The sequence below is a fragment of the Methylobacterium sp. ap11 genome (assembly GCF_900110515.1).
Taxonomy (GTDB): Bacteria; Pseudomonadota; Alphaproteobacteria; order Rhizobiales; family Beijerinckiaceae; genus Methylobacterium; species Methylobacterium ajmalii.
Map to the genome: position 1 here is coordinate 334,937 of NZ_FOEB01000005.1, position 50,134 is coordinate 385,070.

Annotated in this window: 57 protein-coding genes and 1 pseudogene (1 of these 58 only partly in view); 38 read left to right on the forward strand and 20 right to left on the reverse strand. The window is 72.9% G+C overall.

Features of this window, described 5'->3' with window-relative positions; genetic code table 11:
• The 7 genes from BMX97_RS10015 to BMX97_RS10045 form a co-directional block, all read left to right on the forward strand.
• Positions 1-768: the 3' portion of a beta-ketoacyl-ACP synthase gene (locus BMX97_RS10015; RefSeq protein WP_091748780.1), read on the forward strand. Its footprint begins 384 nt before the window's first position; only the last 768 of its 1,152 coding nucleotides appear in the window; its start codon lies beyond the left edge, outside the window; its stop codon occupies positions 766-768.
• Positions 765-2,039, forward strand: coding sequence for a beta-ketoacyl-ACP synthase (locus BMX97_RS10020; protein ID WP_091748783.1), 1,275 nt, complete (start codon positions 765-767; stop codon positions 2,037-2,039). Before BMX97_RS10015 ends, BMX97_RS10020 begins: the two co-directional genes overlap by 4 nt.
• Entirely contained in the window at positions 2,036-2,800 is a 765-nt protein-coding gene (locus BMX97_RS10025; protein WP_091748786.1) for an SDR family oxidoreductase, read from the forward strand. The genes BMX97_RS10020 and BMX97_RS10025 overlap by 4 nt, the downstream gene beginning before the upstream one ends.
• A gap of 12 nt (positions 2,801-2,812) precedes the next feature.
• Entirely contained in the window at positions 2,813-3,115 is a 303-nt protein-coding gene (locus BMX97_RS10030; protein ID WP_143074599.1) for an SH3 domain-containing protein, read from the forward strand.
• 213 nt (positions 3,116-3,328) lie between these two features.
• Positions 3,329-4,351, forward strand: a complete 1,023-nt coding sequence (locus BMX97_RS10035; RefSeq protein ID WP_091748789.1) for a zinc-binding dehydrogenase — start codon at positions 3,329-3,331, stop codon at positions 4,349-4,351.
• A 144-nt stretch (positions 4,352-4,495) separates the two neighbouring features.
• Positions 4,496-5,500, forward strand: coding sequence for a lipid A biosynthesis lauroyl acyltransferase (locus BMX97_RS10040; RefSeq protein ID WP_091748792.1), 1,005 nt, complete (start codon positions 4,496-4,498; stop codon positions 5,498-5,500).
• A gap of 40 nt (positions 5,501-5,540) precedes the next feature.
• A complete protein-coding gene (locus BMX97_RS10045) occupies positions 5,541-6,326 on the forward strand; it encodes a DUF1223 domain-containing protein (RefSeq protein ID WP_091748800.1) in 786 nt (261 codons plus the stop codon).
• Between the two features lie 307 nt (positions 6,327-6,633).
• On the opposite strand, the gene fliP is transcribed toward BMX97_RS10045, so the two are convergent.
• The 10 genes from fliP to flgB form a co-directional block, all read right to left on the reverse strand.
• Entirely contained in the window at positions 6,634-7,413 is a 780-nt protein-coding gene (fliP, locus tag BMX97_RS10050; protein ID WP_177202174.1) for a flagellar type III secretion system pore protein FliP, read from the reverse strand.
• Complete coding sequence (locus tag BMX97_RS10055; RefSeq protein ID WP_091748805.1) at positions 7,410-7,901, reverse strand: flagellar basal body-associated FliL family protein; 492 nt, start codon at positions 7,899-7,901, stop codon at positions 7,410-7,412. Before BMX97_RS10055 ends, fliP begins: the two co-directional genes overlap by 4 nt.
• 25 nt (positions 7,902-7,926) lie before the next feature.
• Positions 7,927-8,649 carry a flagellar basal body L-ring protein FlgH gene (gene flgH, locus BMX97_RS10060; RefSeq protein ID WP_091748810.1) on the reverse strand — a complete coding sequence of 241 codons (723 nt, stop codon included), beginning with the start codon at positions 8,647-8,649 and terminating at the stop codon, positions 7,927-7,929.
• Positions 8,649-9,233, reverse strand: coding sequence for a MotE family protein (locus BMX97_RS10065; RefSeq protein ID WP_091748816.1), 585 nt, complete (start codon positions 9,231-9,233; stop codon positions 8,649-8,651). The genes flgH and BMX97_RS10065 overlap by 1 nt, the downstream gene beginning before the upstream one ends.
• Positions 9,230-10,387 carry a flagellar basal body P-ring protein FlgI gene (gene flgI, locus BMX97_RS10070; RefSeq protein WP_091748822.1) on the reverse strand — a complete coding sequence of 386 codons (1,158 nt, stop codon included), beginning with the start codon at positions 10,385-10,387 and terminating at the stop codon, positions 9,230-9,232. Before flgI ends, BMX97_RS10065 begins: the two co-directional genes overlap by 4 nt.
• On the reverse strand, positions 10,387-10,935 hold the full coding sequence (gene flgA, locus BMX97_RS10075; RefSeq protein WP_091748826.1) for a flagellar basal body P-ring formation chaperone FlgA: 549 nt from the start codon (positions 10,933-10,935) through the stop codon (positions 10,387-10,389). The genes flgI and flgA overlap by 1 nt, the downstream gene beginning before the upstream one ends.
• A 116-nt stretch (positions 10,936-11,051) precedes the next feature.
• Positions 11,052-11,840, reverse strand: a complete 789-nt coding sequence (gene flgG, locus BMX97_RS10080) for a flagellar basal-body rod protein FlgG (protein WP_048451387.1) — start codon at positions 11,838-11,840, stop codon at positions 11,052-11,054.
• Between the two features lie 13 nt (positions 11,841-11,853).
• Positions 11,854-12,204, reverse strand: a complete 351-nt coding sequence (locus BMX97_RS10085; RefSeq protein WP_091748832.1) for a flagellar hook-basal body complex protein FliE — start codon at positions 12,202-12,204, stop codon at positions 11,854-11,856.
• 7 nt (positions 12,205-12,211) lie between these two features.
• Positions 12,212-12,628, reverse strand: coding sequence for a flagellar basal body rod protein FlgC (gene flgC / locus BMX97_RS10090; RefSeq protein WP_091748838.1), 417 nt, complete (start codon positions 12,626-12,628; stop codon positions 12,212-12,214).
• Positions 12,625-13,005 (reverse strand): flagellar basal body rod protein FlgB, encoded by a 381-nt coding sequence (gene flgB / locus BMX97_RS10095; protein ID WP_091748846.1) that lies wholly within the window; start codon positions 13,003-13,005, stop codon positions 12,625-12,627. Before flgB ends, flgC begins: the two co-directional genes overlap by 4 nt.
• 321 nt (positions 13,006-13,326) lie before the next feature.
• On the opposite strand from flgB, the gene BMX97_RS10100 reads away from it, so the two are divergent.
• Positions 13,327-13,599 carry a hypothetical protein gene (locus tag BMX97_RS10100; RefSeq protein ID WP_091748852.1) on the forward strand — a complete coding sequence of 91 codons (273 nt, stop codon included), beginning with the start codon at positions 13,327-13,329 and terminating at the stop codon, positions 13,597-13,599.
• A gap of 451 nt (positions 13,600-14,050) precedes the next feature.
• Here BMX97_RS10100 and pobA read toward each other — a convergent pair whose 3' ends face one another.
• Positions 14,051-15,274, reverse strand: a complete 1,224-nt coding sequence (pobA, locus tag BMX97_RS10105) for a 4-hydroxybenzoate 3-monooxygenase (protein WP_091748856.1) — start codon at positions 15,272-15,274, stop codon at positions 14,051-14,053.
• A 167-nt stretch (positions 15,275-15,441) separates the two neighbouring features.
• Here pobA and BMX97_RS10110 point away from each other — a divergent pair, with 167 nt between their 5' ends.
• The 3 genes from BMX97_RS10110 to BMX97_RS10120 all read left to right on the forward strand — a co-directional run bounded on the left by BMX97_RS10110 (position 15,442) and on the right by BMX97_RS10120 (position 17,974).
• On the forward strand, positions 15,442-16,341 hold the full coding sequence (locus BMX97_RS10110) for a helix-turn-helix domain-containing protein (RefSeq protein ID WP_091748859.1): 900 nt from the start codon (positions 15,442-15,444) through the stop codon (positions 16,339-16,341).
• Positions 16,338-17,264, forward strand: a complete 927-nt coding sequence (locus tag BMX97_RS10115; protein ID WP_091748862.1) for an aldo/keto reductase — start codon at positions 16,338-16,340, stop codon at positions 17,262-17,264. The genes BMX97_RS10110 and BMX97_RS10115 overlap by 4 nt, the downstream gene beginning before the upstream one ends.
• A 305-nt stretch (positions 17,265-17,569) precedes the next feature.
• Positions 17,570-17,974, forward strand: a complete 405-nt coding sequence (locus BMX97_RS10120) for a hypothetical protein (protein WP_091748865.1) — start codon at positions 17,570-17,572, stop codon at positions 17,972-17,974.
• A 28-nt stretch (positions 17,975-18,002) separates the two neighbouring features.
• On the opposite strand, the gene BMX97_RS10125 is transcribed toward BMX97_RS10120, so the two are convergent.
• Positions 18,003-18,701 carry a LexA family transcriptional regulator gene (locus BMX97_RS10125; RefSeq protein ID WP_244538365.1) on the reverse strand — a complete coding sequence of 233 codons (699 nt, stop codon included), beginning with the start codon at positions 18,699-18,701 and terminating at the stop codon, positions 18,003-18,005.
• Positions 18,702-19,030: 329 nt separating this feature from the next.
• Here BMX97_RS10125 and BMX97_RS32795 point away from each other — a divergent pair, with 329 nt between their 5' ends.
• The 25 genes and pseudogenes from BMX97_RS32795 to BMX97_RS10240 all read left to right on the forward strand — a co-directional run bounded on the left by BMX97_RS32795 (position 19,031) and on the right by BMX97_RS10240 (position 38,941).
• Positions 19,031-19,195 (forward strand): hypothetical protein, encoded by a 165-nt coding sequence (locus BMX97_RS32795; RefSeq protein ID WP_177202175.1) that lies wholly within the window; start codon positions 19,031-19,033, stop codon positions 19,193-19,195.
• 34 nt (positions 19,196-19,229) lie between these two features.
• Positions 19,230-19,922, forward strand: a complete 693-nt coding sequence (locus BMX97_RS10130) for a transcription termination/antitermination protein NusG (RefSeq protein ID WP_091748867.1) — start codon at positions 19,230-19,232, stop codon at positions 19,920-19,922.
• A gap of 255 nt (positions 19,923-20,177) precedes the next feature.
• The gene (locus tag BMX97_RS10135; protein ID WP_244538366.1) at positions 20,178-20,876 is read left to right on the forward strand and encodes a hypothetical protein; all 699 of its coding nucleotides are present in this window, start codon (positions 20,178-20,180) and stop codon (positions 20,874-20,876) included.
• Between the two features lie 22 nt (positions 20,877-20,898).
• Positions 20,899-22,266 carry a phage terminase large subunit gene (gene terL / locus BMX97_RS10140; RefSeq protein WP_091748870.1) on the forward strand — a complete coding sequence of 456 codons (1,368 nt, stop codon included), beginning with the start codon at positions 20,899-20,901 and terminating at the stop codon, positions 22,264-22,266.
• Complete coding sequence (locus BMX97_RS10145; protein WP_091748873.1) at positions 22,266-23,531, forward strand: DUF1073 domain-containing protein; 1,266 nt, start codon at positions 22,266-22,268, stop codon at positions 23,529-23,531. The genes terL and BMX97_RS10145 overlap by 1 nt, the downstream gene beginning before the upstream one ends.
• 174 nt (positions 23,532-23,705) lie before the next feature.
• On the forward strand, positions 23,706-24,722 hold the full coding sequence (locus BMX97_RS10150; RefSeq protein ID WP_091748876.1) for a DUF2213 domain-containing protein: 1,017 nt from the start codon (positions 23,706-23,708) through the stop codon (positions 24,720-24,722).
• Positions 24,722-25,165 carry a structural cement protein Gp24 gene (locus BMX97_RS10155; RefSeq protein ID WP_091748879.1) on the forward strand — a complete coding sequence of 148 codons (444 nt, stop codon included), beginning with the start codon at positions 24,722-24,724 and terminating at the stop codon, positions 25,163-25,165. Before BMX97_RS10150 ends, BMX97_RS10155 begins: the two co-directional genes overlap by 1 nt.
• 13 nt (positions 25,166-25,178) lie before the next feature.
• On the forward strand, positions 25,179-26,126 hold the full coding sequence (locus BMX97_RS10160) for a DUF2184 domain-containing protein (protein WP_091748882.1): 948 nt from the start codon (positions 25,179-25,181) through the stop codon (positions 26,124-26,126).
• Between the two features lie 12 nt (positions 26,127-26,138).
• Positions 26,139-26,393, forward strand: coding sequence for a hypothetical protein (locus BMX97_RS10165; RefSeq protein WP_091748885.1), 255 nt, complete (start codon positions 26,139-26,141; stop codon positions 26,391-26,393).
• 1 nt (position 26,394) lies between these two features.
• Positions 26,395-26,769 (forward strand): DUF4054 domain-containing protein, encoded by a 375-nt coding sequence (locus BMX97_RS10170; protein ID WP_091748888.1) that lies wholly within the window; start codon positions 26,395-26,397, stop codon positions 26,767-26,769.
• Positions 26,769-27,071, forward strand: coding sequence for a hypothetical protein (locus BMX97_RS10175; protein ID WP_091748891.1), 303 nt, complete (start codon positions 26,769-26,771; stop codon positions 27,069-27,071). Before BMX97_RS10170 ends, BMX97_RS10175 begins: the two co-directional genes overlap by 1 nt.
• Positions 27,068-27,352, forward strand: a complete 285-nt coding sequence (locus BMX97_RS10180; protein WP_091748893.1) for a hypothetical protein — start codon at positions 27,068-27,070, stop codon at positions 27,350-27,352. Before BMX97_RS10175 ends, BMX97_RS10180 begins: the two co-directional genes overlap by 4 nt.
• The gene (locus BMX97_RS10185; protein ID WP_091748895.1) at positions 27,352-27,771 is read left to right on the forward strand and encodes a DUF3168 domain-containing protein; all 420 of its coding nucleotides are present in this window, start codon (positions 27,352-27,354) and stop codon (positions 27,769-27,771) included. The genes BMX97_RS10180 and BMX97_RS10185 overlap by 1 nt, the downstream gene beginning before the upstream one ends.
• 26 nt (positions 27,772-27,797) lie before the next feature.
• The gene (locus tag BMX97_RS10190) at positions 27,798-28,244 is read left to right on the forward strand and encodes a phage tail tube protein (protein ID WP_091748897.1); all 447 of its coding nucleotides are present in this window, start codon (positions 27,798-27,800) and stop codon (positions 28,242-28,244) included.
• Positions 28,245-28,251: 7 nt separating this feature from the next.
• Entirely contained in the window at positions 28,252-28,815 is a 564-nt protein-coding gene (locus tag BMX97_RS10195; protein ID WP_091748900.1) for a gene transfer agent family protein, read from the forward strand.
• Positions 28,812-30,179 carry a hypothetical protein gene (locus BMX97_RS10200; RefSeq protein WP_091748904.1) on the forward strand — a complete coding sequence of 456 codons (1,368 nt, stop codon included), beginning with the start codon at positions 28,812-28,814 and terminating at the stop codon, positions 30,177-30,179. Before BMX97_RS10195 ends, BMX97_RS10200 begins: the two co-directional genes overlap by 4 nt.
• Before the next feature lie 36 nt (positions 30,180-30,215).
• Positions 30,216-30,851: a DUF2460 domain-containing protein gene (locus BMX97_RS10205; protein ID WP_091748907.1), complete on the forward strand. Its 636-nt coding sequence runs from the start codon at positions 30,216-30,218 to the stop codon at positions 30,849-30,851.
• Positions 30,852-30,856: 5 nt separating this feature from the next.
• A complete protein-coding gene (locus BMX97_RS10210; protein ID WP_091748910.1) occupies positions 30,857-31,744 on the forward strand; it encodes a DUF2163 domain-containing protein in 888 nt (295 codons plus the stop codon).
• Positions 31,722-32,222, forward strand: coding sequence for an NlpC/P60 family protein (locus BMX97_RS10215; RefSeq protein WP_091748914.1), 501 nt, complete (start codon positions 31,722-31,724; stop codon positions 32,220-32,222). The genes BMX97_RS10210 and BMX97_RS10215 overlap by 23 nt, the downstream gene beginning before the upstream one ends.
• A 686-nt stretch (positions 32,223-32,908) precedes the next feature.
• A pseudogene (locus BMX97_RS33610) lies at positions 32,909-34,417 on the forward strand (glycoside hydrolase TIM-barrel-like domain-containing protein); the annotation flags it as partial.
• A 186-nt stretch (positions 34,418-34,603) separates the two neighbouring features.
• A complete protein-coding gene (locus BMX97_RS33615; protein WP_280142791.1) occupies positions 34,604-36,145 on the forward strand; it encodes a phage tail protein in 1,542 nt (513 codons plus the stop codon).
• Positions 36,138-37,343 carry a DUF2793 domain-containing protein gene (locus tag BMX97_RS10225; RefSeq protein WP_091748917.1) on the forward strand — a complete coding sequence of 402 codons (1,206 nt, stop codon included), beginning with the start codon at positions 36,138-36,140 and terminating at the stop codon, positions 37,341-37,343. Before BMX97_RS33615 ends, BMX97_RS10225 begins: the two co-directional genes overlap by 8 nt.
• A gap of 7 nt (positions 37,344-37,350) precedes the next feature.
• Entirely contained in the window at positions 37,351-37,995 is a 645-nt protein-coding gene (locus tag BMX97_RS32800) for a hypothetical protein (RefSeq protein ID WP_177202176.1), read from the forward strand.
• 80 nt (positions 37,996-38,075) lie between these two features.
• The gene (locus BMX97_RS10235) at positions 38,076-38,642 is read left to right on the forward strand and encodes a glycoside hydrolase family 108 protein (protein WP_091748920.1); all 567 of its coding nucleotides are present in this window, start codon (positions 38,076-38,078) and stop codon (positions 38,640-38,642) included.
• Positions 38,643-38,671: 29 nt separating this feature from the next.
• Positions 38,672-38,941, forward strand: coding sequence for a Pam3-gp28 family putative phage holin (locus tag BMX97_RS10240; RefSeq protein WP_091748923.1), 270 nt, complete (start codon positions 38,672-38,674; stop codon positions 38,939-38,941).
• A 92-nt stretch (positions 38,942-39,033) separates the two neighbouring features.
• Here the strand turns inward: BMX97_RS10240 and BMX97_RS10245 are convergent, their stop codons facing one another.
• On the reverse strand, positions 39,034-39,927 hold the full coding sequence (locus BMX97_RS10245) for a L,D-transpeptidase (protein WP_091748926.1): 894 nt from the start codon (positions 39,925-39,927) through the stop codon (positions 39,034-39,036).
• 330 nt (positions 39,928-40,257) lie between these two features.
• On the opposite strand from BMX97_RS10245, the gene BMX97_RS10250 reads away from it, so the two are divergent.
• Both BMX97_RS10250 and BMX97_RS10255 read left to right on the forward strand, forming a co-directional pair.
• Positions 40,258-40,683 (forward strand): Ros/MucR family transcriptional regulator, encoded by a 426-nt coding sequence (locus BMX97_RS10250; protein WP_091748929.1) that lies wholly within the window; start codon positions 40,258-40,260, stop codon positions 40,681-40,683.
• Between the two features lie 139 nt (positions 40,684-40,822).
• Positions 40,823-41,119 carry a GCG_CRPN prefix-to-repeats domain-containing protein gene (locus tag BMX97_RS10255; RefSeq protein ID WP_091748932.1) on the forward strand — a complete coding sequence of 99 codons (297 nt, stop codon included), beginning with the start codon at positions 40,823-40,825 and terminating at the stop codon, positions 41,117-41,119.
• Positions 41,120-41,200: 81 nt separating this feature from the next.
• Here BMX97_RS10255 and BMX97_RS10260 read toward each other — a convergent pair whose 3' ends face one another.
• The 7 genes from BMX97_RS10260 to dxs all read right to left on the reverse strand — a co-directional run.
• Positions 41,201-42,232, reverse strand: a complete 1,032-nt coding sequence (locus BMX97_RS10260; RefSeq protein ID WP_091748934.1) for a TIGR03885 family FMN-dependent LLM class oxidoreductase — start codon at positions 42,230-42,232, stop codon at positions 41,201-41,203.
• 86 nt (positions 42,233-42,318) lie between these two features.
• Positions 42,319-44,358, reverse strand: a complete 2,040-nt coding sequence (gene shc / locus BMX97_RS10265) for a squalene--hopene cyclase (RefSeq protein ID WP_177202177.1) — start codon at positions 44,356-44,358, stop codon at positions 42,319-42,321.
• Positions 44,359-44,435: 77 nt separating this feature from the next.
• Positions 44,436-45,731 (reverse strand): hydroxysqualene dehydroxylase HpnE, encoded by a 1,296-nt coding sequence (gene hpnE, locus BMX97_RS10270; RefSeq protein WP_091748940.1) that lies wholly within the window; start codon positions 45,729-45,731, stop codon positions 44,436-44,438.
• Positions 45,728-46,588, reverse strand: a complete 861-nt coding sequence (gene hpnD / locus BMX97_RS10275) for a presqualene diphosphate synthase HpnD (RefSeq protein WP_091748943.1) — start codon at positions 46,586-46,588, stop codon at positions 45,728-45,730. Before hpnD ends, hpnE begins: the two co-directional genes overlap by 4 nt.
• Complete coding sequence (gene hpnC / locus BMX97_RS10280; protein ID WP_091748946.1) at positions 46,585-47,469, reverse strand: squalene synthase HpnC; 885 nt, start codon at positions 47,467-47,469, stop codon at positions 46,585-46,587. Before hpnC ends, hpnD begins: the two co-directional genes overlap by 4 nt.
• Positions 47,466-48,512: a hopanoid-associated sugar epimerase gene (hpnA, locus tag BMX97_RS10285; RefSeq protein WP_091748949.1), complete on the reverse strand. Its 1,047-nt coding sequence runs from the start codon at positions 48,510-48,512 to the stop codon at positions 47,466-47,468. Before hpnA ends, hpnC begins: the two co-directional genes overlap by 4 nt.
• Positions 48,513-48,698: 186 nt before the next feature.
• Positions 48,699-50,134, reverse strand: a 1,436-nt coding sequence (gene dxs / locus BMX97_RS10290) for a 1-deoxy-D-xylulose-5-phosphate synthase (protein ID WP_091748952.1), incomplete at its 5' end; no start/stop codon positions are given.

A 50,134-nucleotide genomic window follows, 5' to 3' on the forward strand; every position in this document is an offset into this window, starting at 1 on the left:
CCCGGCGCCTACCTCAACGAGCGCCTGCTGAACGACCTGCGGCCGACGCTGTTCCTCGCCCAGCTCTCGAACCTGCTCGCCGGCAACATCGCCATCGTGCACGGGGTCACGGGCGCCTCGCGCACCTTCATGGGCGAGGAATCGAGCGGCGTGGATGCCCTGCGGATCGCGCAGGCCCGCATCGCCGCCGGCCAGCTCGACATCGTCCTCGTCGGCGGCTCCTACAACGCCGAGCGGGCCGACGTGCTGCTGATCCACGAGATGGGCGGCTACCTCTCCAAGCCCGAGTACCGGCCGGTCTTCGAGCGTACCGCCGCCCCCGGCTTCATCCTCGGCTCCGGCGCCGCCTTCCTGGTGCTCGAGGCCGCCGACCACGCCGCGGCCCGCGGCGCCCGGGCGCTCGCCCGGCTCGACGCGGTGGCGAGCGACCGCACGAAGCGCCGGGACGGCAGCGTCGCGGACAGCCTGACGGATCTCTGGGGCCGGGCCGGCCTTGCTCGGCCCGACGCCGTGATCTCGGCCGCGACCGGCTGCGCCGGCATCACGGGCGAGGAGCGGGACGCGCTGACGGCCCTGGCGCCGCAAGCGCCGGTCCGGGCGCTCGGCGACCTCACCGGCCATACGCTCGAGGCTGCCGCGCCCTTCGGCGCGGCGCTGGCGGCCGCCCTGGTGGCGGCGGGCGAGGCGCGCGAGGTCGCCGTCACGGCGGTCGGCCATCGCCGGGGCGAGGGCGTGCTGCGCCTCACCACCGCAGGGGACAGCCGATGAGCCGCGACCACGACGCGATGGGACGCCCCCTGGTGGCGGTCACCGGCCTCGGCGTGGTGACCTCGCTCGGCCAGGGCGTCGCCGACAACTGGGCCGCGCTCACCGCCGGCCGCTCGGGCATCCACGCCATCACGCGCTTCCCGACCGAGGGCCTGCGCACCCGCATCGCCGGCACGGTCGACTTCATCGCCGCCGACCCGATGGTGGCGCCGATGCTCTCCGAGCGCTTCGCCGAGGCCGCGGCCGCCGAGGCGATCGGGCAGGCGGGCCTGTCCGGCGACTTCCCCGGCGCGCTGTTCATGGCGGTGCCGCCGGTCGAGATCGAGTGGCCGCAGCGCCAGGCGCTCGCCGAGGCCGCGGTCCCGAACGGCGATGTGACCTATGCCGACCTGCTGCGGGCGGCCGAGAGCCGGCGCTTCGACGCCTGGCACGACCTGTTCATCTTCGGCACGGTCGCCGACAGCATCGCCGACCGCTTCGGCACGAAGGGCTCGCCGATCTCGCTCTCCACCGCCTGCTCGTCGGGCGCGACGGCGATCCAGCTCGGCGTCGAGGCGATCCGCCGCGGCGAGGTCGAGGCGGCGCTCTGCATCGGCACCGACGGCTCGGTGAACCCAGAATCGCTGATCCGGTTCTCGCTGCTCTCGGCCCTCTCGACCCAGAACGACCCGCCGGAGGCCGCTTCCAAGCCCTTCGCCAAGAACCGCGACGGCTTCGTGATGGGCGAGGGCGCCGCCGCTCTGGTGCTGGAGAGCGCGGCGAGCGCGCGAGCCCGCGGCGCCAGGATCCTCGGCTACGTGCTCGGCTGCGGCGAAAAGGGCGACGGCTTCCACCGCACCCGCTCGAGTCCGGATGGCGCGCCAATCATCGCGGCGATCCGTGCGGCCATCGACGATGCCGGCCTGCATCCCGACCAGATCGATACCGTGAACGCCCACGGCACCGGCACGCCGGAGAACGACAAGATGGAGGCGATGGGCTGCCTCGCGGTGCTCGGCGAGCGCATGCGCACCGTGCCGATCTCCTCCAACAAGTCGATGATCGGCCACACGCTCACCGCGGCCGGCGCGGTCGAGGCGGCGTTCTCGCTGCTGACCATCGCGCATGGCCGGGTGCCGCCGACCCTGAACTACGCCGTGCCCGACCCGGCGATCCCGCTCGACGTGGTGACGGCCGCCCGCGACCTGCCGGTGCGGACGGTGCTGTCGAACTCCTTCGGCTTCGGCGGGCAGAACACCTGCCTCGTCTTCGGGGCGGAGCCCGTCCGATGACCGCGATCCACAACCGGCGCGTCCTCGTCACCGGGGGGGCGCGGGGCCTGGGCGCCGCGATCGTGCGGTCGCTGATGGCCTCCGGCCACGATGTCGACTTCACCTATCGCGGCTCGCGCGACGCCGCGGAAGCGCTGGCGCTCGAACTCGCCGCCCTCCATCCCGAGCAGCGCCTGCGGCCCCACGCCCTCGACCTCGCCGACAAGGCGGCGCTCGACGACTTCTGCGGCGTGATGGAGGGCGAGGGCATCTTCGGCCTCGTCCACAATGCCGGCCAGCCCTGCGACAGCCTCGCCGCCGTCCTCGACCAGGACCGGGCGGAGGCTGCGATGCAAGTCAATTTCTGGTCGCTGACCCGCCTCGCCAAGGCGCTGGTGCGGCCGATGACCCGGGCGAAGGCCGGGCGCATCGTGGCGATCGGCTCGGTGGCGGCGCTCCGGGCCAATCCCGGCAACGCGGCCTACGCGGCGAGCAAGGGCGCCCTGATCGCCTATTGCCGGACCCTCGCGATCGAATCGGCACGCCGCGGCGTCACCGTCAACGTCGTGGCGCCGGGTTTCATCGACACCGACATGATGGCGCCCTACGCCGCCCATCGCGCCGGCATGGAGAAGCAGATCCCGTCCGGGCGCTTCGCCGCGCCGGCGGAGGTGGCCGATCTGGTCGCATTCCTGGTGAGCCCCGCGGCGGGCTACGTCACCGGCACCGTGCTGCCGGTCGATGGCGGCCTCACCGCGATGATGGGCATCCATCGCACCTGACGAACCGGATTCATGCGGTACCCCCTCGCGTGCGCCGCCGTGGCGGCGGCCTTCCTCCTCGTTCCCGCGCCGGTCCAGGCGCAGGATTTCGGCCGCCTGGAGTTCTTTCGGGTCGAGGGGCTGCCCCCGGGCGACACGCTCAGCATCCGCGAGGCCCCGGACGCCGAGTCGCCGGCCATCGGTCAGGCGCCGCCCCGCGGGCGGCTTCGCGGCTTCGGCTGCACCAACGAGACCCCGAGCCGCCTGACCTGGTGCCGGGTGAAGCTCGGTCCCGTCGTGGGCTGGGCGCGGCGGCGCTACCTGACGCCGGAGTGAGGCGGCGTTGCCGACGCGGCGCCCTCCGTTTAAGTCCCGTTCCAACGATCCTGTCCTTTCACATTGCAGTGCGCCTCTCCTCCCCCCTGTGGGGAGGAGCCGGAGGTGGGGGTGGTGCCGGATAGAGCTCACAGGTGCCTCCTGCACCACCCCCACCCCTGACCCCTCCCCACAAGGGGGAGGGGACACGCGCTCGTCTGACGAAAGACCCCCATGAAAGCCCTCCAGCTCTTCGGCGACCGCGACCTGCGCCTGACAGAGGTTCCCGACCTCGACGCCCCCGGCCCCGGCGAGGTGCAGATCCGGGTCCGCGCCGTCGGCCTCAACTTCATCGACGTCTGGGGCTTTCGCGGCATGGCCTTCGCCAAGCGCAAGCTGCCGCTCACCGTCGGGGCCGAGGCCGCCGGCGAGATCGCGGCGCTCGGCGAGGGCGTCGAGGGGCTAAAGGTCGGCGACAAGGTCGCGCCCTACGGCGCGCTCACCTGCGGGAAGTGCCGCGCCTGCCGCGAGGGCCGGGACAACCTGTGCGAGGAGGTCGGCGGCGTGCTCGGCTTCCACGTCGACGGCTTCGCCCGCGAATACGTCAACCTGCCGGCGCGCCTCGTCGTGCGGGTGCCCGATTCCGTCAGCTTCACCGACGCGGCCTGCGCGCCGATCGCCTTCGGCACCGTGCAGCACATGCTGTTCGACAACGCCAAGCTCGAGCCCGGCGAGACGATCTTGGTCCATGCCGGGGGATCGGGCATCGGCACGACCGCGATCAAGATGGCGAAGGCGATCGGCTGCACGGTGTTCACCACCGTGGGCGACGACGCCAAGGGCGAGAAGGCGCGGGCGCTCGGCGCCGACCACGTCGTCAACTACCGCACCGAGCGCTTCGAGGGCGAGGTGCGCAAGGCCACCAAGCGCAAGGGCGTCGACGTGGTGTTCGAGCATGTCGGCCCCGAGACCTGGAACGGCTCGCTGCTGTGCCTCAAGCGCGGCGGGCGCCTCGTCACCTGCGGGTCGACCTCGGGCGTCTCCACCACCATGAACCTGATGCAGCTCTTCCAGCAGCAATACCGCATCACCGGCTCGTTCGGCTGCCGCATCGCCAACATCCGCGACGCGCTCGACAAGATGGCCGACGGGATCACCCCGGTGATCGACACCGTGCTGCCGCTCGGCGATTTCGCGCAGGGGCTGGAACGGCTCGAGTCGCGCAAGGTGTTCGGGAAGATCCTGGTCACGCTCTGACGGCCACGCCCGCCGAAGAACGGCGCGCAGGGCATTGTCGCGCTCTTGCGCAAACCGGCCGGGCAGGAGAAGAGGCGAGGCGCGAGGTTCGCAAAACCTGCGCCGTCCCGCCCTCTCGTATCCGGAATGCTTCGTGAGACCGTCGTGCTGCGCCTGAAGCTGAGGCTCTACCGCGCCCTGTCCCGCCTCGCCGGCCTGCCGATGGTCTTCGTGGTCCGCGCCCTGTTCGCGCTGGCGCGCCTGCTCGGCCCGGTCCGCGCGGCAGGGGCGGGCGCCGCGATCGCCCGGGCGATCGGCCCGCGCCTGCCCTCGCACCGCACGGCGCTCGACAACCTGCGCCAGTCCTTCCCGGAGAAGGACGAGGCCGCGATCGCCGCGATCGCGCTCGGGGCCTGGGACAACCTCGGCCGCACCGGCGCCGAATACGCCCATCTCGGCGACATCTTCGACTACGACCCCGCCGCCGCGACGCCGGGGCGGATCGAGGTCGAGGGCATCGAGCACTTCTTCTCCCTGCGCGACGACGGCAAGCCGGGCCTGATCTTCTCGGCCCATCTCGGCAACTGGGAGCTGCCGGCGATCTGCGCCGCCCGCTTCGGCCTGGAGGCGAGCGCGGTGTTTCGCCCGCCGAACAGCCCGGCCGCCGCGCAGCTGGTGCAGGAGGTGCGCCGCGCCACCATGGGCGGCCTGACGGCGGCCGGCCCCGGCGCCGCCTTCAAGATGCAGGGCGTGGTCGAGCGCGGCGGCCATCTCGGCATGCTGGTCGACCAGCACTTCACCCGCGGGGTGGTGGTGGATTTCCTCGGCCGGCCGGCGCTGGTGAACCCGCTGCTCGCCAAGCTCGCCCGGCACTACGACTGCCCGGTCCACGGGGTGCGGGTGGTCCGGCTGCCCGGCGACCGCTTCCGCCTGGAGCTGACCCCGGCGCTGGCCCTGCCGCGGGACGCCGGCGGCGGCGTCGACGTGCAGGGCGCCATGCAGGCGATGAGCGACGTCATCGCCGGATGGGTGCGCGAGCATCCAGAGCAGTGGCTGTGGATGCACCGGCGCTGGCGCCCGTCGATGCTACCCAAGGCGCCGGCCCGCGCGCCGGCGGTCCAGGCCCCAAGCTCGATCCAGGCCTCGACCTCGATCCAGGCCTCAAGCTAACGTGACTTCTCTCCGCGCTCCCGCCGGGTGTTGATGGCACATGACGCGTGCGCCCTCCCACCGCTGGCTCGCCGGCCTCGTCGCGGCCGGCCTCGGCCTTCCCGGCCCGGCGCCGCGCGCGCAGGACGTCGCCCCGCGCAACCAGGAGATCGCCCGGCAGGACGGGGCGCCCCGGGCGGTGGTCGAGCTGTTCACCAGCCAGGGCTGCTCGGCCTGCCCGCCGGCCGACCGGCTGGTGACCGAGCTCGCCCGTGATCCGGGCGTGATCGCCCTGACGCTGCCGGTGACCTATTGGGACTATCTCGGTTGGAAGGACACGCTGGCCAGCACGTCGTTCACCGCGCGCCAGCGCGCCTATGCGAGCATGCGCGGCGACCGCCAGGTCTTCACGCCCCAGGTGGTGGTCAACGGTGCCACCACGGTGGTCGGCTCCGACCGGGCGGCGCTGGAACGCAGCATCCGCGAGCCCGGCACCGCCGCGAGCCTGCCGGTGCCGATCCACAGCGAGGCCGCTCCCGACCGCATCCTGATCGAGGTCGGGCCGGCCCGCGAGGCCGGCCGCACCGCCGAGGTCTGGCTGCTGCCCGTCGCCCGCGCCCGCGAGGTCGCGATCGGACGGGGCGAGAACCGCGGCCGCACCGTCACCTACCGCAACGTGGTGCGGGGCATGCACCATGTCGGCGCCTGGCGCGGCGCGCCGGCCCATTACGAGGTGCCCCGTACCGCGCTGGCGGCCGCCGACGCCGATTCGTACGTCGTGGTGCTGCAAACCGAGAATAACGGGCCGGGGCGCATCCTCGGGGCTGCCAAGGGGCCGGGGCTGTAGGAGGCCCGTCCGGGGCCAGTGTCATCCATCGCTTCACGATTGGTCGAGACGCGGCCGCTGTCCGGGCCCAGGTCGGCAGCGCGAAGGGGAGCGCTCGAAGCAACGAAACCTTTGTCGCTGAACACCGCCACCAGGCGGCTCAGTCGACCGGGACCGCATCGGTGTTCTCTTGCTGCCGCTTCGAGCCACGGCCCAGGCCTACCCGAGCCATTCGCCCTATAATTCAATCAAAAAGCAATTTTTGACGACTTTCATACCATTATTTCGATCGTCTAAATATATGAAAACGATAACGACCGTCATTCGATCAGAAGAACGATCGCACCAATCCGCTCACCAGCAGGTTCCATCCGTCGATCAGGATGAAAAACAGCACCTTGAACGGCAGCGAGATCACCGTCGGCGGCAGCATCATCATACCCATCGACATCACGATGGTCGAGACGATCATGTCGATGACGAGGAAGGGCAGGGCGATGAGGAACCCGATCTCGAAGCCGCGGCGCAATTCCGAGATCATGAAGGCCGGGATCAGGATCCGCAGGTCGATCTTCTCGCCCTCCTGGGGCTTCGGGAAGGTGCGGCTGGCGAGGTCCTGGAAGGTCTGGAGGTCCTTTGGCCGGACCTGGGCCGACATGAACTCGCGGAACGGATCGGTGATGCGGGTGAAGGCCTCCTCCTCGGTGATCCGGTTCTCCTGAAGCGGGCGCACGCCCTCGTTCCAGGCCCGGTCGAAGGTCGGCGCCATGACGTAGAAGGTCATGAACAGCGACAGGCTGACGAGGAACAGGTTGGCCGGCGTGCTCTGCAGGCCGATGCCGGACCGCAGGAACGAGAACGCGACGGCAAAGCGCGTGAAGCTCGTCACCATCACGAGGAGCCCCGGCGCCAGCGACAGCACCGTGAGGAGCGCGACGATCTGGAGGATGCGCCCGCTCGCCGCGCCGTTGCCCGGCGGCAGGAGCGCGTCGAGGCCCGGGATGCCGGTGACGCCGGCGGTTCCCCCGCCGGTGCCCTGCGCCAGGGCGGCTCCGGCCGAGAGCAGGAAGAGCGTCGCCGCGAGGGCGACCTTGCCGGAATGCCTCACTGGACCACCAAAGCCTCGACGATGAGCTCGCGCACGGCGCCCTTGGTGCGCAGGGCCACGCGCTCGTTGAGATCCTCGCGCAGGTGCTGCAGGCCGTTCGCCCCCTCGATCTGGGCGGTCGAGAGCGTGCGGAGATACGCGACGAGGTCGGCCTTGATCTCCGCGAGGGTGATGTCCGGGGTCGGCAGGCTGCCGGTCTTGAACACCACCGAGGATTCGATGCGGACCCAGGAATCGGCCGGCTCGGCGAGGTTCGTCACCACCGAGCCGACGCTGCGCAGGGTCAGCTCGCCGGTGTAGTTCAGCACCTTGGCGGCCTTCTCGTGCTCCTGGGCCTCGCGGGTCTTCTGGTCGACCGCCTTCTCGACGCTCGTCATCAGGTACATGCCCAGACCCGCCCCGGTGCCGACGGCGACCAGGGTGCAGAGGGCGAGCGCGCCGATCCAGGCCTTGCCGCCGCCCTTCTTCTTCTCGTCCTTGTCCGCCATCGCGCGTCCTTCCGGTTCAAGGCCGTCAGAACGGCGCGACGGTCTCGAAGATCTGCTGGCCGAGGGTCGGCCCCTGCACGTCGGTCAGGCGGCCGCGGCCGCCGTAGGAGACGCGGGCCTCCGCGATCTTGTCGTAGTCGATGGTGTTCTTGCGCGAGATGTCGCGCGGCCGGACGATGCCGGCGACGTTGAGGACGCGGACCTCGTTGTTGACCCGGATCTCCTGCGAACCGCTGATCAAGAGGTTGCCGTTCGGCAGGACCTCGGTGATCACCGCGGCCACCGACAGGCTCAGGTTCTCCTTGCGGTCGATGGTGCCCTGGCCCTTGGTCTCGGTGCCCGAGCGGATGCCGGTATCGGCGGTGGCCGAGTCCTTCAGGCCCGAGACGCCGTAGCCGAAATCGAAGCCGAGGCTCGATTTCTGGCTGCGCGAGCGGTCGCTGGCGTTGTCGAACTGCGCCTTGTCGTTGATCAGGATGCTGACCGTCAGCACGTCGCCGATGTTGCGGGCGCGGGGATCCTGGAACAGGTCGGCGCTCGCGGGCGACCAGGTCGAGTGGTAGCTGTGCCGGCTCTGGAGCGAGCCGAAGCTCGACGGCAGGGCCTCGCGCGGGGCGGCGAGCCCGGTCCCGATCGGCGTCAGGACCGGCGGGCGGCCGAACTCGTCGAGCCTGCTCTGGCAGCCGGCGAGGGAGAGACCCGCCACAGCGAGGGCAAGGAGGCGGGAAGCCGGAGCTCTGCGGGTCATCACGATCTCTCGTTGTCCTTGCGACGGCCGGCCTCGGCCATCTTGCGGGCCAGCGACGCGGCGCGGGAGGCCTCCATCTCGGCGAGCACCGCGCTCGCCGTGCGGGCGTTCAGCTTCACCAGGATCGCCGCGGCGTTGTCCTCGGGCATGTTGGTGAGCTGGAGCGCGGCCGCGTCGGCGCGCATCTTGGCGTAGACCGCCACCACGCTCTCGTCGGCCTTGGCCAGGAACTCCTTGCGGCGCTGGACCACCGCCTCGTACTCGGCGCGCTTCTCCTCCAGGCGGCGGATGCGCTCCTCGACCTGCTTCTCGAGTGCGGCGAGCTGCTCCTTCTGCCAGGCGAAGCGGGCATCGGCCGCCGCGTCCGCGATGGTGGCGCAGTAGCCGGTCTTCGACGGGTCCTTGGCGGCGGCCCCGGCGGCGAAGTCCTGGGCGGTCGGCTCCTTGGGGGCGTCGCGGGCGGCGATGGCCCGCATCGCGGCGTCCTTGGCCGGGTCGCTCGCCGCACCGCCATGGCCGTCGCCGGCGGCGAAGGCCGGGCCCGCGAGGATCAACAGGAGGGCCGTGAGGAGGATCCGGGTCATTGGACGACGAGCTCCGCCTGGAGGGCGCCGGCGGTCTTCACCGCCTGGAGGATCGCGATGATGTCGGTGGGCTTCAGGCCGACCTGGTTGAGGCCGCGCACCAGCGTCTGCAGGTCGGAGCCGCCGAGCACCGCGAGCTTGCCCTGCTCCTCGCGCGCCGCCACCTCCGTGCGCGGCACCACCGTGGTCTGGCCGTTCGAGAACGGCGCGGGTTGGGACACCTCCGGCGTCTCGGTGACCCGCACCGTGAGGTTGCCGTGGGTGACCGCCACCGTGGAGATCTGCACGTTGCGGCCGATCACCACCGTCCCGGTGCGCTGGTCGACCACGACCCGGGCCGGCACGTCGGGCTGGATCGTCAGGTCGCCGATCTCGGCCACCAGCCGCGGCAGGATCATGTCGCGGGGCCGCTGGAGCACCACCGAGCGCTGGTCGCGCGGGCTGGCGATGCGGCGGTGGAAGCGGCCCATCGCGTAGGCGTTGATCGCGTCGGCCACCATCGTGGCGGTCTTGAAGTCGGGGTTCTTCAGCTCGAAGATCAGCTCGGGCAGGTCGCGGAACGCGCCCGGCACCTCGCGCTCGATGAGCGCGCCGTTGGGGATGCGGCCGGCGGTCGGCACGCCCTGCGTCAGCTGCTCGGCCTGGCCCTGCGCCGAGAAGCCCGAGACCGCGAGCGGGCCCTGCGCGGCGGCGTAGACGTTGCCGTCGCCGCCCGACAGGGGCGTCATCAGCAGGGTGCCGCCGCGCAGCGAGGTCGCGTCGCCGAGCGAGGTCACGGTGACGTCGATGCGCGAGCCGGCGCCGACATAGGGCGGCAGGTCGGCCGTCACCATCACGGCGGCGACGTTGCGGGTGCGCAGGCGCGCGTCGCGCACGTTGATGCCCATCCGGTCGAGCATCGATTGCAGCGACTGCTCGGTGAACTGGGCGTTGCGCAGGGTGTCGCCGGTGCCCTGCAGGCCTGTGACGAGGCCGTAGCCGACGATCTGGTTGTCGCGCACGCCCTTGAGGCTGGCGACGTCCTTGATGCGTGCGTAGCCGCCGCCGGCGATGACCGGGGCGACCGCGAAGGCTGGCACGGCCGGCGCCGCGAGGCCCGAGCCGAGCGCGAGAAGGCCGAGGGCGACGCGCGCGACGCGCAGGGAGGCCCGCATCAGAAGCCGCCGATCTTGATGCGCCCGTCGGCCATCACGGTGCCGAGCACGATGCGGTTGGTGTCGGTGTTGCGCACCCGGATCGTCTCGCCGAGACCGCCGTTCTGCAGCGGCTGGCCGACCGCCGTGATGACGAGGCCGTTCTCCTCGAAGACCATCTGGGTCGGGGTACCGCGGCTGACGAGGCGCGGGTCGTCGACGGCGTTGACCGGCACCGGCTCGCCCGGCAGCAGCATCCGGCGGGCGGTGCGCCCGACGATGGCCATCGGCGCGTCGATCACCGCGGCCCGGGCCCGGTAGGTCGTCGGGTAGGACTGGAGCCGCAGCATCGTCTCCTTGATCGTGTCGCCCGGATAGATCGTCACGGTCGGGACCGGCAGCAGCATCTCGCCCGCCGTCAGGGCGGCAGGCGAGTCGACCGACGACGGGGCCGGGGCGGCCACGCCGAGGGCGGCCGGCAGGCAGAGGCCGACGAGCGCCAGGAGGAGGCGGGAGCGCCGAAGGCGGGAATGCCAGAGGGAGGAGGTGGTGGAGCGAGAGGAGGACATGGAGCGAGGGGAGGACATGGGGTGCCGCGCCGGGAGGAGGAGCGCCGCCGGGTCCGGCGGCGAGGCAGTCTCACCGTGGAGGGGTTCCGGAGGGCCGGGACGCCCGGGATCCCGGCTCAGCGGATGCCCTTGGAGATCGTGCCCGCCATCTCGTCGACGGCCTGGATCACCTTGGAGTTCATCTCGAACGAGCGCTGGGCGGTGATCAGGCTGGTGATCTCCTTGACCGGATCGACGTTCGATCCTTCGAGGTAGCCCTGCTGGATCTTGCCGTAGCTGACGTCGCCGGGATTGCCGATCACCGCCGCGCCGGAGGCCGGGGTCTCGCGGTAGAGACCGTTGCCGAGGGGCTCGAGGCCCGACTCGTTGGCGAAATTGGCGATGGTGAGCTGGCCGATGTTCTGCTGCGCGACCTGGCCCTCGATCTTGGCGAAGACCTGGCCCGACTGGTTGATGGTGATTTCGGTGGCGTTGTTCGGGATCAGGATCGCCGGGTCGACCGTGTAGCCCTCGAGCGTGACGAGCTGGCCGGTGGCGTTCTTGTTGAAGGCGCCGGCGCGGGTGTAGTTGACCTCGCCGCTCGGGCTCTGGATCTGGAAGTAGCCGCGGCCGTTGATCGCGAGATCGAGCTGGTTGGCGGTGTTGGTGAGCTGGCCCTGGCGGTGCAGGTTGCGGATCGCGGCGGCGCGCACGCCGAGGCCGAGCATCGCGCCCTCGGGAATCGCCTCCTGGCCGGCCTGGTTCGGCACGCCCTGCTGGCGCTCGGCCTGGTAGAGCAGGTCGGTGAACTCGGCCCGCGCGCCCTTGAACCCGGTGGTGTTCAGGTTGGCGATGTTGTTGGCGATGACCTCGAGGTTGAGCTGCTGGGCGGACATGCCCGTGGCGGCGACGGCGAGCGCTCTCATCTGCGTATAATCCTCAGATCGCCATGCGGCTCAGTTCGAGGTAGGCGGCCACGACCTTGTCGCGGATGGCGACCGCGGTCTGCAGGCTCTGCTCGGCGGACATCACCGCCTCGACGACCTGCTGGGTCGAGGCCTTGCCCTGGATGCCGGCGATCGAGGCGGCCTCGCCGGTGCGCAGCTGGTCGCGCACGCCGGTGGCGAAGCTCGCCATGATCTGCCCGAAATCCGCCGGGGCGGCGGCATCGGCGCCCGGAACGGCGCCGGTGACCGGGGGCAGCATCGCCCGCTGGACGGACGCGGCGGCCTCGGGCCGGGCGGAGGCGGCGGCCCGGTCGAAGGCCGAGAGGGTGAGGGCCTCGATCATCGGATGCTCATGTCCTCAGGAGGTCGATCACGCTGGCCACCATGGCGCGGGCCTGCTTGATCACCTGCAGGTTGGCTTCGTAGGAGCGGTTGGCCTCGCGCATGTCGGCCATCTCGATCAGGGCGTTCACATTCGGCAGCTTGACGTTGCCGTTCTGGTCCGCCGCCGGGTTGCCCGGGTCGTGCTCGACCCGGAACGGGGTCTTGTCGGTGTCGATGTCGCGCACCCGCACCGACGCGGCGCCGATCGCCCGGTCGAGCTCGGCCTTGAAGGTCACGGTCTTGCGCGCATACGGGTCGGCGCCCGGCGCGGCGCCGGTCGACTGGGCGTTGGCGAGGTTTTCCGACACCACGCGCATGCGCAGGGACTGGGCCTCGAGGCCCGCGCTCGCCAGCCGCGACGCGGTCTGCAGGGGGTCGATCACGATCCGCTCCTCACGGCCGACATCAGCATGCGGTGGAAGCTGCGCACCACGCCGACATCGAGGTTGTGCTGGCGCGAGACCTCGCTCGCCTTGAGCATCTCCTGCTCGAGGCTGACGCTGCTCGAGGTCTCGAGCACGTCCCAGCCGGACTTGTCGGTCCGCACCGGCACGCCGAGGCCGGGAGCCTGGAGATGGCTCTGCGCCGTCGTCGCCATGTCGGCGCCGGTCCGGGCCAGGACCTGGGCGAAGGGCACCGTGTCCTTGGCGAGGTAGCCTTGCGTGTTGGCGTTCGCCACGTTGCCGGCGATCGCCGACTGGCGCACCGACAGGTAGCGGGTGTGCAGCGAGGCGAGATCGAACAGGTAGATCCCCGTCACGCGAACCCCTCCATGCCCGTCACTCCATCCTGTCCCGAAACGACCCGACGCCCGGGCCCTGCCGCGTAACGGCGGGTTTAGGAGCGCAACCTTGTCCGAGGCTGGCGGAGCTTGCGCGGAGGCCGATGCGGCCCGTCCGGGCCGGGACGCCCATGCCGGGACGCCCGCGCTGCGGGTGGGCCGCATGTCCCTGCGTCTCACAAAATGGACCAGTCATCCCAAAGATCAGTTTGCCGGCTTTCGCAATATCGCGCCGATTGCCCGGGCCGATCGACAAGAGCATACGGGCGTTCTCGTGGGGCGAAAGGCGCCGTCGAACCCATGCCGCGTTATCGCTTCAGGTTGAGTCTCTACGAGCGGCTGCTCGACGGGGGAGATTGGGTCGAGATCGCGGACGCCGCCTCGGCCCTCGGTGCCGCACGCCGGCTCGCCCGCGCGCTTCTCGACCTGGCGGACCCGACGGTGCCGTGGATGGACGGCGCGCTGGTGATCGAGAGCGGCGACGGCAGCGAGCCGGTGATCCTGCCGCTCCGCGACGTGGCCGCGGATCTGGGCATGGACCCAGGCCCGGGCCTGGCGACGACCCGCCACTGAGCCGTCCGCCGCGCGCCCGTGGCTGCGATATCGTGCCCTTGCCCTTGGACGACGGGGCGCCTGGACGACGAGGAGCTTGGACGACGCATTCGCGCGAGGCGGCGCGAGGTCGGCAGGCGGGCCGGAAGGGAAGGGGCGGCAGCCCGACGCCCGGAGGGGGCGAAGCACGGGCACCAGGCTGCCGCCGAGCCCGGGCAGGCAAAGACCCGCGGGCTTGCCCCCCGTCTAGCTCCGGCCCTGGCTCGCGAGCTGTGCGGCGGCGCACCGCCGGACCCTCCGGCGCCCCGGGGCCCGCGGGAATGGACCGGCCATGTCACGCCCCGCCGCCGGTTCCGAGGCGGCTCCCTCACGCAGGCGGGGCTCGGCCCCGGCCAACCGATACGACGCCCCCGCCCGATTCATTACCGGCACGGGCCGTCCGGGCCCGCCGAGCGCCCGTGAAGCAGCGCCCTCAATGCGCCGGGGCTCGCGCTCCACTCTCCGCCGGCATCGAACCGCCTTTCTCCATCGGCAGCCCGACGTAGTTCTCGGCCAAGGCCGTCTGCGCCGCCTCCGATCCCCGGATATAGGCAAGCTCCGCGACCTGCATCCGGCGCGCGAACGCGTCCATGTCGGGGAAGCGGTGCGTGAGGCCGGTGAACCACCAGCTGAAGCGCTCGGCCTTCCATACCCGGGCGAGCGCCCGGGCCGAGTAGCCGTCGAGGCCGGAGGAATCGCGCTCGGCGTAGTGTAGGGTCAGGGCCTCGGCCAGCATCGCGACGTCGGAGACGGCGAGGTTCATGCCCTTGGCGCCCGTCGGCGGAACGATGTGGGCGGCGTCGCCGGCGAGGAAGAGGCGGCCGTAGCGCATCGGCTCGGCGACGAAGCTGCGCAGCGGCGCGATGCTCTTCTCGAAGGAGGGGCCGCGCACCAGCCCGGCGGAGGCCTGCGGCCCGAGGCGGGTCTCGATCTCGTCCCAGAAGCGGTCGTCGGACCAGTCCTCGATCCGCTCGTCGAGGCCGACCTGGACGTAGTAGCGGCTGCGCGTGGGCGAGCGCATGCTGGCGAGCGCGAAGCCGTTGGCGTGGTTGGCGTAGATCAGCTCGTGGTTGACCGGTGGCACCTCGGCCAGGATGCCGAGCCAGCCGAAGGGGTAGACCCGCTCGTAGACCCGGAGGATGTCGGCCGGGATCGCCGCGCGGCCGACGCCGTGGAAGCCGTCGCAGGCCGCGATGAAGTCGCAGGCGAGGGTCCGCACCTCGCCGTCCTTGGTGAAGCTGACGCTCGGGCTTTCGCCGTTCAGGCCGTCGAGCCGCAGGTCCTCGGCCTCGAACACGATGTGGACGCCGCGGGGTTCGGCGGCGTCGAACAAGTCGCGCATCACCTCCTGCTGGCCGTAGACCGTGACGGCCGCGCCGCCGGTCAGGGCCGCCATGTCGATGCGGAAGATCTCGCCGTCATAGACGAGGTTGGTGCCGTTATGGACCAGGCCCTCGGCCTTGAGCCGCGCGTCGAGCCCGAGCTCCCGCATCAGCGCGACGGTGCCCTGCTCGAGCACGCCGGCCCGCACCCGACCCTCGACATACTCGCGAGTGCGCCGCTCCAGCACTACCGCGTCGATCCCGGCCCGCGCCAGCAGGTGGGCGAGAAACAGGCCGGCCGGGCCGGCGCCGATGATGGCGACCTGCGTGCGCATGAGCGTTTCCTTGGCTGTCGCCGCGATCCCGCGGCGGCGCCCCCGTCTGCGCGAGGGCTCTCCCGTGACGGAAAGGTGAACCGCGCCGGCCCGGTTGACGATGGACGGGACGCGGAAAAAGTTGGACTTTTCGATCACCCCTCCCGCCCGGCCCGGGACCGTCCGCGATGCGCATCGATCCCGTCCAACCCCCTGCGGTGCCGCATTTCTTCCTCTACGGCGAGGCACCGCGGGACGCGGACGACCGCTTCCTGCATCTCGAGGCCTTGGACGATCGCAGCCGGCCGAACCGCTGGACCATCCGCCCCCACGTCCATTCCGGGCTGCACCAGCTCCTGCTCATCGCCGAGGGCGCCGGCGAGATGCGGGCGGAGGAGGCCCGCTTCGTTTTCGCGGCGCCCTGCCTGCTGGCGGTGCCGGCCGGCACCGCCCACGGCTTCCGCTTCACCGACGGGACGGTCGGCACGGTCGTGACCCTCTCGTCGCGCTACCTGCGCGACCTGTGCGGCCGCGAGCCGGAACTGGCGGCCCTGTTCGCCGGTCCCGCCGCCCTGGCGTTGCCGGAGCCGGACGCGGTCGAGGAGGCGGTGGCCGAACTCGCCCGGGAGATCGCCTGGGCGGCGCCGGGGCGGCGCGGCGCCATCGAGGCGCACCTGATGCTGGTCCTGGTCGCCGGCCTGCGCCGGCTCGCCGCGAGCCGCGCGCCGGCGGCTCCACCGGGCCCGCAGGCGCTGCTCGCCGCGCGCTTCCGCGAGCTGGTCGAGGCGCATCACCGCCGCGAGCGCCCGCTCTCCGCCTACGCGGACGATCTCGGGGTGAGCGAGGCGCGGCTGCGCACCGCCTGCCGGGCGGTGGCGGGCGCGAGCCCGGGCCGGATCATCCGCGAGCGCCGCCTCCTCGAGGCCAAGCGCAGCCTGCTCTATTCCGATCTCGGCATCGCCGAGATCGCCTACGGCCTCGGCTTCACGGACCCGGCCTATTTCTCGCGCTTCTTCGCCAAGGGCACCGGCGAGTGCCCGCGGGCGTTTCGCGACCGGCGCGGCGCCGACAGGGGAGAGACGCGATGACGATCGGACGGGACGGGCTGACCCGGCAGGGATTTCTGGGCGCCGCGCTGGCGGCGGCGGTCGGCGGCGGGGCGCCGGCGCAGGGCGGCACGGCACGGGCGCTGCACCGGCGGCCGATTCCCGGCACCGACGAGACCCTGCCGGTGATCGGGCTCGGCACCTGGCGGGGCTTCGACGTCGGCGAGACTCCCGCCGAGCGGGCGCCCTTGCGCGGCGTGGTGGCGACCCTGCTCGCCGGCGGCGGAAGGGTGATCGATTCCTCGCCGATGTACGGCCGGGCCGAGGGCGTGACCGGCGACCTCGTGGCGGAAACCGGCGCCCGCGACACGGCGTTTCTCGCCACCAAGGTCTGGACCAGCGGCCGCGAGGCGGGGATCGCCCAGATGCAGCGCTCGCTCCGGCTGCTGCGGACCGAGCGGCTCGATCTGATGCAGATCCACAACCTGCTCGACTGGCGCACCCACCTGCCGGTCCTGCGGGAGTGGAAGGCGGCGGGCCGCATTCGCCACCTCGGCATCTCGCACTACACCGAGAGCGCCTACGACGCCGTCGAGGCGGTGCTGCGGGCCGAGCGGCTGGACGTCCTTCAGATCAACTACGCCCTCGACGACCGGGCGGCGGAGGAGCGCCTGCTGCCGCTCGCCGCGGAGCGCGGCGTGGCGGTCCTGGTCAACCGGCCGTTCGGCGGCGGCGGGCTGCTGCGGCGCCTGGCCGGCAGGCCGCTGCCGGGCTACGCGGCGGATCTCGGCAGCGGCTCCTGGGCCGAACTCCTGCTGAAGTTCGTGGTCTCCCACCCGGCCGTGACCTGTGCGATCCCCGGCACCGCCGATCCCGGCCACATGGCGGCGAACCTGCGCGCCGGGACCGGACCGCTGCCGGACGAGGCCCTGCGCCGCCGCATGGCCGCGGACACGACCCCGTGAACCGGGCAGGATCCATGATCCGAGTCGAACGGCGGGACGGACCAAGTCACCGGCCCCCATTCTCCGGTCAAGCGCGGCCATTCGCAAAGTCGATCCATCCTGCAAGCGTGTCCTTGGCACCGTCGGTCGTGTTGTCTGCGCCTTATTGCTGCCGTTCTGCCCATGTTAAGGAACCGCCATCTACATCGCTTCACGCCGACCCCGCGGCCTCCCGTCATCGCATCACGGTTCGAGCGGAACCGCGCGAGAGACCGGCCACGCGCGCAATGTCGGCGAACACCGAACGATCCAGAGGGGGTTCTTCCATGCGCAAGCCGTCCATCGCCGCTCTCGTCCTGTGCGCCGCCCTGCCGGCCAGCCTGCAGCCGGCGGCGGCCGACGGGCGCGGCGCGGGTGCCGGCTTCAACGGCACCTGGTCGGTGCAACTCGTCACCGAATCGGGCCTGTGCGACAGCCGCTACACCGTCGCCCTCGCGATCGACGGCGGCGACGTGCGGGTGGCCTCGGCGGGCGAGGGCGGCGCGAGCGTGAGCGGGCGCATCGGGTCGGACGGCCAGGTCGGGCTGACCGTGCGCCACGGCTCGGCCAGCGGCGCTGCCTCGGGCCGGCTCCAGGCCAATTCCGGCGCCGGCACCTGGAGCGTCTCCGCCCTCTGCTCCGGTCGCTGGACGGCGCAGCGCCGCTCGACCCGGGTCGCGCAGGCCGACTGATCCGATAGATCGCTGCAGGACGCAGCGATCAGCCCTTGGTGCCGGCGCACAGCCGGCTCCAATGCTGCGCATGCACCGTGCCGATGATGCCCGAGGCCCAGGCTAGGCGGCAATCCGGCATCAGCGGCGCGTTGTGGCTCTCGAGGTGGTACGTGCCCCGCTGCGAGCCGCGCAAGATCTTCTTCAGGTAGCGGTGCCCCTCGACCGTGGCGACCGCGGCGTAGAGGTCGAGCAGCCGATCGGGGCTCTCCCCGGCCTCGGCGCAGAGCACCACGTCGTCGGGCTCGTATTTCGGGTACATCGACAGGCCGGCGACCCGGAATGCCGCCGTGCCGGGCGGTACCCCGAACGGCACCGTGATGCGGAAGAGATCGCCCCCCGGCCCGAGCTGCTCGTCGCCGGTCTCGATCAGGCCGCCGGCGCTGATCAACCCCTTCACTCCCACGACCTGCCCGCCCTCCGCGGACGAGTCCGCCGCCTCGTCGTCGCCGAACAGGAGGCCCTTGGCAGTGACCTCGACGCCGTCGCGGCGGAATCGCGCGGCGTAGCGCTCGGCGTCGTCCTGGCCGATCGTCCGGGTCCCGGCCTCGTGCGCCCGGTAGGTGCTCTCCGGCCACGTGTTCTGCAGCGCGGCATCCCGCGCCGAGCGGTAGCCGGCGGCGAGCCGCGCCTGCCGCAATCGCTCCCCCTGGGCGGTCCTGACGCGGTTCTCTCCCAGCTTGATCACCTCAGCGACCACTCCCGACACTTGAGGTATTGAGCCGGATCACTACATCATGTAATGATCTTGGTCGCAAGGACCGTAGCGAGGCTTGAACAAGCATCGTTGTTCGCGCGTGCCCGCCATTCCGCGATCCTAGCCCGAAACCCGCCTTGCGCCGTCCCCTCGTTGCGGGAGCTCCCCGATGGTCCACCGTTTCCTCGTACTCCGCCGCGGACCTCCCGAGGCAATCGCCGGCGGCCGATCGCCGCGATCCCCTGCGGCAGTGGGGGACGGACGGCCGTGGCGGCACGATGGTGCTCGCCTCGCGGCCCGCGCCGGTGCAGGAGAGGCGCATGAAGGTTGCCCTGATCGTGCTCTGGACCCTCGCCGCGGGGGTCGGCCTGTTCCTGATGGTCCGCTCGCGGATCGTGACCACGACCGCGGCGCTGACGCGGGACGCCGCGCAAGATCCGCCGGACCGCCCCCGCGATCCGCCGGACCCGCCGGGCACGGCCTGAACCGCACCGCCCACCCGCGAGCCGGGAGGGTGGCGTGAGCACGAGCAAGGGCAAGCGCCGCATCGCCCGCCGTCGCCGGGAGGCCCTGGCGCATGACCGCGCCCCGGCGGACCGGGCCGCCGAGATCCGCCGCCGCCGACGCGGACGGGTCCGCCCGACCCGGATCGTGCTCCGCGACGACCGGGTCTGGCTCGTCGCCGAGACGAAGCCGCGCTGGGCCGCCCGCGCCGCCCGCGATCTCGAGGCGCTCGGAGTCGCCACCTTCGACCCGCGAGAGGAGGTCGAGCTGACCTCGCCCTCGGGCCGCCGGCGCGTCGCGCGGGTGCCGCTCCTGCATCGCCTGGTCTTCGTCGGCCTGCGCGACGATGCCGATCTCGCGCGGGTCGAGGCGCATCCGGGCGTCGACCGGATGCTGTTTCGCGACGGCCGCGCCGTCGTGATCGCGCCCGCCGTGCTCCAGGGTTTCGCCGACGCGATCACCGGGCACGGCGGCGGCAAGAGCGGCGGCAAGAGCGGTGACGACGAGCAGGGGGGCGACGAGGAGGCGGTGCGGGCGGTCCTGTTCGCCCTCGGTGACAGCGTACGCGTCACCGCGGGACCCCTCGCGGCGTTGCGCGGCACGGTCGAGGAGGTCGATCCGGAACGCCGCCGCTACCGGGTCGCACTGTCGCTGTTCGGCCGCGAGACGCCGACGGTGCTCGGCGAGGACCAGATCGAGCACGAATGAACCGGCCAGGAAAGTTGTGCCCCGCCGAAGAGAACATTTGACGAACATCGACGGGGCGGGTACAAGGGTCTCAGGTTATCCGGGTCTGCGGCCTGCCCCTCGGGGGAGGTGGCTGCTCGACTGCCCCGCCGATGCGGGGATGTGTCCCCGGACCCGGCCCACGGCATCACCGAGGCGAAGGGCGGCTCGTGCCCGCCGGCCTCGGGGCCGTCGGTTCCGGGCCGCGCCGCGCCTCCCACCTTCCGACGAGGCGACATGGCCAAGATGCCACGAGCAAGGACGCCACAGGCGGAGACGCCGCGGGAACGGACGGCGGCGCAACTGGCATCGACACGAAAGCCATCGACCGCGGATCGTCCGGCCAAGCCCGCGGCCCGGCGCGTCGTCGACTGGACGGGCGTCGCGGCGGCCTACCGGGCGGCGCCGGAGACCGGGCCCGCCATCGCGCGGCAGTTCGGCCTCAGTCCGGCGACGCTCCGGCGACGGGCGCGGGCGGAGGGGTGGGACGCCCCGACGGTCGTTCTCCCGGGCGACGGTCCCCCGGACGCAGCCCGTCCCGGCGGCGTGCTCGGCGGCCACCGCATCGTGGTGGCCCAGGGCGCCGCCTTGACCCTGCGGCTCCTCGACGACCTCCGGGCGGCGATCGCCGAGGAAGCCGGACCGGAGAACGCCCCGGAGGAGAGCGGGCTCGCCCGCGCCGCGGCGCTGCAGAAGCGGGTCGCGGCCCTGCGCGACCTCGCCGCCGCGGCGCGGCTGTGGATCGCCCTCGAACGCCAGGCCTGGGATCTCGACGGCAAGGGGGACGGAAAGCTCCGTGACGACACCGCGTCCCCCGATCCCCAGACCGCCTTCCGCCTCCTCGACGGCGAGCAGCGGGCCCAGCTCCGGGCCATCGCCGAGCGCCTGGCTGAGCGATCCGCCGGCCCTGATCCGGGCCCTCGACCGGCTCGATAGCGAGGAGAGCCTGGCGGGCTTCGTGCGCCGGGCCTGGCCGGCGATCGAGCCAGGGGCGCCCTACATCCACGGCTGGCACATCGACGCGGTCTCCGCCCATCTCGAGGCGGTGACCGCCGGCGAGATCACCCGGCTCCTGATCAACGTGCCGCCCGGCACGATGAAGAGCCTGCTCGCCGGCGTGTTCTGGCCGGCCTGGGAATGGGGGCCGAAGAACCGCCCGTCGTTGCGCACCGTCGCGGTCTCGCACACCGAGCGGCTGGCTTTGCGCGACAACCTGCGCACGCGCCGCCTGATCACCTCGCCCTGGTACCGACGCCTCTGGGGCGAGCGGGTGCGGCTCACCCGCGACCAGAACCGCAAGGGCCGGTTCGAGACCACGGCGACCGGCCTGCGCGAGGCGGTCTCGGCCGGATCGATCACCGGCTCGCGCGGCGACCGGGTGATCCTCGACGACCCGATCTCGGTCGACGGCGCCGCGTCCGAGCGGGTGCGCGAGGCGGTGGCCCAGTGGTTCCTGGAGGCGGTACCGACCCGCCTCAACGACCCCGTCCGTTCCGCCATCGTGGTGATCATGCAAAGGCTGCACGAGCGCGACCTGTCGGGCGTGATCCTGGCGAGGGACCTCGGCTACGACCACCTGATGCTGCCGATGGAGTTCGAGCCGGCACGCGCCTGCGCCACCCGGATCGGCTTTTCCGACCCGCGCCGCGAGCCGGGCGAGCTGCTGTTTCCGGCTCGCTTTCCCAAACACGTGGTGGGGCGCGACACGGCGACGATGGGCGCCTACGCGGCGGCCGGCCAGTACCAGCAGCGCCCGGCCCCCCGGGACGGCGGGTTGTTCAAGCGCGGCTGGTTCACCCTCGTGCGGGCGGTCCCGGCCGGCTGCACCGAGGTGCGGGCCTGGGACCTCGCGGCGAGCGTGCCGAGGCCTGGGCGCCAGCCGGACTACACCGCGGGCGTCAAGCTCGCGCGCAGCCCCGACGGGCGGCTCTACGTCCTCGACGTCCGCCGCGACCGGCTCTCGGCCGGCGGCGTCGAGCGGCTGATCCTCGCCACCGCCGCCGAGGACGGCCCGGCCTGCCGGATCTCGCTGCCGCAGGACCCGGGCCAGGCCGGCAAGGCGCAGGCGCAGTACCTCGTCGGGCGGCTTGCCGGCTACGACGCACGGGCGAGCCCGGAGAGCGGCGACAAGGCGACCCGCGCCGCGCCGGTCTCGGCCCAGGCCGAGGCCGGCAACCTCCACCTCGTCGCCGGGCCCTGGAACGAGGCCTTCCTCGACGAGCTCTGCACGTTTCCCAACGGCGCCTTCCTCGACCAGGTCGACGCCCTCTCGCGCGCCTTCTCGGCGCTGGCCCGGCCGGGATACGGCCTGCTCGGAGTCCTGTGATGTGGCTCGCCGACCGCCTCGCCAACCTCGTCTCCGGCCTCGGCGGGCCGCGGGACAAGAGCACCGGCAACCTGCACGTCCACGTGCCTCGCGCCCGGGCCGAACTCGACGCCGCCTATCGGGACAACTGGCTCGCCCGCAAGGTCGTCGACATCGTGCCCTTCGACATGCTGCGCGAGTGGCGCGCCTGGCAGGCGCCGCCCGAGGTCGCGGCGGCCCTGGCCGCCAGCGAGGCGCGCCTCGCCCTGCGCGAGCGCCTGCTCCAGGCCTTGCGGCTCGCGCGCCTGCACGGCGGCGCCGCGCTCCTGATCGGCGACGGCGCGCCCGATCCGGCCCGGGCGCTCGATCCCGAGACGATCGGGCAGGGGGGATTGCGCTACCTCCACGTCCTGCCCCGCGCCGCGATCCAGCCCGGCCCGGTCGAGCGCGATCCACTCTCGGCGTGGTTCGGCGAGCCGAGGGGCTACACGGTCGCCGGCGGGCAGGCGGTCCATCCCTCCCGCGTCGTGCGCTTCCTCGGCGCCGCCCTGCCGGATGATGCGGTCGGCGACGGCTGGGGCGACAGCGTGCTCCAGGCGCTCCTGGAGGCGATCGACCAGGCGACGGCGGCCGCCGCCCACATCGCCGCGATGCTGCCCGAGGCCAAGCAGGACGTGATCTCGGTGCCGGGCCTGTCGCAGCACCTCTCGACGGAGGACGGCACCCGCCTCGTCACCGAGCGCTTCGCCTACGCGGCCCGGATGAAGGGCCTGTTCGGGATGCTGCTGCTCGAAGGCGACGGCCGCTCGCCGGAGGGCGAGCGCTACCAGCAGAAGCAGCTCGACTTCTCCGGCCTGCCGGAGGTGGCCCGCCTCTTCCTCCAGGTCGCGGCGGGCGCCGCCGACATCCCGGTGACGCGGCTGCTGGGCCAGTCGCCCGCCGGACTCAACGCCACCGGCGAATCGGACATCCGCAACTACCACGACCACGTCGCGGCCCGTCAGACCGTCGAGCTGACCCCCGCCATCGCCCGCCTCGACCGGCTGCTGATCCGCGACGCGCTCGGCCGCGACGAGCCCTCCTTACGCTACGCTTGGCGGCCCCTCGCCCAGGCGAGCGAGCGCGAGAAGGCGGAGGTCGGCCGCCTCAAGGCCGAGACCGCCGCGATGCTCGCCCGCGAGGGCGTGGTGCCGACGGACGTCCTCGCCCGCGGCGTCGAGGGCTGGCTTTCCGCCGCGGACCTCTTCCCCGGCATCGCCGCAGCCTACGGCCGGCCGGCGGGCTGAGCCGGGTTTCCAACCCACTCCCGAGCGGACCGACACGGTCACATCGCCGAGAAAGGCGCGGGTTCTCTCCTCTCCCCGCCCGCGGGGAGAGGAGCGATGCGCGCGACCCGGCCTGTGACCCAACGAGCCCGAACGGGAGCGAGGCTGCCCCAACTCCCACGCGAGACCCACCCCATGCACATCTTCGACAGGCTCAGCCTCGGCCCCGCGGCCGAGATCGCGGGCGCGCGCCCGCTCGGCAACGGCGCCCTGGTGGTGCAGGCCCGCGCGGCGCGGGCCGGCAACGTCCAGGTCTATCGCGGCGACGAGGTCGCCCGGCCGGACCTGGCTCAGGTCCGGATCTACCGCGACCCCGACGAGATCTTCCGGCCCGAATCCCTGCGCAGCTTCGGCCACAAGCCCGTCACTCTCGATCATCCGCCCGAGGCGGTGACGCCCCGGACCTGGCGTGGCGTCGCCCGGGGCCATGTCGGCGACGAGGTGGTGCGCGACGGGGAGTTCGTCCGCATCCCGATGCTGCTCGCCGATTCCGCCGCCATCGCGGCGGTGCAGGGCGGGCAGCGCGAGGTCTCGGTCGGGTATACCTGCGATCTCGACTGGACCCCCGGCACCGCCCCGGACGGCAGCCCATACGACGCCCGCCAGACGATGGTCGTCGTCGACCACGTCGCCATCGTGGCCCAGGGCCGCGCCGGCCCGGAGTGCCGGATCGGCGATGCGGACCTGGCGCGCCGCCTCGCCGAGGCCGAGGGGCGGGCGCAGGCCGCCGAGACCGCCCTGGCCCAGCGCGACGGCGAGGTCGCGGCGCTGCGTGCCCGGGTGCCGGACATGGCGGCCCTCGACGCGCTCGCGGCCGAGCGCGGCGCCCTGGTGGCGCAGGCCCGCCGCATCCTCGGCGACGCCTTCGAGCCCGCCGGCCTCGATGCCGACGCGATCCGGCGCGCCGCCGTCGCCCGGGCCCTCGGCGAGGCGGAAGCCGGCGGCATGGGCGCCGCTGCGATCGAGGGCGCCTTCCGGGTGGTCGCCGCCGGACCGCGCCACGCCTCCGCACCCCACGCTCCGGATCCGCTGCGCGACGCCCTGCGCCGGCGCCCCGACGCCCCGACGCAAGCCCCCCTCACCCAAGAGGCGGCCCACGCCGCCATGGTCGAGACCCTCCGCAACGCCTGGAAGCCCGCAGGAGCCCGCTGATGACCCCCGTCCAGACCAGCTATCCCACCCGCCCGGCCGCCGCCTACGAGGGCATGGCCGCCGACCAGACCCCGGCAACCATCCTCAGCCGCACCGTCGAGACCCAGGAGGGGATCGGCTTCGGCCGTGCCGCCTTCCAGGGCGCCCGCGACGAGAGCATCGCCGCCGCCGGCGCGGTCTTCCGCGGCATCGTGCTGGCCGACCGCAACGCGCGGCCGTCCCCGAGCGGCGCCGACCTCTTCGCCAAGGGCGAGACCGCGCCCGTGATCGTGCGCGGCGCGGTCTGGGTGGTCACGGCTTCGGCCGCGAGCGCCGGCGCCGCAGCCTACGTGACGCCCGCCGGCGCGATCACCGCCGCCGCCTCCGGCAACGCTCCGATCCCGAACGCCCTGTTCGACACTTCCGCGCCCGCGGGCGGCCTCGTCCGCCTGCGCCTGAACTGAAGTGAGGCCCGCCATGACCCGCACCCTCGTCACCGACGCGCCCCGGGCGCTCGCCTTCCTGGTCAGCCAGCAGGCCTTCATCGAGCCGACCGTCTACCGCGCCCAGTACCCGGCGATCCGCTATCCCCGCCTCGTCCCGGTCGATACCGCGGCGCCCGAATGGGTGCCGACCGTGACCTACTTCTCGGTCGACCGGGTCGGGCAGGCGACCTGGGTCCACGGCGCCGCCGCCGACGTGCCGAAGGTCGAGCTGACGCGCCGCCAGCACGAGACCGCCGTCGCCATGGCGGGGATCGGCTACGGCTACGACCTCGAGGAACTCGGCAAGGCCCAGCTGCTGGGCATGAACCTCGACGCCGACAAGGCGGACGCGGCGCGGCTCGCCTCGGAGGAGTTCATCGACCAGGTCGCGCTGATGGGCGACCCGGCCAAGGGTTTCTCCGGCCTCCTCAACCATCCGGGCGTGACGGTCGGCAGCGCCGCCGCGACGGGCACCGACGGCAGCACCGCCTGGGCCCGGAAGACGCCCGAGCAGATCCTCGCCGACGTCAACGGCCAGCTCATCGGGATCTTCACCGGCTCGAACACCGTCGAGATGGCCGACACCCTGCTGCTGCCCTACGAGCAGATGCTCGGCATCGGGCTGCGCCGCCTCGACGGAATCAGCCCGCTCACCCTGCTCGACTGGATCCGGCACCACAACGTCTACACCCTGGAGACCGGCCAGGAGCTGACGGTCTACGGCGTTCGGGCGCTCGAGACCGCCGGCACCGGCGGCAGCGCCCGCCTCGTCGCCTATCGCCGCGACCCTTCCGTGCTGAAGCTGTGGCTGCCGATGCCGTTCCGGTTCTTCCCGGCCTGGCAGACCGGCCCGTGGCGCTTCGAGGTGCCGGGCGCCTTCAGGCTCGGCGGCCTCGACATCCGTCGCCCGGCCGCCTGCCGCTACCTCGACGGCATCTAGGAGGGAGCGAGCATGATGCGGGTGACGAACCACGCCGCCGGCCCCCGGCTGGTCTGGCCGAAGGGCGCGCGGGCGCCCCGGCTCCTGGTGCCCGGCGAGAGCGCTGTCCTCGCGCTCCCCGACCGGCCCGACCCTTGCCTCGCCGCCTGGGCGGCGGCCGGGGAGGTGCGGATCGAGGCGGTGGAGCCCGGCCAAGATCCCCGGCCCGATCCCCGGCCCGAGCGCCGCCGCGGCCGCGAGCGGCCGACCTCCGGCGGGGAGGCGTGAGATGGCGGACGCGATCGCGCCGGACGCCTTCCGGGCCCGCTTCCCGGCCTTCGCGGGCGTCGCCGACGCCCTCGTCGCCGGGGCGCTGGCCGAGGCCGCCCCGCGGGTCGGGGCGGGCTGGCCGGCGGCGGATGCCGCCCTCGCGCGGATGCTGCACGCCGCCCACACGCTGACCCTCGACGGGCAGGGCGGACCGGAGGCCGAGCTCGCCCGGGCGGGCGCCCTCGACCTCAAGGCCCTGCGCTCCGGCACGCTCCACGTCGAGCGCCGGGATCCGGCCCCGGACGCCGCCCCGGGCACCCTCGGGCTCACCTCCTACGGGCGGCGCTTCCACGAGGTGATGCGCCGCAACAGCCCGGGCGTGGCGGTGGTGTGATGGGGCTCCTCGACGGCCTCGGCCGCCATCTCGGGGGGGTGCTCGCCCCCCTGTTCGACGCCGCCGTCCTGCACCGGGCCGGCCTCGCGGACGAGCCGGTCCGGGCCCGGATCGACGGCGCCCGGGAAGCGGGCGAGGAGCCCGGCCTGCCGGGCCGCCTGGTGCGGGCGGTCGTGCTGACGCCGGGCGCCGCCCCGAACCCCGACGACGAGATCACCCTGGCGGGAATCCGCCACCGCATCGTCGCGGTGGAGACCGACCCCGCCGGCAGCCACGCCCTCATCCAGGGGAGACCGTTGTGACGCAGAGAGCCGAGACCGGCCCGCTCCAGGCGCGGCTCGCGCGGCTGGCCCGGGCCGGCGGGGAGACCGCGCGACGACGCGCGGCGGAGGCCGCCGCCGCGCTCGCGGCCGACATCGCCGCGGAATTGCCGGACGGGCGCGCCGAGGCGGCATCGACCCCGACGGGCGCCGCCGTCGCGGTCGAGGCCCGGGGACTGGTCGCGCGGGAATTCGGCACCGCGACGCGGATGCCGCGCCCGGTGATCGCCCCGGCGGTGGCGCGCCTTGCGGAGCCGGGCTGATGGCCGGCCTCGATCTCTCGCCCGGGCTGCTCCGGGCGGTGCGGGAGTGCCTCCTCGCCGATCCGGCCCTCCGCGCCCTGGTCGGCGACCGGGTGCGCGAGGTGGCCGGGGCCCGGGAGGAATGGCCGTTCCTGCGCGTCGATCCGCCGGAGGTCGGCCCCTACGAGGCTCAAGGGTGGCGCGGCTGCACCTGCCGCCTGACCGTCCACGCCTTCCTGCGTGGCGCCCGGGGCTTGAGCCCGGTGCAGGGCCTGCTCGCCGCCGTCGCGGCGGCCCTCGACGAGGCGGACCTGGCGCTGCCCCGCGGCGAACTCCTGTGGCTGTCCCACGAGCGCAGCCTTGTCCTGCCGGAGCCCCTCGGGCCCGGCTCCTGGCACGGCGTCGCCCGCTTCGGGGCGGTCGCCGCCGAGACGACTTGACCCACTCATTCGGGAGCGAACCCGTCATGGCCCAGCCCACCACCCTGCCTTTCTCGGCCGTCGCCGTGAAGCTCGAGAGCCTCGCGAAGGCCGGCACCTTCGAGGCGCCCTGCGGCCTCACCGAGCGTGCGGCGCAGTTCACCAAGGAGACCAACAGCTCGGTCGTGCCCGACTGCGCCAACGAGGACGCCGCGCCCTTCGTCGACCGGTTCGCGGTGTCGAAGTCGGTCGCGGTCTCCGGCAAGGGCGTGATGGCCCGCCAGAGCCTCGTCCGCTGGCGCGCGGCCTACGAATCCGACGCGCCGGTCAAGGCCCGGGTCGAGGTGAGCGGCACCGGCGCGGAGGGGGGCGGCGCCTGGGAAGGACTGTTTCACCTCACGAGCTTCGAGGTCGGCGCCGTCCGGGGCGAGCGCTGCAGCGTCTCGGTGGCGCTGCAATCGACCGGGGCGGTCGCCTTCACGGCCGCGGCGTGAGGCGCCGATGAGTCGCGACGGCCATGTCGACCTCGATCTCGAGGGTGCCACCCACCGCTTCCGCCTCGCCATCGGCGACCTGGAGGCGCTGCAGGAAGCGACGGGCCTCGGCCCGGCGGCCCTCCTGCAGCGGCTCTATGCCGGGCTGTCCTACCGGTTCCGGGACGTGCGCGACGTCCTGCGCCTCGGCCTGATCGGCGGCGGCGTCCCGGTGCCGCGAGCCCACGCTATCGCCCGCCGCCTCGACGGGCTGCCCTGCATCGCGCTCATCGCCAAGGCCGCCCTGGTGCTGGCGGCGGCGCTGGAGGGGGCCGAGGACGAGCCGGTCGGCCGTCCCTCCGGCGCCGCCGGCCCCGAGGGGCGGATCGCCTTCGCGGCCTTCTACGGCGCGGCGGCCGCCATGGGCCTGCCGGCCGCCGACCTGCGGGCGATGAGCCTGTGGCAGCTCGCCGCCTACATCGACGGCTTCAACCGCGCCCGCGACCCGGACGCGGCCGATGCCCCGACACCGCAGGAACAGGACGCGCTCTGGGCCTGGATCCGGGACGTGTCCGACGAGGGCTCCGCATGACGACCGAGATCGAGCGCCTGGTGGTCTCGCTGGAGGCCAACGTCGCGGCCTACGAGCGGGAGATCTCTCGGGCCGGGCCGCTCGCCGAGCGGGCGATGGCGGAAGCCGAGCGCGCCGTCGAGGCCGGATCCGGCCGGATCGCGGCCGCGATGGCCCGGGCCGGCGCCTCGCTGCGCGACGAGCTCGCCCGCATGGCCGCGCCGGAGAGCTTGGGACAGATCCAGCGCGCGATGGAGCAGGCGAGCGCCCTGCCGGCAACGGCGGGCGATGGCGCTGCCCTGCGGCGGGTCGACGACGCGGTCGGGGGCCTCGCCGCGCGCCTCGGCGAGGCCGGCTCCGCCTCCCGGGAGGCGGTGGCGGGGTTCGCCGCGGTGGCGGGTGCGGTCGGGGACATCGCGCAGAAAATCCCCGCCGCCGCCGACCTCGTCGCCGATCTCGGCCGACGGGTGAAGGCGGCATCGGGGGAGGGCGCGGCGATCCGCGCCCGCATCGCCGACGCCTTCGCGATCAGCGACGCGGCGCCCCGCGGCAGCCTCGCGCAAAGTCCCGAGCCCGCATCGCAAGGTCCCGCGCCGACACCCGCCCCTGTCCGGGCACCGGTTCGGACGAGGCCCGCCCGGCCGGCGGCGGAGGAGGGCGACGACGCCTTCCGCGACGAGGTCGCACGCCTCACCCGCCGGACCGGTCTCCTCAGGATCGAGGCGGATTCCGTCGGCCGGGAGGAAGGCGCCGCGGCGCGGGCCGAGGCGGCGTTCCGCCTGCTGGAAGCCGCCAAGAAGGCCGACCTCGCGGTGACGCCGGCGCTCCGCGCGGAGGTCGACCGGGTGGCGGAGTCCTACGGCGCCGCGACCGCCCAGGTCGAGCGGGCCGAGGCCGCGCAGCGCGCCGCCCAGTCGGCGTCGCGGGAGTTCGGCTCCGCGCTCGCCGACAGCTTCAAGGGCGCGATCCTGCACGGCGAGCGCCTGACAACGGTCGTCGCCCGGCTCGCCACCACGCTGGCGAGCCGGGGCCTCGACCGCGCTTTCGACGGCCTGTTCGGTCGCGGCAGCCCCGGAGCCGACCTGATCGGCGACGCCCTCGGGTCGCTCGTGTTGACCCAGAACCCGACCGGGCGCGCCGCCGGCGGCCCCGTCACCCCGGGCGTCGCCTACACGGTGGGCGAGAGCGGCCGCGAGACCTTCGTGCCGCTCCAGCCCGGCCGCATCCTGCCGGCGGCCCACGGCGTCGCGCCGGCGCCCGCCGCCCCGACCGTTCAGGTCTCGGTCTCAATCGCCACCGCGGACGCCCCGAGCTTCCACCGCTCGGAGGCGCAGGTCAGCGCCGCGCTCGCCCGAGCGGTGCAGCGCGGCCTCCGGGGTCTGTGAGAACCGGGCCCCGTCACCCTCAGGAGGCCGCGCGCCATGTCCAGCCCCTTCCACGAGGTGCGCTTCCCCCTCGCCCTGTCCTACGGTTCCCGCGGCGGGCCGGAGCGGCGCACCGAGATCGTCACGCTGGGCTCCGGCGACGAGGAGCGGAACAGCCTCTGGCGCCACTCCCGCCGCCGCTACAATGCCGGGCCCGCCCTGCGCTCGGCCGAGGACGTCGCCCTGATCCTCGCCTTCTTCGAGGAGCGCCGCGGGCCCCTCTACGGCTTCCGCTGGCGCGACACCTTCGACCACAGCTCCGCCGCCCCCGGTCAAACGCCCGCGCCCACCGACCAGCGCCTCGGCACCGGCGACGGCACCACCCGGGCGTTTCCCCTCGCCAAGACCTACGGCGGCGCCTTCGCCCCCTATGCCCGCCCGATCACCAAGCCGGTCGCCGGATCGGTCGCGATCGCAGTCGGCGGCGTCGCGCTCGGGGCCACCGGCTTCACCCTCGACGTCACCACCGGCCTCGTCACCCTGACGGCGGCCCCGGCCACGGGCGCGGTCGTCACTGCGGGCTTCCTGTTCGACGTGCCGGTGCGCTTCGCCACCGATCGCATCGAGATCGACCACCAGGCCCTGCGCGCCGGCCTCGTCGCCGACATCCCGGTCATCGAGATCCGCCGGTAGCCGCCATGAAGACGCTTTCTCCCTCCCTCGCCGCGCACCTCGCGAGCGGGGTCACCACCCTGTGCCAGTGCTGGATCGTCACCCGCACCGACGGCCTGCGCCTCGGCTTCACCGACCATGACGAAGACCTGGTGGTCGACGGCGTGACCTGTTCGGCCGAGAGCGGCGCCACCGGCACGGCGGTCGAGCAAGGCACCGGCCTCTCGGCCGACAACCTGGAAATCGTCGGCGCCCTCACGAGCGGGCGCCTGGCGGAAAGCGAGCTGGCGCGCGGCCTGTTCGACGGCGCCGCGGTCGCGGTGTGGCGGGTCGATTGGGCGAACCCGGACGATCGGGTGCTCGTCCTGTCCGGCACCGTGGGCGAGGTCTCGCGCGGGCCCACCGCCTTCACGGCGGAGGTGCGCGGCCTCGCCGATCGCCTCAACCAGCCCCGCGGCCGGGTCTACCAGCGCTCCTGCGACGCGCTCCTGGGCGATGCCCGCTGCGGGGTCGACGCCGCGGCCGCCGCGATCCGCGGCGCCGGCACGGTCGCGACGGTGAGGAGCGCCCGCAGCGTCACCGCCGCCGGCCTCTCCGGCTACGTCTCCCGGTGGTTCGAGGCCGGCCGGCTGGTCTGGACCTCCGGCGCCAATGCCGGCGCCGCGGTCGAGGTGCGGGCGCACGGCCTTTCCGGCGGGCTCGCCAGCCTCGACCTGTGGGAGCCGATGCCGGCCCCGATCAACCCCGGCGACACGTTCCAGGTCGTCGCCGGCTGCGACAAGTCCCTGGCGAGCTGCCGGGACAAGTTCGCCAACGTCCTCAACTTCCGCGGCTTCCCGGACCTTCCGGGCAACGATTACGCCGTGGCCTACGCGGTGCAGGGGGCAGACAATGACGGAGGCCGCCTCGGCTGACACGCGGGCGCGCATCGTCGCGCTGGCCCGCACCTGGCTCGGCACGCCCTACCACCACCAGGCCAGCCTTCGCGGCGCCGGCTGCGACTGCCTCGGCCTGCTGCGGGGCGTCTACGCCGAGGCCTACGGCGCCGAGCCGGAGGTGCCGCCACCCTACTCGCCGAGCTGGGCCGAGGACCGGGGGCAGGAGACGTTGCGGGAGGCCGCCGCCCGCCACCTGGTGGCGCTCGCGCCCGACGCGGCCGAGCCCGGCGACGTGCTGCTGTTCCGCTGGCGCGACGGGCTGTCGGCCAAGCACTGCGCGATCGTCACCGGCCCGGCGCAGATGATCCACGCCTATGACGGCCATGCGGTCCTGGAAACCTGGATCCCGCCGGCCTGGTCCCGGCGCATCGCCTACGCCTTCCGGTTCCCCGTGATCCGACCCGATCCCGCGCCGGCTTCCTCGCCCACCCCCTCGCCGGAGCCTCCACCATGAGCACGCTCGTCCTCTCGGCGGTCGGCCAGGCGGCCGGCTCCGCCCTCGGCGGCCCGATCGGCGGCGCCATCGGCCAGGCGCTGGGCGCCGCCGGCGGTAGCGCCCTCGACCGCGCCATGTTCGGCTCCCGCCCCAAGCCGCAGATCAACATCGGGCCGCGGCTCGCCGACCTCCATGTCACCGCCTCGACCGAGGGCGCCGGCATCTCTCGTGTGTTCGGCCGTGTCCGCGTCGGCGGGCAGATCATCTGGGCGACCAAGATCAAGGAGGTCCAGAAGGTCGAGAAGGTGAAGTCCGCCGGCGGCAAGGGCGGCGGCGGACAGAAGCAATTCAACGTGACGTATTCGTACAGCGTCAGCGTCGCGATTGCCTTGTGCGAAGGTCCGATCGTCGCCGTGGGCCAGGTCTACGCGGACGGCAAGCCGATCGCACTCGCCGCCTACGGCGCCCGGGTCTATCTCGGCGACGAGGCGCAGGGCCCGGACCCGAAGATTGCCGCCATCGAAGGCGCCGACAACGCCCCGGCCTATCGGGGCTTGGCCTACATCGTGTTCGAGGACCTGCCCTTGGCGGGCTTCGGCAACCGGGTGCCGGTCCTCACCGCCGAGGTGATCCGCCGCGCGCCCAACGCCTCCGGCCGGCCGGCGCTCGAGGACCTGGTGACGGCGGTGACGATGATCCCCAGCATGGGGGAATTCACCTACGCCACCGTGCCGGTCAACGCCTCGACCTTCGGCGGGATCGCGGGACAGAACACGGTCTCGGGCGGGGTCGACGCGCTCAAGGCGCTGGACCAGCTCGCCGTCGAGGCGCCGCGTTGCCGGCACGTCTCGCTCGTGGTCGCCTGGCAGGGCACCGACCTTCGCTTGGGCGCGTGCCGCATCGTCCCGAAGGTCGAGACGGCGAACAAGGCCACCACCCCGGAATGGCTCGCCGGCGGGGTCGACCGGGCGAGTGCGGCCATCGTCAGCCGGGATGCCGGCGGGGCGCCGATGCTCGGCGGGGCGCCCTCCGACCTGTCGGTGGTGCAGCTCATCCAGGCGCTCAAGGGCCGGGGCTATGCGGTCACGCTCTACCCGTTCGTGATGATGGACATCGCCCACGGCAACGGCCTGCCCGATCCCTACGGGGCGGCGGAGCAAGCCGCCTTCCCCTGGCGCGGCCGGGTGACCTGTCACCCGGCGCCCGGCCGGCCCGGCAGCCCGGACAAGACCGCGGCGGCGGCGGATCAGGTCGCGGCGTTCTTCGGCAGCGTCGCGCCGGCGGAGCTGGCGTGGAACGGCAAGACGGTCACCAGCGCCCGGGCCGAGTTCTCGTTCCGGCGCTTCATCCTGCACTGCGCGCGGCTGGCGGAGGCCGCCGGCGGGGTCGAGTCCTTCCTGATCGGCTCCGAGATGATCGGGCTCACCACCGTTCGCTCGGACGCCTCGACCTTCCCGGCGGTGGCGCAGCTCGTCAGCCTGGCGGCCGATGCCCGGTCGATCCTGGGGAGCGCGACGAAGATCGGCTATTCGGCCGACTGGACGGAATACGCCTCTCATCGGCCGGCGGACGGCTCGGGCGACGTGTATTTCCATCTCGACCCGCTGTGGTCGAACGCCAATATCGATTTCGTCGGGATCGACAATTACATGCCGCTCGCCGATTGGCGCGACGGCTTCGACCATCTCGACGCCCGGGCCGGGGTGCCCTCGCCCTACGATCCGGCCTACCTCACCGGCAACGTCGCGGCCGGCGAGCTGTTCGACTGGTACTATCCGACGCCGGCCGATCGCGACGCGTAGGCCCGGGCGCCGATCGCCGATACGGCTTACGGCGAGCATTGGGTGTTCCGGCTCAAGGACCTGCGCGGCTGGTGGGCGAACCCGCACCGCCACCGGCCGGGCGGGGTGCGCCAGGCGCAGGCGACCGCCTGGGTGCCGCAGGGCAAGCCGGTCCGCTTCATCGAACTGGGCTGCCCGGCGGTCGACAAGGGCATGAACCAACCGAACGTCTTCGTCGACCCGAAGTCGTCGGAAAGCTTCCTGCCGTACTACTCGAACGGCCGGCGCGACCTCGCCGCGCAACGGGCCTACCTCGAAGCCACCTTGGCCTATTGGCAGGGGACGGCGGGCAACCCGGTCTCGTCGGTCTATGGCGGGCGGATGGTCGATCCCGAGCGGCTGTTCGTCTGGACGTGGGACGCCCGGCCCTACCCGGACTTCCCGCGTCAGGCGGCGGTGTGGAGCGACGGGCCGAACTACCGGCTCGGCCATTGGATCAACGGCCGGCTCGGGCTGACGCCGATTGCCGACGTGGTGGCCGAGCTGTGCGGCGGGCTCGGGGTGCCGATCGATGTCGGCCAGCTCTATGGCCTGGTGGAGGGCTACGCCATCGCGGAGGTGCAGACGCCGCGGGTCTCCCTCGACCCGCTGCGGGCGTGCTTCTTCTTCGACGCGGCGGAGTCGGCCGGGCGGCTGGTCTTCGCGCCGCTGGCGCGAGCGCCGGCGGCCACCCTGACGGCCGGCGACCTGGTGGCCCGGGGCGGCACCGGCGGGGACTACCGGCGCACCCGGGGCGAGGAGACGGCGTTGCCCGGCGTGGTGGCGCTCACCTACATCGATCCGCAGCGCGGCTACCAGTCGGCATCCGTCGAGGCGCGCCGGGTGAACGGCCGGGCCAACGCGGTGCAGCGGGTGAGCGTGCCGCTCTGCCTGGACGAGGGGGCGGCCCGGGGCATCGCGCGGGCGTTGCTCTATCAGGGCGTGGTGGAGCGCGAACAGCTCGGGGCGACCCTGCCGCCGTCCTGCCTGGCGCTCGATGCCGGCGATGTCGTCACCCTGTCGCTGGCCGGGGGCGGCACCGATTACCGGCTCACCCGCCTCGGCCTCGAGCTGGGCCGGCCGGCGAGCGCGATCCGCACCGACCTCGCGGTCTACGCCTACCGGGACGGCACCGCGACGCCGCGGCCGGCCGAGCCGCCGCCGACCGTGGGGGTGGCGCTGTTCCGGTTCCTCGACCTCCCGCTCCTGCGGTCGGACGCGGTGCCCCACGCGCCCTACCTCGCCGCCTACACGGCGCCGTGGTCGCCCGTCGCGGTGCTGCGCGCGACCGCCGGCGGGGCGTTCGAGGACGACGCCACGGTGGGCGCCCGGTCGATCATCGGGCGCCTGACGGCCGACCTCTACCCGGGCCCGTGCGGGCGGTGGGACCGGGTGAACAGCGTCTATCTCGAGGTGCCGCGCGGGGTGGAGCTGGCCTCCGCCCCCGAGGTCGACGTGCTCAACGGGGCCAACGTCGCGGCGCTGCTCACCCCGTCCGGGGAATGGGAGGTGCTGCAATGGGCGCAAGCGACCCTGCTGGCGCCCGGCCGCTACCGGCTCGCCACGTTGCTGCGCGGCCAGCTCGGGACCGACTTCGCCCTGGGGAGCCCGACGCCGATCGGCGCCCCGTTCGTGGTGCTGACGGACGCTCTGGTGCAGTCGGGAATGCCGCTGTCGGCCCGCACGGTGCCGCTCGCCTGGCGCTGGGGGCCGCTCGGCCGGCCGCAGGACGATCCGAGCTTCGCCGGCGCAACCCTGGCGTTCCGGGGCGTGGGCCTGCGCCCCTACCCGCCGGCGCAAGGCCGGCTGGTGCGGGCGGCCTCGGGCGACCTGGTGCTGTCGTGGGTCCGGCGCACCCGGATCGACGGCGACCCGTGGGAACAGCTTGAGGTGCCATTGGCCGAGGAGGTCGAGGCCTACAGCCTCGACGTGCTGGCGGGCCCGGGCGCGGGCGCCGCGGTGCTGCGGACGTTCGAGGTCGGGACGCCCGCGCTCACCTACACCGCCGCCCACCAGGCGGCCGACTTCGGCGGGCCGGTCACCAGCCTGTCCGTCGCCATCCACCAAGTCTCGGCAACCTACGGCCGCGGCGCGGCCCTGAGGGCGACCCTGTATGCCTGACGCCATCACCGCGAACCTGTCCCTGCCGCTGATGGCGGCGGCGCAGGCGCAAAAGCACGTCACCCACAACGAGGCGCTCGTCGGCCTCGATACGCTTGTGCAACTCGCGGTCCTCGACAAGGACCTGACCGCGCCCCCGGCGAACCCGGCGGAGGGCGACCGCTACCTGATCGCCGGCGCTTCCCCCACGGGGGCGTGGGCGGGCTGGGGCGGCCGGGTGGTGCGCTACCAGGACGGGGCGTGGCGGAGCTTCCCGCCGCGCCCCGGCTGGCTCGCCTTCGTGGTGGACGAGGCGGACCTCTACACCTATGCGGGTGGGGCCTGGGCCTCGTTCCGCTCGACCCTGACGGTGTTGCAGAACCTGACGCGCCTCGGCATCGGCACCACCGCGGATGCCGGCAACCCCTTCGCCGCCAAGCTCAACAAGGCGCTGTGGACCGCGCTGACCACGGGCGAGGGCGGGAGCGGGGATCTTCGCTACACCCTCAACAAGCAGGCGGCCGGCAACGTGCTGTCACTGCTGTTCCAGTCCGGCTTTTCCGGCCGGGCGGAGCTGGGCTTGACCGGCGACGACGACCTCCGGCTGAAGGTCTCCCCTGACGGTGGGACCTGGCGCGAAGCCCTGCGGGTCGACCGTTCCACCGGCGCGTTCACCCTCCCGCAAGGCGGCGTCGTAGGGGGAGCCGCCGCCGCGCAGCGCACCGCCACCTTCGACAATTTCGGCCGCATCACCTGGCGTTTCGATGACAACGGTTACGTGGCCGGGCCGATCCTGAACAATTACGGGGTGACCGCCACCGGCCAGGGCGCCGACGTTCTTGCGGTCAACCTCGGGGCCGTCGGCACCAAGGTTGCTCAGGCCGGGTTGATCCGCCTCGTTACCACCGACAGCTTCACCTCGGCGGCCACCGCCTCGGCCAAGTGGCAGTTCTTCGCGTCGTTATCCGGCAGTACCGGGGTAGGTCTCGAAGTCCATCCGACACATTCGACGACGCCGATACTGCGATTGACGAACGATTATACGGTGGCGACCCTGCCGGCGGCCGGACAGCGCGGCCGGATGGTTCATTGTTCCAACGCCCGCATGGTGGTCGCGGGCGGCTCGATAGAAGCGGCGGGATCCGGCACCGGCGGTCTCGTCTATGACACCGGCAGCGCGTGGCGCCTGGCCGGGACTGCGATCGCGGCTGCGGCGTGAGGGCATCATGAGCGAACCCTATCTCTACGAGTTCCTGTATCGCGGCCGGCCGGCGGGCTCGGCCGAGGCGCCGGCCTGGCACGTCGTCATCGGCCAGCACGTCACCCCGCCGTGCGCCGCGGAGGCGCAGTTCGTGTCGAGCGGGGCCCTGACGCCGGCGCAGGCGGACGCCGCGGGGTTCCCGCTGTCGGCGGTGCTGGACGGCATCGAGGCGGCGGCGCTCGCCGGGCGGGATGCGGCCTTGGCCGAAGCCGCGGCGCTGCGGCGCGAGCGCGACGGCCTGGCGGCGGAGCGCGACGGCCTGGCGGTGGAGCGCGACGGCCTGGCGGCGCAGCTCGCCGCGCGCGAGGCGCCGGCCGCGGCGGCGGAGCTGCCGGCGATCTCGGATCGGCAGTTCTTCCAGGCGCTGGCGCAGGCTGGCGCGATCACGGCCGACGCGGCGCTGGCGGCGTTGATGACCGGCCGGCTTCCGGCGGTAATCGAGGCGGCGGTGTCGGCCCTGCCGGAGGCGGAGCGCTTCGCCGCCCGGATGCTGCTGTCGGGCGCCACAGCGTTCGAGCGCGGCCACCCGATGGTGGCGCAGCTCGGCGCGGCGCTGGCCTACGACGACAAGGAACTCGACGCGCTATGGCACCAGGCCGCCAGCCTCTGACGGGCTGCCCCTGATCGCGGCCCGACGCCCGGGCCTGCCGGCCGGCGCGCCGCACACCTCTGCACAACCTGGAGAGACCAATGACCGCGACGACGTTCGAGCGGGCGATGACGCTCGTCCTGACCCACGAGGGCGGATGGTCCGACGACCCGGCCGACCCGGGGGGTGCGACGAACCTCGGGGTGACGATCGGCACCTTGAGCCTGTGGCTCGGCCGGCCGGCGACGAAGGCGGAGGTGAGGGCGCTGACCGTCGCGAGCGTGTCGCCGCTCTACCGGCGCCGGTTCTGGGACGCGATCCAGGGCGACGCGCTGCCGACGGGTCTGGATTACGCGCTGTTCGACTTCGCGGTGAACAGCGGGCCCAAGCGCGCGGTGATCGGACTGCAACGGGCCTTGGGCGTCGCCGATGACGGGCGCCTCGGGCCGGTGACGCTGGCGGCGCTCGCCGGCCGGGACGTGCCCGGGCTGGTGAACGCCCTGTGCGACGGGCGGCTGGCCTTCATGCGGGCGCTCTCGACCTGGCCGCGGTTCGGGCGCGGCTGGAGCCGGCGGGTCGAGGAAGTGCGCAAGGCGGCGCTCGCGCTGCAGGCCGCGCCGGTGTCCGCTTCCAGCTGTCCGGCCTGCGGCCGGCCCGTCGCGGCCTGACCGCACATCCTCTTCACCGCGAGATCGCCATGAACCAGGAACAGCTCGCCGCGCTGCTGCGCACCCTGCTGCAATTCGCCGGCGGCATCGCCGTCGGGTACGGCTGGATCGACACCGACACGGCCGCCACGCTGACCGGCGCCCTCGTGACGCTCATCGTCACGGTCTGGGGTCTCTACGCACGGCGCAATGCCGGTCTCGTCGCGGCGGCCGCCGCCTTGCCGGCGGTCAAGACGATCCTGGCGGCGCCGGAGACGGCACAGGCGGTCCCGAGTCCCAAGGTCCGACCTTCGGAGTAGGGGCGATCACGCCGGACGGGCGGGGCGACGGTGGAACACCGGTGCAAGGCGCGATGATCAAGGCGCGATGATCCTGCCGTCGCCCGCCCGTTTCAGCCCAGCACCACCACCTGCGCACCCACCGGTACGCGGGCATAGAGGTCGATCGCGTCCTGGTTGATCATCCGGATGCAGCCCGACGACACGCTGCGACCGATGCTCTCCGGCTCGGTGGTGCCGTGGATGCGGAAGAGCGTGTCCTTGTTGTTCTGCCACAGGTAGAGGGCGCGGGCGCCGAGCGGGTTGCGGGGGCCGCCCGGCACGCCGAGGCCGCTCTGGAGCTTCGACACGCTGCGGGCGAGCGCCGGCTGGCGGGCGATCATCTCCTTGGGCGGATACCAGTCCGGCCAGGCCTGCTTGGAGTTGATGGTGGCCGCGCCGTTCCAGGCGAAGCCCTGACGGCCGACGCCGACACCGTAGCGGCGGGCCCGGCCGCCCTCCTGGATCAGGTAGAGATGGTGCGCCCGCGGATCGACGACGATCGTGCCCGGCGCGTAGCGGCCGCCATAGGCGACTTCCTGGCGCAGGAAGGACGGGTTGGCCCGGCGCCAGCGGAAGGCCTGAACCGGGAACGGCTCGGTCTCCACCGCCGCGTAGGCGCGGGCGTAGTCGATCGGCCCGTCATCGACCACGACCGCGGCGTTCGGGTCGACGGCACCCTGGGGCGGCTGCGCCTGGCGCCGCGGGCCGCCCCAGAACGAATCCTCCTCCGGCGTTTCCACGGGCGCGGGCTCGCCCCGGTAGTACGGATCGGCAGCCTGGCCCCGGGTGTCGTAGAACGCGCCGTCATCCGCCGGCACGGGGTCGCGGGAGCGCCGGCGCCGGGCGGGCGCGAAATCCTGGTCCGTCCAGGCGAGGGCCGGACGGGACCAGGCGCCCGCCAGCAGCGTCGAGGCGAGGCCGGCGGCCGAGCCGGCGACGAGGAAACGGCGGTTCTTGTCGGTCATGGGAGGTCTTGGGATCGTGCTGACAGGAACGGAACGCCGGATGGCGCAATGCAGCGACAGCTAGGGCATTTCCCCTCGGAGGGGAAACCGCCGCGCGCGAAAAAACCGTCAGGACCAATGCGCTAGCGCGATATCCCGCGTCGGTGTGGCCCCGGCGCCGCCCGGAGGCGAGCAGGGTGCCAACGCTACGCTGTCATGCAGCACATCGGGCACGATACTTTTTCCGGTTTGTGTCGCGATCGACGAAACCTGTTGTCGACGGTATCCACTGGTGTTGACGCTCGCCGGAATACGTGTCCTCCTGGGACCGTCACTGCGATCCGGTGCGCCATGACCAACGATGACACGACCCGATCCCTCGATCTGATCGCGCTCGCCGCCGACGTCGTATCGGCCTACGTGGCGAACAACTCCGTTCCCGTCGGAGAGCTGCCGGGCCTGATCGCGGGCGTGCACGCGTCGCTGGGCCAGCTCGGAGCGCCGCAGGCGCCGGAGCCCGAGAAGGCGACGCCCCCGGTGCCGATCCGCAAGACCGTCACGCCGGACCACATCATCAGCCTCGAGGACGGCAAGCCCTACAAGACCCTCAAGCGCCACCTGTCGGGGCGCGGTCTCACACCCGAGCAGTACCGTCAGAAATGGGGCCTGCCGGCGGATTATCCGATGGTCGCCGCCACCTATGCCGCCCAGCGCTCCGAGCTCGCCAAGACCTCGGGCCTCGGCCAGAACCGGCGCGGCCGCGGTGCGACGAAGTGAGCCGCAATACGCCGATCACCTTGGCTGTTGACCGGTGGCCGAACGACCCGCTCAGCCTGCGTTCAGGTCGTTAGTCCCTATTCTAGGAATGTTCGGGGCGGCTCTCGCGGCTGCCCCCATCCTGGAGGAAGATTCCACGATGATGCACGTGAAGGTGCTCGGGATGGCCGGCCTTGTTGCGGGCGGCCTGGTTCTCGCGTCGGCGGCGCAGGCCGCCCCGATCGGCCTCGGCGCGACGGGTTCGCTCGCGCCGGACACGGGCGTGACGAAGGTAGCCGGCGGCTGCGGCCCGGGCTTCGCCCCGAACCGTTTCGGCTATTGCCGTCCCTTCTACGGGCCGCGGCCGTTCTACGGGCCGCGCCCGTACTATTACGGCCCGCGGCCGTACTGGCGCCGTCCGGTCTACGGCCCGCGCCGGTTCTACTACGGGTACTGATCGAACGATCACCGCTCGCGAGAGGCGCCCGACCGGCTGGTCGGGCGCCTCTCTGCGTTTGATCCCACGGTTCTCGGAAACCTACCCGGCCCGGGCTGCGGGCTTGCGCCCGAACGGGTCGAACTCGATCACCGGGGCCTTGCGGCCGTGCAGGACCGGCAGCACCCGCTCGCCGAAGGCATCGATGAAGGCCGGCTGGCTGCCGCCAACCTGGTGAAGGTCGATACTGTCGAAGCCCAGCGCCGCGCAGGCCGCGATGCGCTCGGTCAAGGCCGGCAGGTCGTGGGAGATCAGCACGGTCTCATGCATGTCCTCGGGCCGCAGGTAGCGGGCGGCGGCCTCGAAATCAGTCGGCCGGGGCAATTCCCAGGCAACCGAGGCCGGCAGGGCGTTGAAGCGCCATTCCGCATGGGCCTGGTGCAGGGCCTCGGCTGGATCGGGATCGTAGCTCAGGTCCATCTTGAGGAAGACCGGCTTGTCGGCGCCGCCATTCTCCCGGAAGGCGTCGACGATAGGCCCGAGCGCCTCCGGGTTCGTCCCGACGGTCAGGAGGCCGTCGGCCCAGGTGCCGAGCCAGGCGGCGGTCTCGACGCTGGTGGCGGCCCCGACGAGGCGCGTCGGGGTCTCGGGCAGGGACCACACTTTGGCCTCCACCGCCGTCAGGCGGCCGCGCTGTGTCACAGTCTCGCCGGCCAAGAGCGCCCGCATGATCTCGGCGCCCTCGCGCAGGCGGGCATTGCGCTCGGCCTTGTCGGGCCAGGGCCCGCCGGTGGCGCGCTCGTTCATCGCCTGGCCGCTGCCGAGCGCCACCCATGGCACCCGGCCGGGAAACATCTGCCCGAGGGTCGCCACGGCCTGGGCCAGCACGACCGGATGGTAGCGCCAGCCCCCCGGCACCGAGATGATGCCGAAGGTCAGCCGCTCGGTCGCCTGGAGCGCGGCGCCGAGCCAGGCCCAGGCGAAGCCCGACTCGCCCTGGCTCGGCGACCAGGGCTGGAGGTGGTCGGAGGAGAAGGCCCCGTCGAAGCCGGCCTGCTCGGCCCGCTGGGCGAGCGCGAGCAGCGCCCGGGGCGGGCATTGCTCGTGGGAGATGTGGTAGCTGTAAAGGGTCATCGCGCGGCTCCCGGCCCGGGGAATGCCCGAGCCCGGGCGGTCGTTCCGGGCGGGTGCGGTTGCGCCGCGGGCCCGACCGGTCGTCGCTACATTCCGACCGCGACCTTGCGGCTGTTGCCCCGCTGGAGGTTGCGGTAGCGCGCCAGCGCCCAGAGCGGGAAGAACTTCGCGTAGCCGTGATAGCGCAGGTAGAACACCCGCGGAAAGCCGGTGCCGGTGTAGAACTCCTCGCCCCACAGCCCGTCCGCACCCTGCGTGCGGGCGAGATAGTTGACGCCGCGGGCCACCGCCGGATGGTCGGCCTCGCCCGCCGCCATCAGGGCGATCAGCGCCCAGGCGGTCTGCGAGGCGGTGCTGCCGGCGCGCTCGTAGCCGCGATATTCGAGCTTGTAGCTCGTCGCGTCCTCGCCCCAGCCGCCGTCGGGGTTCTGGATCGAGACCAGCCAGTCGACGGCCTTGCGGACCGGCGCGGAGGCCGGATCGTGCCCGGCGGCGTTCAGCGCGCACAGCGCCGACCAGGTTCCGTAGATGTAGTTCATCCCCCAGCGGCCGTACCAGCTGCCGTCCTCCTCCTGGTCGGCCAGCAGGTAGTCGACGGCCCGGGCCAGCGGCGCGCTCGTCTCCTTGGTCTCGCCGAGCTGGGCGAGCATCGAGATGCAGCGCGCCGTGACGTCGGCGGTCGGCGGATCGAGCAGCGCGCCGTGGTCGGAGAACGGGATGTAGTTGAGGTAGTGGTAGGTGTTGTCGGCGTCGAAGGCGGCAAAGCCTCCGTCGCGGCTCTGCAGGCCCTCGATCCACTCGCGGGCCCGGGCGATCGACTGGGTGTAGTCCGAGCCACCCTCGCCGGGGCCGAGGCGGGTCTGCGCCCGGTCCATCGCCATCGCCACCACGGCGGTATCGTCGAGGTCGGGATAATGCGCGTTGTTGTACTGGAACGCCCAGCCGCCGGGACGCACGTCCGGTTTGCGGGCCGCCCAGTCGCCCTTGATGTCGAGCACCTGGAGGGGCTTGAGCCATTCGAGGGCGGCGCGGGCCTGGCGCTCGTTGTCCTGCCCGCCGGCCTCCATCAGGGCGTGGGCGGCGAGCGCCGTGTCCCAGACCGGCGACAGGCAGGGCTGGACGTAGGCCTCGTGCTCCTTGACGGTGACGAGCTTCTCCACCGCCGAGCGCGCGGTGGCCACCAGCGGATGGTCCTCCGGATAGCCGAGCGCCTCGTACATCAGCACTGAGTTGGCGATGGCCGGGTAGATGGCCCCTAAGCCGTCCTCGCCGTTCAGCCGCTCGCTGACGAAGGCCACCGCCTTGTCGATGGCGCGGGCCCGCGGCTTCTTCGGGAAGAACGGCTCGACCACCCGCAGGATGTCGTCGATCGCCGCGAAGACCGGGCGCCAGGGCGAGGATTCCTGGGCGCCGGAGGGCCAGCGCCGGATCCGCTCCGGATCCTGGGTGAACAACTCGCGCACGCCGATCCCGCGCGGGTTCTTGGCGCGCGGCTTCTTCACCTGCAGCACGAAGAGCGGCACCATCACGGTGCGGGCCCAGTACGATACCTTGTCGAGGTGGAACGGGAACCACCGCGGCAGCAGCATCACCTCGACCGGCATCACCGGCACGGCGTTCCACGGCACCTCGCCGTAGAGGGCGAGCAAGGTGCGGGTGAAGACGTTGGCGTGCGCCGCACCGCCGCGCTGAAGGATCGCCTCGCGGGCCCGGCGCATGTGCGGCGCGTCGATCGGATCACCGATCATCTTGAGGGCGAAATACGCCTTGACGGACGCACTCATGTCGAACGGGCCCTCGTGGACGAGGGCCCAGCCGTGATGCAGGGCGCTCTGCGTCCGGCGCAGGTAGACGGCGATCTTCTCCTCCAGCTCCCGCGGCGGCACCGAGGCGCGGAAGTGGTGGTAGAGGATGTACTCGGACGGGATGGTGGCGTCCGCCTCGAGCTCGAAGCACCAGTGCCCGTCGGCATGCGCCATCTGCGTCAGCGCCCGGGACGCGGCCGAGACCCGCCGCTCGACCTCGTCGAGGGTGATGTCCTGCGTGCTCTTGCGTTGCAGCGTCTCGACCTTGCCCACGGTATCTCTGCCTTCCTCTAGGAAGGGCGGCTCCGCCCCGCCGCCCATGATGCCATCCCGATTCGTTTTCGCAGCGCACAAAACGCCGCTTACGCCCACGCTGTTCCCGAAACAGGGCCCCGGCGTCAAGCGGCTCCGCGCAACGCAGCGTTGCCACGGTTACCGGTATCGGCGCCTGTTAGAATCTGTGCCGCCGTCGCCCCGGACCGGATCGCCCCCTCGATGGTTGAGGGCAGCCCGGTCGCCGTCCAGTCTCCGGCGAGCGCCAGATTCCCGATGTGCGTGCGCGCACCCGGACGGCGCGCCGCCTCCGCCGGGGTCGCCGCGAAGGTCGCCCGCTTCTCCTTGACGATCTGCCAGCGCGGCATCGCCTGGCCGGCATACCCGGAGAGCCGCGAGACCTCGTCCCAGATCGTGCGAGCCAGTTCCTCCCGCGGCACGTCGAGCAGGCGGTCGGCGCCGCTGATCGTCACCGAGAGCCGGTCGGGATAGAAAAAGAGCCACTCGGTCACGCCGCCGACGACGCCGAGAAGCAGCGGCGCCCCCGGCTTCGGCACGACCGCGAAATGCGCGTTGACGATCGAGCGATGGCTCTGCGGCACGCTCAGACCCGGCATCAGGCCGGCGACGACCCAGGCCGGCAACGCCAGCACCGCCGCGTCGTCGGGTCCGAGCTCCTCCATGCCGTCCGAGAAGTCGAGCCGGGTGAGCCGCCCGCCCTCGATCCCGAGCGCCCGCAGGCGACGGCCGAAGCGTACCTCGGCCCCGGCCGCGGCGAGGGCCGTCAGCGCCGGATCGACGAAGGCCGCCGACAGCCCCTCGACGGCGATGAGCGGCCGACAGGCCCGGCCGCCGGCACCGAGCGTCTCGCGCAGGATGGTGGCGGCGAGCCCCGCATCGCTCTCCTGCGGCTCGGTGTTGAGGGCGGCGAGCAGCACCGGGTGCCAGAGCCGGTCCCACAGCAGGCCCTCGCAGGCCATGCTCTCGCCGATCGTGGCGGAGCGCGTCGCGCCGCGGAAGATGCCCAGCGGCGCGAGGTAGTCGCGGGCGCGGCTGCCCGGCACCCGGCGGCGGGCATCGAGCACCCACCAGGGCAGACGCCCGGCATTGGGGCGCAGGGTCCAGCGCTCGCCGGTGGCGAGATCGGCGAAGGCGAAGGCGGCCTCGTCCGGCCCGGCGAGCACGCCCTCCGGCGCACCGGCGAGCTTGAGGAAGTCGAGGGCGTCGCGATTGCCCGAGAGCAGCAGGTGGTTGCCGTTGTCGATCGTCAGCCCGAGGCCCGGATCGAAGTAGGAGCGGCAGCGCCCGCCGGCCTGCTTGGCCGCCTCGTGCACCACGACGCGCCGGCCGGCCTTGGCCAGCCGCAGGGCCGCCGACAGGCCGGCGAGGCCGGCCCCGAGGACATGAACCGTACCCATCAGACGACCGCGTGACGCAGGAGGACGCCGACGAGCGCGAGCTTGCCGGGCTTCACCCGCGCGCGGGGCGCCGCCCAGCCGCGCTTGCGCAGGCCGACGAGGATCAGGTGGTAGGCCGCCCCCATGATCCGAGGTGCCTTGGTGGCGCGGCGCGACTGAGCGTGCATGATCGCCCAGGACGCGTCGTAATGCGCCTGCGCCTCGTCGAGGAGCCGCGCGCAGACCTCCCCGAGACGCGGATGGGCCAGCGCGCTCTCGGGCGTCGGATGGGCCAGCCCGATCGCCGCCAGCGGCTCGGCCGGCAGGTAGAGCCGGCCGCGCTCGGCATCCTCGTCGATGTCGCGCAGGATGTTGGTGATCTGGAGTGCCCGGCCGAGATGATGGGCGAGCTTGATCCCGGGCTCCTCGGGCAGGCCGAAGATCCGCACCGAGAGGCGGCCGACGGCGCTCGCCACCCGGTCGCAGTAGAGGTCGAGAGTCGCGGAATCGGGGGCGACGATGTCGGCCTCGGCGTCCATCGCCATGCCGTCGATCACCGCCTGGAAGTCCTCGCGCTTCAACCCGAACTGCCGCACCGGCCCGACGAGGGGTTGGGTCCGCGGCACGGGCCGGCCGGCATAGAGGGCGTCGATGTCGGCGCGCCAGCGGTCGAGCTCGGCCGCGCGGACCTCGCGGGCGCCGCCGTCGTCGGCCACGTCGTCGACGGCGCGGCAGAAGGCGTAGACCGCGTACATCGCGTCGCGCTGCTCGGCCGGCAGCAGCCGCATGGCGGTGTAGAACGACGAGCCGGCGGCCGGCAGGGCCGCGGCCTCGGTCGTGGCCTCGACGGGCGAGGCGGGCTGAGAGGCGAGGGCGGTCACGGTCGGGCTCCCCGCAGGGCCGGATGGAGGTGGCGGCGGAACGGCCGCCGGGCGAGCGTCGTGGCGGCGGCGCCGAGCGCGGTCAGCGCGAAGGCGGCCTTGCCGTGGTGAACCTTCTCGCTCAGCGGATCGCGAAGGAGAAGGCCGCGGGCGAGCAGCACCGCGAGGCGGTGGATCGCCGCGATCTCCAGGCTAAGCCGCGTATCGTCGATGAGATCCGGCAGGGGCCGGCCCTCGTCGAGGAGGTCGAGGCAGCGTTGCGCCAGTTCCCTGATCACGGCACGGAGTGCGGGGGTGGCGCGCTCGGCACCCAGGTCCTCGATCCGGGCCCCGTGCTTCTCGAGGGTCTCCCGCGGCAGGTAGACCCGGTCGACGTTGCGATAATCCTTGCCGCAATCCTGGAGGTGGTTGATCACCTGGAGGGCGGTACAGATCGCGTCCGAGGTCGGCCAGGTCCGGCCCTGATCCTCGCCGTGGACGTCGAGGACGAAGCGGCCGACCGGGACCGCCGAATAGCGGCAGTAATGCGCCAGCTCGTCCCAGGTCTCGTAGCGCGTCTTGTGCGCGTCCATCCGGAACGCGTCGAGGAGTTCCAGCGCGTGGCGCGGCGGCAGCCCGCGCTCGGCGAGCGAGCGGCGCAGGGGCGCGGCCTCGGGGTCGTCGGGCCCCTTGCCGGTCAGCGCGTCGGCAAGCCCGTCGAGGAGCGCGATCTTGCGCTCCGGCGACAGGCCGGCATTGTCGGCGACGTCGTCGCCGGCCCGGACGTAGTAGTAGAAGTCCAGGATCGGCCCGCGGTGGCGCGGATGGATCAGGTGCGAGGCGACCGGAAAGTTCTCGTCGCGGTGCCCCTTGCCGGAGCGCGCCTCGGTGACGGTTTTCATCGGATGTATCCCGCCTGACGGAACCAGGCGACGGCGTCGGACAGGCCGTCGCGGTAGGGCCGGGCCGCGTAGCCGAGCTCGGCCCGCGCCTTGGCGTCGGAGAAGAACATGCGGTAGCGCGACATCCGGATGCCGTCGATCGTGGCGAGCGGCGCCTTGCCGGTGATCCGGGCGGCGAGCTCGGACACGAACGCCACCGGATAGACCGCCGCCCGCGGCAGCCGCACGGTCGGGGGCTTTCGCCCGACGAGACCGGCGATGTCGGCGAGCATGCGCGACAGGAGCACGTCCTCGCCGCCCAAGATGTAGCGCTCGCCGATGCGGCCTCGGTGCAGGGCCAGGAGATGGCCCTTCGCCACGTCGTCGACATGGACGAGGTTCAACCCCGTATCGACGAAGGCCGGCATCTTGCCGTTCGCCGCCTCGACGATAATCCGGCCGGTAGGGGTCGGCTTGACGTCCCGCGGCCCGATTGGCGTCGAGGGATTGACGATCACTGCCGGCAGGCCCTCGCGGGCCACCATCTCCTCGACCACCCGCTCGGCCACCACCTTGCTGCGCTTGTAGGCGCCGATGGCGGTCTCCGGGGTCAGCGGCCGGGTCTCGTCGGCGGGCGTGCCGTCGTCGTGCGGCTTGATGGTGGCGACGCTCGACGTGTAGACGACCCGCTCGACGCCGGCCTCCAGTGCCGCCCGCATCAGGGCCCGGGTGCCATCGCGGTTGGTGCGCACGATCTCTTCCGGATCCGGCGCCCAGAGCCGGTAATCCGCCGCGGCGTGGACGAGGTAGCGCATCCCGCGCATGCCCTTGGCCGCCGCCTCGGGATCGCGCATGTCGCCCTCGACGATCTCGACGTCCGGCCAGGTCAGGTTGGTGCGCGGGCTGGTGGCGCGCACCAGCACCCGCACCGGGAAGCCGGCGGCGCGAAACACGTCGACCAGCGCCGGGCCGAGGAAGCCGCTGGCGCCGGTGATCAGCACCGGGCCGGGCTCGAATCCGGCGCCGGACGGGGTGGGCGCGGTGCGGTGCTGGGCCTCGGTCATGTGTTCCTTCTCGGCGGCTCGGGCGGCGGGCCCGCTCTTGCCGACAGCGACATCAATTTCGGGAAGCCGGGCCGCTTCTGCCAGCCCGGCGCCACGCTCGCAAGGCGCAGGCTGCCGATCGCGGACGGGCGTGCCGCCCGCGCATCAGCATCCCGACCCCGGGACGAATCCGTCCGGCGAGACGTCTCAGGCGAGGCGCAGGCGCCCGCCGCGCTCGGCCGCCGCCCCGCGGGCCGGCAGGATCTCCTCGACGACCTTGACGATCGACGGGGCGTCGAGGCCCGCCTCCGCGTACATCCGCTCCGGCGTGTCGTGGTCCTGGTAGCTGTCCGGAAGCGTCAGCGTGCGAACCCGCACCCGGCCGTCGTCCAGCGCCCCGCGCGATGACAACAGGTGCAGCACCATCGCACCGAAGCCGCCCACCGACCCCTCTTCCAGCGTCACCAGAACCTCGTGGTTCGAGGCCAGGTCCAGGATCAGCGCCTCGTCCAGCGGCTTGGCGAACCGCGCATCCGCCACCGTCACGCCGATGCCCGCTGCCTCCAGACGCTCCGCCGCCTTCAGCGCTTCCGCCAGGCGCGTGCCGAGGCTCAGCAACGCCACCCGGGCGCCCTCGGGACGCTGGATCACCCGGCCCCGGCCGATCGCCAGCACCTCGCCGCGATCGGGCATCTCGACGCCGACGCCCTCACCGCGCGGATACCGGAACGCGATCGGCCCGGTGTCGTGAGCGTGGGCGGTGGCCACCATGTGCACCAACTCGGCCTCGTCGGCCGCCGCCATCACGGTCATGTTCGGCAGGCAGCACAGGTAGGCCAGGTCGAAGGCGCCCGCATGCGTCGCCCCGTCGGCGCCCACAAGTCCGGCGCGGTCGAGCGCGAATCGAACGGGCAGGTTCTGCAACGCTACGTCATGGACCAGCTGGTCGTAGCCGCGCTGCAGGAACGTCGAGTAGATCGCGCAGAACGGCTTGAAGCCTTCCGTCGCCAGGCCCGCCGCGAAGGTCACCGCGTGCTGCTCGGCGATGCCGACGTCGAAGGTCCGGTCGGGATGCGCCTTCGAGAACAGGTCGACGCCGGTGCCCGACGGCATCGCCGCGGTGATCGCCACCACCTTGTCGTCGGCGTCCGCCGCCTTGATCAGGCTCTCGCCGAACACCCGGGTGTAGGCCGGGGCGTTGGGCTTGGCCTTGGTCTGCTTGCCCGACACCACGTCGAACTTCACCACCGCGTGGCCGCGATCGGCCGCGGCCTCCGCGGGGGCGTAGCCCTTGCCCTTCTGGGTCACGACGTGGATCAGCACCGGGCCGTCGGGCGCGTCGCGCACGTTCTTGAGGACGGGCAGCAGGTGCTCGAGGTTGTGGCCGTCGATCGGGCCGACGTAGTGGAAGCCGAGCTCCTCGAACATCGTGCCGCCGCCGGCCAGGATGCCGCGGGCGTATTCCTCGGCGCGGGCCGCGGTGTCGTAGAGGGCCTTCGGCAGCAGGCGGCCGAACTGCTTGGCGGTGTCGCGAAGCGAGCGGTAGGTGTCGCCCGAGACGAGCCTGGCGAGGTAGGACGACATGGCGCCGACCGGGGGGGCGATCGACATGTCGTTGTCGTTGAGGATGACGATGAGGCGCG

What these genes read in the sequence shown, in the direction of transcription:
- BMX97_RS10020 (WP_091748783.1), top strand. Translation starts at nt 765, where the DNA reads ATGAGCCGCGACCACGACGCGATGGGACGCCCCCTGGTGGCGGTCACC.
- BMX97_RS10025 (WP_091748786.1), top strand. Translation starts at nt 2,036, where the DNA reads ATGACCGCGATCCACAACCGGCGCGTCCTCGTCACCGGGGGGGCGCGG.
- BMX97_RS10030 (WP_143074599.1), top strand. Translation starts at nt 2,813, where the DNA reads ATGCGGTACCCCCTCGCGTGCGCCGCCGTGGCGGCGGCCTTCCTCCTC.
- BMX97_RS10035 (WP_091748789.1), top strand. Translation starts at nt 3,329, where the DNA reads ATGAAAGCCCTCCAGCTCTTCGGCGACCGCGACCTGCGCCTGACAGAG.
- BMX97_RS10045 (WP_091748800.1), top strand. Translation starts at nt 5,541, where the DNA reads ATGACGCGTGCGCCCTCCCACCGCTGGCTCGCCGGCCTCGTCGCGGCC.
- BMX97_RS10055 (WP_091748805.1), bottom strand. Translation starts at nt 7,901, where the DNA reads ATGGCGGACAAGGACGAGAAGAAGAAGGGCGGCGGCAAGGCCTGGATC.
- flgH (WP_091748810.1), bottom strand. Translation starts at nt 8,649, where the DNA reads ATGACCCGCAGAGCTCCGGCTTCCCGCCTCCTTGCCCTCGCTGTGGCG.
- BMX97_RS10065 (WP_091748816.1), bottom strand. Translation starts at nt 9,233, where the DNA reads ATGACCCGGATCCTCCTCACGGCCCTCCTGTTGATCCTCGCGGGCCCG.
- flgI (WP_091748822.1), bottom strand. Translation starts at nt 10,387, where the DNA reads ATGCGGGCCTCCCTGCGCGTCGCGCGCGTCGCCCTCGGCCTTCTCGCG.
- flgA (WP_091748826.1), bottom strand. Translation starts at nt 10,935, where the DNA reads ATGTCCTCCTCTCGCTCCACCACCTCCTCCCTCTGGCATTCCCGCCTT.
- flgG (WP_048451387.1), bottom strand. Translation starts at nt 11,840, where the DNA reads ATGAGAGCGCTCGCCGTCGCCGCCACGGGCATGTCCGCCCAGCAGCTC.
- BMX97_RS10085 (WP_091748832.1), bottom strand. Translation starts at nt 12,204, where the DNA reads ATGATCGAGGCCCTCACCCTCTCGGCCTTCGACCGGGCCGCCGCCTCC.
- BMX97_RS10100 (WP_091748852.1), top strand. Translation starts at nt 13,327, where the DNA reads ATGCCGCGTTATCGCTTCAGGTTGAGTCTCTACGAGCGGCTGCTCGAC.
- pobA (WP_091748856.1), bottom strand. Translation starts at nt 15,274, where the DNA reads ATGCGCACGCAGGTCGCCATCATCGGCGCCGGCCCGGCCGGCCTGTTT.
- BMX97_RS10110 (WP_091748859.1), top strand. Translation starts at nt 15,442, where the DNA reads ATGCGCATCGATCCCGTCCAACCCCCTGCGGTGCCGCATTTCTTCCTC.
- BMX97_RS10115 (WP_091748862.1), top strand. Translation starts at nt 16,338, where the DNA reads ATGACGATCGGACGGGACGGGCTGACCCGGCAGGGATTTCTGGGCGCC.
- BMX97_RS10120 (WP_091748865.1), top strand. Translation starts at nt 17,570, where the DNA reads ATGCGCAAGCCGTCCATCGCCGCTCTCGTCCTGTGCGCCGCCCTGCCG.
- BMX97_RS32795 (WP_177202175.1), top strand. Translation starts at nt 19,031, where the DNA reads ATGAAGGTTGCCCTGATCGTGCTCTGGACCCTCGCCGCGGGGGTCGGC.
- BMX97_RS10135 (WP_244538366.1), top strand. Translation starts at nt 20,178, where the DNA reads ATGGCCAAGATGCCACGAGCAAGGACGCCACAGGCGGAGACGCCGCGG.
- BMX97_RS10145 (WP_091748873.1), top strand. Translation starts at nt 22,266, where the DNA reads ATGTGGCTCGCCGACCGCCTCGCCAACCTCGTCTCCGGCCTCGGCGGG.
- BMX97_RS10150 (WP_091748876.1), top strand. Translation starts at nt 23,706, where the DNA reads ATGCACATCTTCGACAGGCTCAGCCTCGGCCCCGCGGCCGAGATCGCG.
- BMX97_RS10155 (WP_091748879.1), top strand. Translation starts at nt 24,722, where the DNA reads ATGACCCCCGTCCAGACCAGCTATCCCACCCGCCCGGCCGCCGCCTAC.
- BMX97_RS10160 (WP_091748882.1), top strand. Translation starts at nt 25,179, where the DNA reads ATGACCCGCACCCTCGTCACCGACGCGCCCCGGGCGCTCGCCTTCCTG.
- BMX97_RS10165 (WP_091748885.1), top strand. Translation starts at nt 26,139, where the DNA reads ATGATGCGGGTGACGAACCACGCCGCCGGCCCCCGGCTGGTCTGGCCG.
- BMX97_RS10170 (WP_091748888.1), top strand. Translation starts at nt 26,395, where the DNA reads ATGGCGGACGCGATCGCGCCGGACGCCTTCCGGGCCCGCTTCCCGGCC.
- BMX97_RS10175 (WP_091748891.1), top strand. Translation starts at nt 26,769, where the DNA reads ATGGGGCTCCTCGACGGCCTCGGCCGCCATCTCGGGGGGGTGCTCGCC.
- BMX97_RS10185 (WP_091748895.1), top strand. Translation starts at nt 27,352, where the DNA reads ATGGCCGGCCTCGATCTCTCGCCCGGGCTGCTCCGGGCGGTGCGGGAG.
- BMX97_RS10190 (WP_091748897.1), top strand. Translation starts at nt 27,798, where the DNA reads ATGGCCCAGCCCACCACCCTGCCTTTCTCGGCCGTCGCCGTGAAGCTC.
- BMX97_RS10195 (WP_091748900.1), top strand. Translation starts at nt 28,252, where the DNA reads ATGAGTCGCGACGGCCATGTCGACCTCGATCTCGAGGGTGCCACCCAC.
- BMX97_RS10200 (WP_091748904.1), top strand. Translation starts at nt 28,812, where the DNA reads ATGACGACCGAGATCGAGCGCCTGGTGGTCTCGCTGGAGGCCAACGTC.
- BMX97_RS10205 (WP_091748907.1), top strand. Translation starts at nt 30,216, where the DNA reads ATGTCCAGCCCCTTCCACGAGGTGCGCTTCCCCCTCGCCCTGTCCTAC.
- BMX97_RS10210 (WP_091748910.1), top strand. Translation starts at nt 30,857, where the DNA reads ATGAAGACGCTTTCTCCCTCCCTCGCCGCGCACCTCGCGAGCGGGGTC.
- BMX97_RS10215 (WP_091748914.1), top strand. Translation starts at nt 31,722, where the DNA reads ATGACGGAGGCCGCCTCGGCTGACACGCGGGCGCGCATCGTCGCGCTG.
- BMX97_RS10225 (WP_091748917.1), top strand. Translation starts at nt 36,138, where the DNA reads ATGCCTGACGCCATCACCGCGAACCTGTCCCTGCCGCTGATGGCGGCG.
- BMX97_RS32800 (WP_177202176.1), top strand. Translation starts at nt 37,351, where the DNA reads ATGAGCGAACCCTATCTCTACGAGTTCCTGTATCGCGGCCGGCCGGCG.
- BMX97_RS10235 (WP_091748920.1), top strand. Translation starts at nt 38,076, where the DNA reads ATGACCGCGACGACGTTCGAGCGGGCGATGACGCTCGTCCTGACCCAC.
- BMX97_RS10240 (WP_091748923.1), top strand. Translation starts at nt 38,672, where the DNA reads ATGAACCAGGAACAGCTCGCCGCGCTGCTGCGCACCCTGCTGCAATTC.
- BMX97_RS10245 (WP_091748926.1), bottom strand. Translation starts at nt 39,927, where the DNA reads ATGACCGACAAGAACCGCCGTTTCCTCGTCGCCGGCTCGGCCGCCGGC.
- BMX97_RS10250 (WP_091748929.1), top strand. Translation starts at nt 40,258, where the DNA reads ATGACCAACGATGACACGACCCGATCCCTCGATCTGATCGCGCTCGCC.
- BMX97_RS10255 (WP_091748932.1), top strand. Translation starts at nt 40,823, where the DNA reads ATGATGCACGTGAAGGTGCTCGGGATGGCCGGCCTTGTTGCGGGCGGC.
- BMX97_RS10260 (WP_091748934.1), bottom strand. Translation starts at nt 42,232, where the DNA reads ATGACCCTTTACAGCTACCACATCTCCCACGAGCAATGCCCGCCCCGG.
- shc (WP_177202177.1), bottom strand. Translation starts at nt 44,358, where the DNA reads ATGGGCGGCGGGGCGGAGCCGCCCTTCCTAGAGGAAGGCAGAGATACC.
- hpnC (WP_091748946.1), bottom strand. Translation starts at nt 47,469, where the DNA reads ATGAAAACCGTCACCGAGGCGCGCTCCGGCAAGGGGCACCGCGACGAG.
- hpnA (WP_091748949.1), bottom strand. Translation starts at nt 48,512, where the DNA reads ATGACCGAGGCCCAGCACCGCACCGCGCCCACCCCGTCCGGCGCCGGA.